Consider the following 47,950-nt stretch of genomic DNA (forward strand, 5'->3'; position numbering starts at 1 on the left):
CGCTGGACGGCAAGGGCGAGACCCAGCTGGCCCGCCCGACCGCCGACGGCGTGCGCGAGCCGCTCAACCGCCGCGCCACCATCAACATCAACTTCCGCTAAGCCGGAAGGCGATGCGGTCCCGGCTCCGGCCGGGACCGACAGGCCGGACCTACAGAGCCGCCGGTCCCGCAAGGGGCCGGCGGTTTTGCTTTGCGCCGGGCCTCGGGCGAAGCGGGAGGGGGGTGCCCCCGGCGGCGGCGACAGGCCGCGCCAGGGCCGCCGGCGGCAGTGTGTCTCCGACGCCACCCGGTCGGCCTGTCATATCACTGTCACACGACTGTCGTCCCCCTTTCCGACGGGAGCCGTAGAGGGAGCGGGATTTCAGCCGGCGAAGGCCGGTCGCTGGGCGCGCGCGCCCTTCTTCATCGGGGATAGATGACAATGACGAACCGCAAACGCGCGTTCTGGACGACGACGGCCCTGGCCACCTCCATGCTGGCGGCGAGCGCCGTCTACGCCCAGGAAACCACCGGCGCCATCCGCGGCCAGGTCACGAACGCCGACGGCTCCGCCGCCGTCGCCGCGAGCGTCACCATCGTCCACGAGCCCACCGGCACCAGCGTCACCACCGTCACCGACGCGAACGGCTTCTACAGCGCCCGCGGTCTGCGGGTCGGCGGCCCCTACACCGTCACCGTGGCCGGACCGGCCGGCGGCGGCGTGCGCCAGCTCGCCGGGATCGGCGTCGGCGACCCGGCCAACGGCGACGTGGTCGTCTACGGCGACGAGGCGGTCAGCATCGACGACGTGGTCGTCGTCGCCAGCCGCCGCTTCTCGAACGACTTCGGCGCGGGCTCGGCCTCCAACTACGGCGCCGACACCATCCAGTCGCTGCCCTCGATCAGCCGCGACCTGAAGGACGTCGCCCGTCTCGATCCGTTCGCCACCATCGACCCGTCGAACGAGGACGCCCTGTCCTTCGCGGGCACCAACACCCGCCTGAACCAGCTGACCGTCGACGGCATCCGCCAGAACGACGAGTTCGGCCTGAACGGCAACGGCTACCCGACGCAGCGCTCGCCGATCTCGCTGGACGCGGTGGAGGCGGTGAACGTCTCCGCGGCGCCGTTCAGCGTCATCAACAACGGCTTCATCGGCGGCTCGATCAACGCGGTCACCAAGTCGGGCGGCAACACCTTCTTCGGTTCGGCCTTCTACGAGAAGAGCGACGACAGCCTGCTCGGCGACCGGTACTACGGCTACGACCAGACGACCGGACCGGCCGGCAACCGCAACCTCGGCTACGGCCACCGCCGCGTGCTGCCGTACAACCGCGTGTTCGATGAGAAGACCTGGGGCGCGACCCTCGGCGGCCCGATCATTGAAGACACCCTGTTCTTCTTCCTGTCGTACGAGAAGTACGAGTCGGAGTTCTCGCTGAACGAAGGTCCGGCGGACGCCGGCTTCAGCAACCCGATCCCGCGCATCACCACCACCGCGGTGGAGAACTTCCGGGCCGCCGCCCAGGCGCGCTACGGCTATGACACCGGCTCCTACGTCGACGTCGCGCCGCCGGTCGAAGACGAGAAGATGCTCGCCAAGGTCGACTGGAACATCAACGACAACCACCGCCTGGCCGTCACCTACCAGGAGACGATCGGCAACTCCTTCAACGGCTCGACCTCCTCGGCCTTCATCAACGGCGGCTCGACCAGCCAGCCGCGCCTGGCCCTGGAGTCCAGCCAGTACCTGAAGGACGAGCGCCTCACGACCTGGAACGCCCAGCTCAACTCGCAGTGGACGGACGCCTTCTCGACCGAACTGCGCGTCGGCTACAAGGAAACCGAGACCACCCAGCTGCCGGTCGGCGGCCTGTCGGTCGGTCAGGTGACGGTGAACGTGGCTGACCTGCCGGGCGTCGAAGCCGGCTCCGGCACGCCGCAGATCCAGTTCGGCGCGGACAACTTCCGCCACGACAACTACCTCTACAGCGAGAACACCAACGCCGAGCTGATCGGCCGCTACAACTGGGGCGCCCACGACTTCCTGTTCGGCCTGCGGACGGAGAAGCGCGACTTCACCAACGTCTTCGTCGCCCAGTCGCTCGGCACCTGGACCTTCTCCAGCTTCGCCAACTTCCAGGCGGGCATCGCTTCGGGCCTGATCATCCGCGGCGCCGTTGACCCGACCGGCGGCACGGTGCCGGCGCAGTTCGGCACCGCCCGCGAGGGCGCCGTGCTCTTCGGCTACGATCTGAACTCGCTCTATGCGGAAGACACCTGGCAGCTGTCGGACGATCTGCGGGTCTCCTACGGCCTGCGCTACGACTGGTTCGCGATGGACGACCGTCCGACCCGGAACGCGTCCTTCGCCGCCCGCAACGGCTTCGACAACACGTCGAACCTCGACGGCCGCGACCTGTTCATGCCGCGCTTCGGCTTCAACTGGACCCCGGGCGAGTGGACCGTCTCGGGCGGCATCGGCCGCTTCTCGGCGATCGGCACCAACGTCCAGATCGGCAACCCCTTCGGCAACGACGGCGCCCGCATCACCAACGCGGTCTGCACCGGCCCGCTGACGGGGATCACCGACCTGTCGGTCGTCCCGGCCGGCGCCAACTGCACCTTCACGCCGGGCAACGGCAGCGTCGTGGCCCTGGATCCCGACTTCGAGATCCCGAGCGCGTGGAAGTACAACCTGACCGTCGCGCGTGACTTCACCCTGCCGTTCATCGAAGACTTCCGCCTGCAGGCCGACGTCCTCTACAACGACTTCGAGAACGCCCTCTACTACACCGACCTGCTGGCCAACCAGATCGGCACGGCTCCGGACGGCCGCCCGGTGTACTCGCACCCCGCGGGCCCGGTCGTGTTCGACCTGCTGCTGACCAACCTGGAAGAGGGCGGCTCCTCGTTCTCGACGGCCTTCACGGCCCAGAAGAACTGGGACGACGGCGTGTTCCGCGGTCTGGATGTGCGGGCGACCTACACCTACACGGAAGCTGAAGACGGCAACCCGCTGACCAGCTCGCAGCCGGACTCGTCCTACGTCCGCTTCGCCTCCACCGACCACAACAACCCGGTGCTGGCGACCTCGGACTACGAGATCCGTCACCGGTTCTCGGTCAACGCCCACTGGGCCCGCGAACTGTTCGGCGACAACGAGACCTCGGTGAACCTGTTCATCCAGCGGCGCTCGGGCCTGCCCTACTCCTTCGTGTATCACAACAGCCGTTCGGGCAGCTTCGACAACGACTTCGGCAACGCCGTGCCGCAGTCCTACTCGGGCGCGCTCGGCACCTCGAACCAGCTGTTCTACGTGCCGCAGGTCGACCCGACCACGGGCCTAGTCACCGCGACCAGCGACCCGCGGATCACCTACACCGGCATCAACATGGCGGACTTCAACGCCTTCCTGCAGAACACCGGCCTCATCAAGTACGCCGGCTCGGTCGCTCCGCGGAACGCGTTCCGCTCCGCGGCCGTGACCACTGCGGACATCCGTCTGTCCCAGGAAATCTCGGTTCCGTACGTCCCGACCGGCAAGATCAAGCTGTACATGGACATCGAGAACTTCGGGAACCTGATCAACGATCGCTGGGGCGCGGTTGAGCAGTATCCGTTCTACCGCGGCGTCGGCACGGTCGTCCTGGCCTGCCAGACCCCCGGTGGCGCGGCGGCCTCCTGCGCGGCTCCGAACGCGGTCTTCAACTACTCGCAGTTGCAGACCCCGAACCTCGCCCTAGGCGGCCAGCCGGACGCCTCGCTCGCCGGCGAGGCCCGCCGGCCGAGCAGCCAGCTTCCTGCCTCGACCTGGCAGATCAAGCTGGGCGCGCGGTTCGACTTCTAGAACCGGCCACAACGCCAGTAACGGAGGGGGGCGGTCCGGCGACGGGCCGCCCCTTCTTCTTGCCCGGGCCGGACTGACGCGTTGAACTCCTGGCGCGAGATGCCTATCTGGCGCGGCTCCGCCGCCGTCCGAGGATTCCCGCCGATGACCCGTCCCGTCCCCGCCGAATGGGCGCCCCACCGCGCCATGTGGGTCGGCTGGCCGAGCCACGCCGAGCTGTGGGAGGACAATCTCGCCCCCGCCCGGGCCGAGGTGGAGGCCCTGGTCCGCGCCCTGGCCGGTCCCGGCCGCGAGCGCGTCCGGCTGCTGGTCGGCAAGGCCGAGGCCCTCGAGGACGCCCGCGCCCGCTTCGCCGGCGTGGCGGGCGTCGAGATCGTCGACGGCCGCTTCGGCGACATCTGGCTGCGCGACACCGGCCCGATCTTCGGGGCCGGCTCGGCGCGCGCGGCCGCCTTCCGCTTCAACGGCTGGGGCGGCAAGTACGAGCTGGAGCACGACGACACGGTGGCGGCGCAGATCGGCGCGGCCGCCGCGACGCCGCTGGACCGCCACGACTTCATCCTCGAGGGCGGCGCCCTGGATCACGACGGGGCGGGCACGATCCTGACCACCCGCCAGTGCCTGCTGAACCCCAACCGGAACGCCGGCTGGACCGAGGCCGCGGCCGAGGCGGCGCTGGCGGAGGCGCTGGGCGCCCGCAAGGTGCTGTGGCTCGGCGACGGCCTGCTGAACGACCACACCGACGGCCACGTCGACAACCTCGCCCGCTTCGTCGCCCCCGGCGTCGTCGCCTGTCCCGTCGCCTGGGGCCGCGGCGATCCGAACGACGACGTCTACGCCGAGGTCGCCCGCGCCCTCTCGGAGATGACCGACGCCGAAGGCCGGCCGATCCGCCGCCTGCCGCTTCCGTCGCCCGGCTTCGTCGGGGACGCGGACGAGCGGCCGATCCCGGCCAGCCACATGAACTTCCTGATCGCCAACGGCGCCGTCATCGTCCCCACCTACGGCGACGAAGCCGCCGCCCGCCTCGTTTGCGAAGGCCTCGCCACCGTCTTCCCCGACCGCGAGATCATCCCCCTGCCGTCGCTCGCCATCCTCTCCGGCGGCGGCTCTTTCCACTGCATCTCCCAGCAGGAGCCGGAGTGAGCGGGGGAGTGAAAAGTGCTAGTGAGCAAGAGGTGAGCACTGACGCGCCTCGGAGCCATCGCGATCTCAAGGTCTGGCAGATCTCCCTGGACCTGACGGAGACGCTGTACCGGGTCACGGCGGATTGGCCGAAACACGAGCAGTTCGGCCTGATCAGCCAGGTTCGCCGCGCAGCAGTTTCGGTCCCGGCCAACATCGCAGAGGGCGCCGGCCGGCGAACGGCGGGCGAATTCATGCATTTTGTCGGCGTCGCGCGGGGTTCGCTTGCGGAGCTCGAAACCCTCCTCGCAGTGGCCCGCCGCCTCGACTACATCGAGGAGCCTGTCTTCCGGAGCCTCTCCGAGGATCTGTTCGAGCTTGGCCGCATGACCACTGGCCTGCTGCGAACACTTGAAGAACGTCGCTGATGCTCACCCCTTGCTCACTAGCACTTTTCACCCGGACCCAGTCGCGATGCCCCGAACAATCTCCGTCGCCGCGCTCCAGACCTCGTACGGCGAGGACATGGGCGCGAACATCGACAAGACCATCTCGCTCATCCGCGAGGCCGCCGGCCGTGGCGCGCAGGTGATCCTGCCGTCCGAGCTGTTCCAGGGGCCGTACTTCTGCGTCTCCCAGGAAGAGAAGTGGTTCGGCCACGCCTGGCCGTGGCGCGAGCATCCGTGCGTCACCGCCCTGCAGCCGATCGCGGCCGAGCTCGGCGTCGCCATCCCGGTGTCGATCTTCGAGCGCGAGGGGCCGCATTACTTCAACTCGATGGTCATGCTGGACGCCGACGGCTCGGCCATGGGCGTCTACCGCAAGAGCCACATCCCGGATGGCCCCGGCTATCAGGAGAAGTACTACTTCCGGCCCGGCGACACCGGCTTCAAGGTGTGGAACACCCGCCACGGCCGCGTCGGCGTCGGCATCTGCTGGGACCAGTGGTACCCCGAGACCGCCCGCGCCATGATGCTGCAGGGCGCCGAGGTGCTGTTCTACCCGACCGCCATCGGCTCCGAGCCGCACGACAAGGAGCTGGACACCGCCGATCCCTGGCGGCGCGCCATGCAGGGGCATGCGGTGTCCAACGTCGTGCCGGTCGTCGGCGCCAACCGCATCGGCCACGAGCACGCGACCGAGGTCGGGCAGGTCTTCTACGGCTCGTCCTTCATCGCCGACCACCGCGGCGACCTGGTCGAGAGTCTCGGCCGCGAGGAGGAGGGCGTGCTCGTGCACAGCTTCGACCTCGACTACATCGACCGCCACCGGGCCGCTTGGGGCTTCTTCCGCGACCGCCGCACCGACCTCTACGGCTCGCTGGTCGCCCCCCGCCCGGCCTGACCGCCCGGCGCCGGCGGAGCGCGCCACTGGCGCAGGGCGCGGCGCTCCGCGGCGCAGGCGGGGCTGGACAGCCCCTCCGCCCGCGCCGCCGCCAGCTCGCCGCGCGCCGCCTCCAGGTCCGGGGTGAAGGCCGGCCGGGCCGCCGCGGCCGCGTAGACGGCCGCCCCCGCCGCGAGGCCGTCCTCGACGTCCGCCGGCCAGTTCATCCGGCAGACGGCGCGGCTCCAGCCGATCTCCCGCGCCGTCCGCCGCGCTGCGGCGCCGGCGTCGGGGGCGAGGGCGGCGAACAACTCCCCGTAGGCCCCGGCGACGATCGCGCCGACGGCCGGGCGCGAAGGCCCGTTCCGCACGCCGGCCGGAACCCGCTCGCACGGCTCCAGTCCCGCGACGCGGGCGAACGGCCGCGGCGGTCCCGGATCGCCGCCGCCGCCGGCCCGCGCGGCCGCCGCCGCATCGGCCGCCAGCCGGGCCATCAGCCGGGTCAGCGCCGGCCGCGGCCGCTCCGCCAGCCGCGTCCCGAGGGCGCAATCGAAATGCTGGGCGGCCCACGGCGGGCGCAGCTCGGCGTGGGCGGTGGCCAGCCACCAGCGATCCGTTCCGGGAGGGACGGCGCCGAACAGGGACAGGGCCTCCGCCTCCGCCTCGCCGGCGGCCGGAGCCCGCGCGAGCATCCGCCCGAGGCGGTCGATGTCCCCGGGAGAGAGGTAGCCCGCCGGCGCGGCCGCGTCGGGGCGCGGCCCGGGCGTCGCACAGCCGGCGAGGAGGAGGGCGGCCGCGACGGCCGCCCGCGGGATCACCGTCCGCTGGACCACGACAGGACGACGTCGGTCGGCCCGTCCTCGACCGGCGTGGCGACCACATTGAGCATCTGGCCGCGACCGTCCGCCCCGTCGCCGGCGGCGTAGCCGCGCGCGCCGTCGCGGTTGAGGCTGGTGATCGACTTCAGCCCGGCCGCCTCCGCCCGCTGACGGTAGAAGGCGACCACCTCGTCCGGCGTGGCCTCGGTGGTGAACTCCAGCATGCCGCCGGGCCCCGCCGGGCTCTGTCCGGACACCGCGCCCGACTTGGCCACGCCGCCCGGATAGACGACGGCGAAGGCCGGCGCGCCGGGGGCGGCGGGCAGGGCGGGCCCGGCGGCGACCTCGGCCCCGGCGGCCGGCGCGGCCCGGCCGGGGTCAGCCGGCGGGGGCGTGGCGGCGGTCTCCGTGGCGGCGTCGGCGGCGGCCGGAGCGGCCGGCTCCTCCGCGGGCCGGTCGCATCCCGTCATGACCATGGCCGCCGACACAGCGGCGGCCGCGAACAAGCGCTTCATCCCGTACTCGTCCTCGAAGAGACTGTCTTTGTTGGCCTCACCGTGACGCAAGCCCGCGCCGGCGGCAAGGCGGTGCGGCGATCAGCCGGTCGCGGCGTCCACGTCGTCGCCCGCTTGGCGCTCGGCGGTGTCGTTGACCGTGGTCTTGCCCTCGACGGGATCCCCGGCCGCTCCCTGGAACTCCGTCCCGGCCATGCCTTCCGTGGCGAGGCTCTCGTTGATCGCGTCCTGGTCCGGATCGTCCTCGGAGCCGGAGGCCGAGCCGCCGCGCAGCGACCCGGCGACGGTGTCGGAGCCCTGGTCGCTGCCGGACAGGGCGTCGGTCAGGGCGTCGGGGGTGCGGCCGAGGTCGGGCTTCTCGCCGACCTCCCCGGCCTCGCGGGCGTCCTCGGTCTGGGGCGGTTGCTGGCTCATGACGGCGGTTCTCCTTCACGGAGGGAAGCGGCCGTCGCGGCGCGCGGTTCCCCGGCGTCGCCGCAAGAAGAAGGGGCCGGGAGACGATCTCCCGGCCCCCCCGATCAGGCCTGCTTTTCGAACAGCTTCTGCCAGCGCCGCGGCTCGCGGTTCTTCCACGCCCCGCGGTGGTAGGCGTCCGAGCCGATCAGCGGCACCACCGTGGTGGCCTCGGCGAAGACCATCTGCTCGTAGGTGGTCGAGACCTTGCCCCAGGAGGCGGCCTCCTTGAGCGTCGACGACGAGCAGGCGCCGTCGCGCACGTCGGCCACGGTGATCTGCACCGCGTACTTGTGCATGTCGGCCTCGACGCCGAGGATCTCGGCGCAGACGACGGTGTCCTGGGCGAAGTTCTTCGGCACGCCGCCGCCGACCATGAACAGGCCGGTGGTGCCCGCCGCGATCTTGATGTCGGTCAGTTCGCGGAAGTCGGCGATGGCGTCCAGCATCATGTAGGGCTGGCCGGCCGCGGCCCGCTCCTTCTGGTGCTTGACCAGGCCGAAGCCGGCCGAGCTGTCGACGAAGGCCGGGCAGAAGATCGGCACGTCCATCTCATAGGCGGTCTGGATCAGGCTGCCTTCCTTCTTCGCGTTCCCTTCCGACAGCCACTTGCCCATCTCCCGGATGAACTCGCGCGAGGAATAGCCGCGCGGCTCCAGACGGTTGGCGATCTCCAGGATGGTGTGGTCGCAGGCCTGGAGCTCTTCCTCGTCGATGTAGGTGTCGTAGATCCGGTCGATGTAGTTGTCGCGCAGGACGTTGTCGTCGACCGGGCCCGCGGCCTGGTAGTGCTTGAAGCCGAGGGCCTCGAAGAAGTCCATGTCGACGATCGAGGCGCCGGTGGCGACGATGGCGTCGATCATGCCGAACTTCACCATGTCGCGGTACACGTGCATGCAGCCGCCGGCCGAGGTGGATCCGGCGAGGATCAGCCACGGCGAGCAGTCCTTGTCCTCGATCGCCATGTTGAAGATGTCGGCCGCGCGGGCGGTGTCCCGCGACGAGAACGACATCTTGCGCATCGAATCGATGATCGGGCGGGCGTCGTAGGAGGTGATGTCGACGTGCTCGACGACGTTCGAGAGCAGTTCGGCCTTCATGTTGGACTGAACGGGAGCGTTCATCGGTTTGGTTTCCCTTACAGGTGAGCGCCCGTCGTCAGGAGAAGCAGCGGCCCGGACGGAGCGACGGGCCGCTGTTGTGGGATATCAGCCGAAAGCGGCGACCTAGCGGCGACGGCGCTTCTGGCCGGCCTTGCCCTTGGGGCGCGACAGCCGGACGACCTTGCGGGCCTGCTCCTCGGCCGAGGTGCGGACCGTGGGGATCGAGCGCGGGGCCAGGCCGTAGAGCGAGGCCATCGGGGCGTCCTCGACCGCGGCGATGTCGTGCTCGCCGTAGCCGTTGAAGCCCGTCGTCATGGCGACGCCATAGGCGCCCAGCATGCCGATCTCGATGAAGTCGCCTTCCTGCACGTCGGCCGGCAGCCAGAACGGACCCGGCATGTGGTCGATCGAGTCGCAGGTCGGACCGTAGAAGCGGAACGGCTTCAGGTCGCCCGAACGCTCGCCGTCCCGGACCAGCTTGGTCGGGAAAGGCCAGCGCGAGTGCGTGGCGTCGAACAGCGAGCCGTACGAGCCGTCGTTCAGGTACAGGGCGTCGCCCTTGCGCAGGTCGACCCGGCACAGCACCGACGAGGACTCGGCGACCAGCGCGCGGCCGGGCTCGCACCACAGCTCGGTGGTGTGGGTGACCGGCATCTCGGCGAAGCCGCGGTGGATGGCGTCGGCGTACTCCTGCAGGTCCGGCGGGACCATGCCCGGATAGACCGAGGGGAAGCCGCCGCCGACGTCGACGATGTCGACGATCACCCCGGCGCGCGCGATGGCGCGGCCGACCTGGGCCATGGCCGCCTCGTAGGCCGACGGCCGCATGCACTGCGAGCCGACGTGGAAGGACACGCCCATCAGCCCGTCCTTGACCGCCTGGCGGGTGGCCAGCAGCAGGGCGGGGGCCTGGTCCGGCGAGACCCCGAACTTGCCCGACAGCGAATAGGCCGCGCCGTCCGCCGACACGCCCATGCGCACGACCAGGTTCAGGTCGGGCGCGCCGCCGGTGGCGTCGAGGATCTTGGCCAGCTCGTCGTGGCTGTCGAGCGAGAAGGTGCGGACGCCGTGGTCGAAATAGGCCTTCGTGATCGCGCCGCGGCTCTTCACCGGGTGCATGAAGGCCAGGCGCGCGTCGGCGCTGACCGAACGCACCAGCTCGATCTCGGAGAGCGAGGCCACGTCGAAGGCGGTGACGCCCGCCTCGACCAGGGTCTCGATGACCCAGCGCGAGGGGTTCGCCTTCACCGCATAGAAGACGTCGGCTTTCAGATTATCCTGGAACCAGCGCGCCGCTACGGAAACCGAACGCGGCCGCACAAGGGCGACGGGACGCTCGGGGGACCGCTCACGGACCAGGTCCAGGGGAAGCTGGTACGTGCGCAATTCACGTAACCCCCTGATTGTTGTTAACCCAGACCGGCGTTAGCGGCGCAGCGATACAGACCTACGGGGTCCGCCGGAGCGCGCGATATGGGGAAACCGCGCCGTCATGTAAAGCGGTTTTTTCGTGACGCAGCCGTAACTTGAACGGGGTTCGTCGAGGCGTATCGTTCCCGCCGCAGTCGCCCGGGGGAGTCATCATGCGCCGCAACGCCTTCGCCGCCGCCTTCGCCGCCCTCGCCCTCGCCGCCGGAGCCGCCCCTGTCGCGGCCCAGGTCCCGGCGTCGGAACTGGCCCGCAGCGTCGACATCCCCTTCGAGGAGTTCACCCTCGACAACGGCCTGCGCGTGGTGGTGCACACCGACCGCAAGGCGCCGGTGGTCGCCGTGCAGGCCTGGTACAACGTCGGCTCCAAGGACGAGCCGGAAGGCCGGACCGGCTTCGCCCACCTGTTCGAGCACATCGGCCTGTTCAATCCGACCGAGAACCTCCCCGGCGGTCTGATGGAGCCCCTGCGCGCCATGGGCGCGACCGACTGGAACGGCACCACCTGGTTCGACCGCACCAACTTCTTCCAGACCGTGCCGACGGCGGCGCTGGAGCGGGCGCTCTATATGGAGAGCGACCGCATGGGGCACCTGCTGGGCGCCCTGAACCAGGAGCGGCTCGATAACCAGCGGGGCGTGGTCCAGAACGAGAAGCGCCAGGGCGACAACCAGCCCTACGGCCTGGTCCAGTACGCGCGGCTGGAGGGGCTCTTCCCCGAGGGGCATCCGTACCGCCACTCGACCATCGGCTCGATGGCCGACCTCGACGCCGCCAGCCTCGAAGACCTGCGCCGGTGGCACCGCGACAACTACGGCCCCAACAACGCCGTGCTCGTGCTGGCCGGCGACGTCGACGCCGCCACGGCGCGGACCCTGGTCGAGCGCTACTTCGGACACATCCCCCGGGGGGCGGAGAACCGCCCCGCCGAGGCCGACATCCCGACCCTCCCGGCCCGCGTCGACCGCGTGATGCACGACCGGGTGCCGAACGTCCGCCTTTACCGGAACTGGGCCGTGCCGGGCCTCCTCGACGCCTCGGCGGCCGATCTGGACGTCGCCGCCACGGTGTTCGGCGGCCTCGCCAGCTCCCGGCTCGACAATGCGCTGGTCCGCGGCGACCAGACCGCCACCGCCGTCACCGCCGGCTACCAGCCCTTCCACCGGCTCGGCCTGTTCACCGTCTCGGTCGATGTGAAGCCGGGAGAGGACGCCGACGCCGTCTCGGCCCGGCTGGACGAGCTGATGGCCGGTTTCGTGGCCGAAGGCCCCTCCGCCGACGAGGTCGCCCGGGTCGTCGCCACCCGCATGTCGCAACGGATCCAGGCGCTGGAGCCGACCGGCGGCTTCGGCGGCAAGGCGGTGGTGCTGGCCGAGGGCGAACTCTACGCCGACGACCCCGGCTTCTACCGCCGCCAGCTGGCCGCCTACGCCGCCGTCACCCCGGACAGCGTCCGGTCGGCCATGGACCGCTGGCTGAGCCGCCCCGTGCTGGCCATCCGGGTCGAGCCCGGCGAGCGGGAGCCGTATGCGGAGGCCGCGGCGGTGCGGCCGGAACCGACTCCGCCCGAGCCGCTCGAGATCACGCCGCGGGAGCCGATGCCCGAGGTGGGGCCGATGAAGGCCCTCGACTTCCCGGCCGTCGAGCGGGCCCGCCTGTCGAACGGCGTGGAGGTGATCTACGCCCGCTCGACCACCGTCCCCACGACGCGCATCGCGGTGGAGTTCGACGCCGGCGTCGCCGCTGACCCGGCGGACGCGCCGGGCACGCAACGCCTGATGCTCAACCTGCTCACCGAGGGCACGGAGAGCCGGACCGCCGTCGAGATCGCCGAACAGCAGGAGCGCCTCGGCGCCTCCATCAGCGCCTTCGCCTCCACCGACCGGACCACGGTCGGCCTGACCACCGTCAGCGCCAACCTGGAGCCGTCGCTCGACCTTCTGGTCGACGTGCTGCGCAATCCCGCCTTCCGCGAGGCCGACCTCGAGCGCCGCCGGGCCCAGCAGCTCGCCGCGATCGCCCAGGAGCTCGCCGCCCCGGCCGGCATGGCCACCCGGGCCCTGCCGACGCTGCTGTACGGCGAGGCGCATCCCTACGGCCGCAGCGGTCTCGGCGCGGGCGTCGCGGCGGCGGTGGCCGGCCTCGACCGCGAGGACCTGCTGGCCTTCCACCGCACCTGGATCCGGCCCGACAACGCCCGGCTCTTCGTGGTCTCCGACCGCCCGCTCGCGGATCTGACGCCGCTGCTGGAGGCCCGGCTGGGGAGCTGGGCGGCGCCCGCCGCGCCCCGGGGGGTGAAGTCCTTCGACGCCCCGGTTCCGGCCGCCCGCTCGCGCGTGGTCCTGATCGACCGTCCGCAGTCGCCCCAGTCGATCATTCTCGGCGGCATGTTGCTGCCGGTCACCGGCCGCGACGACCTGGTCACCCTCAACGCCGCCAACGAGGCGATCGGCAGCGGCTTCCTGTCCCGGATCAACCAGGACATCCGCGAGACCCGCGGCTGGTCGTACGGCCTGTTCGGCCAGGTCAACGCGCTGGAGCACCGGAGCGGCTACAACATCTACGCCCCGGTCCAGTCCAACCGCACCGGCGAGTCGATCCAGGCGCTGATGGAGCAGTATCGCGCCTTCCTGTCCGACCGCGGCGTCACCGCGGCCGAGCGGGAGCGGATCGTGAACGGCAACGTCGGGCAGCTGCCGGGCAGCTTCGAGAGCTCGGCGGCGGTCCTCAACGCCCTGCGCAGCAACGCCCTGTTCAACCGGCCTGACGACTACTGGGAGACGCTGGGGCCGCGCTACCAGGCTCTGGACGCCGCGGCCATGGACGCCGAGGCCCGCCGGGTCTTCGGCGAGCCGCAGTTCGTCTGGGTGGTGGTGGGCGACGCCGCCGTGGTCCGGCCGCAACTCGAGGCGCTGGGCCTGCCGGTCGAGGAGCAGCCCGCCCGCTAGACGGTGTGTCGCACAGCCGCCGTGCTGGACGAAAACGCTGCGAACGTGCCATTAAGACTTGCCTCGTGGGTCCGTTCGGGCCATGCGGCGCCCCCGTGCAACCGCCCGCCGCGTGTCCATGACCTCCACCGCCGCCGCCGTCGCGTCCGTCCGGGACGTGTCCAAGACATTCGGCGCCCGCAAGGCCCTGAACGGCGTGTCCGTCGAGGTCGCCGCCGGCGAGATGGTGGCCCTGATCGGGCCCTCCGGCTCCGGCAAGTCGACCCTGCTGCGCTCGATCACCGGCCTGCAGTCGATCGATCCGGGCAAGGGCACCATCGCCGTGTTCGGCGAGGTGGTGCAGAAGGACGGCCGCGTCACCGGCCGGGTCCGCGCCGCGCGCCAGAAGCTCGGCATGATCTTCCAGCAGTTCAACCTGGTCGGCCGGCTGTCGCTGTTCTCCAACGTCATGCTCGGGGCCCTCGGCCGCATTCCGGGCTGGCAGGGCGTGCTTGGCCTGTGGCCGGCCGCCGACAAGCGCCGGGCCATGGAGGCGCTGCACCGCGTCGGCGTGGCCGACTACGCGGCCCAGCGCGCCAACACCCTGTCGGGCGGCCAGCAGCAGCGCGGCGCCATCGCCCGCGCCCTGGTGCAGGGCGCCCGGGCCATCCTCGCCGACGAGCCGGTCGCCTCGCTGGACCCCGTCTCCGCCCGCAAGGTGATGGAGCTGCTGGTCGAGCTGAACCAGCGCGACGGCCTCGGCGTCATCGTCACCCTGCACCAGGTCGACTACGCCATCCGCTATTGCGAGCGGGTGATCGCCCTGCAGGCCGGGAAGGTCGTCTACGACGGCCCCTCGACCGGCCTCGACACCCGCCGCCTGATCGAAATCTACGGTCCCGAATTCGAGGACGCCTTCTGGGAAACCAAGGCATGAGCTTCTCCCGCATGACCCGCCGCGCGGCGCTCGCCGCCGCCCTCGTCCTCGGCGTCGCCGCCTGCGGCGCCGGCGGCGACGACAAGAAGGCCGCCGGCGCGCCGGAAGAGATCACCTTCTCCATCCTCTCGGCCGAGGGCCAGGCCTCGTCCGGCCCGCTGTGGGCCCCGCTGCTCGAGGACATGTCGAAGGCCATCGGCGTGCCGGTGAAGCCCTTCTTCGCCGGCAACTACAACGTGCTGGTCGAGGCCATGCGCTTCGACCAGACCCAGGTGGCCTGGTTCTCGGCCAAGCCGGCCCTCGAGGCGGTCGAGCGCGCCGAGGGCGAGGTCATCGCCCGCATCGTCGACCCCGAGGGCCGCGACAGCTACCGCTCGACCCTCATCGTCCGGACCGGTTCGGGCATCACGCTCGACGACGTGCTGGCCTGCGGCAAGCGCTACGACTTCGGCATCGGCGACGCCCAGTCGACCTCGGGCACGCTCGCGCCGATGACCTTCCTGTTCAATCCGCGCGGCATCGTCCCGGCCCAGTGCTTCAAGACCGTGCGCTCGGCCAACCACCAGGCCAACGCCTTCGCGGTGGCCACCGGCGTGGTCGACGTCGCCACCTCGAACACCGTCAACACCGTCTTCCTGAACCGCCAGAACCCGCAGGTCGCCGCCCAGATCCAGGAGATCTGGCAGTCGCCGCCGATCCCGGAGTCGGGCATCGTCATCCGCGAGGATCTGGACCCGGCGCTGAAGGAGAAGATCCGCAGCTTCTTCCTGACCTACGGCAAGGGCGACGGCGCGGAGGCCGAGCGCCAGCGCCAGGTGCTGGCCGGTCTGAACTACTCCGAGTTCCGCGCCGCCGACGACGGCTACCTCGACCCCGTGCGCGAGATGGTCGCCGACCAGCAGCTCGCCGACGCCCGCCAGCGCGGCGACCAGGCCGCCATCGCCGCGGCCGAGCGCGAGCTGCAGCGCCTGCGGGCCAAGCGCGAGGTCCAGCCTTGACCGACGCCCCCGCCGCGGCCGCCGCGCCGCCCGCGACGCCGGTCCCCGCCCCGCCGGCGAAGTCCCTGTCGGCCTGGCTGATGGACGTCCTGCTGTGGGGCGGCCTGGCCTTCGTGCTGATCATCAGCTTCGGCAAGGTCGACATGGCCAACCTGCCGCGGCTGTTCACCGAGTCGCAGAACATCCAGCTCTACGGCCGCGACCTGCTGCGGCCCGAATGGGGCGCGATCTTCCCCGACGCCGGCAACTGGCTGGAGTCGGCGGCCCTGGTGTTCACCGACCCGAACCGCAGCCTCGCGGGCCAGATGTGGCTGACCGTCCAGATCGCCCTGTGGGGCACCTTCCTGGCGGTCTTCCTGGCGGTGCCGCTGGGCCTGATGGCGGCCCGCAACATCGCCCCGGCCTGGCTGGTCTGGCCGATCCGCCGGGTCATGGACCTGCTGCGCTCGATTCCCGACCTGGTCATGGCCACCATCTTCATCGTCGCCGTCGGCCTCGGCCCGCTGGCCGGCGTGCTGGCGCTGGCGATGAACACCGGCGGCGTGCTGGCCAAGCTGTTCTCCGAGGCGGTCGAGTCGATCGACAAGGGCCCCGTCGAGGGCGTGCGCGCCACCGGCGCCTCCAAGCTGCACGAGATCGTCTGGGGCGTGATCCCGCAGGTGGCCCCGCTGTGGACCTCCTTCGCCCTCTACCGCTTCGAGTCGAACAGCCGGGCGGCCACCGTGCTGGGCCTGATCGGCGCCGGCGGCATCGGCCAGCGCCTGTTCGAGAGCATCCAGGCCTTCAACTACCGCGAGGTGGCCGCCATCGCGATCGTCATCGTGGTCGCCGTGACCCTGATCGACACCCTGTCCCAGGTGATGCGCAAGCGCCTGCTGTAAGGCGGCGTCCGCCGTCGACGGGCAAGAGAAAGCCCGCCCCGCGGACGCGGGGCGGGCTCTTTCGTTTCCGCCGGATCAGCGCCGCAGGTCGGGCGGCGTCGCCTCTTCGGTGAGGACCCGGATGGCCTCCTCGACCGAGACGACCTCCTGGGCCTGGGAGCCGAGCCGGCGCAGGGCGACCTTGCCCTCCTCGGCCTCCTTCTTGCCGACCACGGCGATGACCGGGACCTTGGCCACCGAGTGCTCGCGCACCTTGTAGCCGACCTTCTCGTTGCGCAGGTCGGTCTCGACCCGCAGCCCGGCCTTGCGGAACCTCGCCGCCACCTCCTCCGCATAGCCGTCGGCGTCCGAGACGATGGTCGCCACCACCGCCTGGACAGGCGCCAGCCACAGCGGGAAGGCCCCGGCGTAGTTCTCGATCATGATGCCGATGAAGCGTTCGAACGAGCCGAGGATGGCCCGGTGCAGCATCACGGGCCGGTGCTTCTGCCCGTCCTCGCCGACGTACTCCGCGCCCAGCCGCTCGGGCAGGACATAGTCCAGCTGGATGGTGCCGCAGGTCCATTCGCGGCCGATGGCGTCCTTGACGATGAAGTCCAGCTTCGGGGCGTAGAAGGCCCCGTCGCCCGGCGTCACCACCGGCTCCGAGCCGGCGGCGCGCGCCGCCTCGGCCATCTGCGCCTCGGCCTTGTCCCAGAACGCGTCGGTGCCGGCGCGCACCTCGGGCCGCGTGCCCAGGCTGATGTAGGCGGTCTCCATGCCGAGGTCCGAGTGGACCGACCGGGCCAGTTCGATGAAGGCCGCCGTCTCCTCGACGATCTGGTCCTCGCGGCAGAAGATGTGGGCGTCGTCCTGGGTGAAGCCGCGCACCCGCATCAGGCCGTGCAGGGCGCCGGACGGCTCATAGCGGTGGCAGGCTCCGAACTCGGCCATGCGCAGCGGCAGCTCGCGATACGACCGCTGGCCCTGGTCGAAGATCTGCACATGCCCCGGGCAGTTCATCGGCTTGAGCGACAGGGTCTCGCCCTCGACGGTCTCGCAGACGAACATGTTCGGCCGGTACTTGTCCCAGTGGCCCGAGGCCTCCCAGAACTTGCGGTCCAGCACCTGGGGCGTCTTCACCTCGACATAGCCCGCCGCCGTCAGCCGGCGGCGCATGTAGGCCTCGATCACCTGCCACAGCACCCAGCCCTTGGGGTGCCAGAACACCATGCCGCGGCCCTCTTCCTGCATGTGGAAGAGCTCCATCTGCCGGCCCAGCTTGCGGTGGTCGCGCTTCTCCGCCTCCTCGACCCGCTTCAGATAGGCGTCGAGGTCGGCCTGGCTGGCCCAGGCCGTGGCGTAGATGCGCTGCAGCTGCGGATTGCGGTGATCGCCGCGCCAGTAGGCGCCCGCCAGCTTGGTCAGCTTGAAGGCCTTGCCGACGAACTTGGTCGACGGGAAGTGCGGTCCCCGGCACAGGTCGACCCAGTCGCCCGTCGCATAGGTGGTGATGGTCTCGTCCGCCGGCAGGTCGCGGATCAGCTCGGCCTTGAAGGTCTCGCCCTTGGACTCGAACAGGGCGATGGCCTCGTCGCGGTCCCAGACCTGGCGGACCAGCTTCTCGTCGCGGTCCACGATCTCCGCCATCTTCTTCTCGATGGCCGCGAAGTCGTCGGTCGAGAACGGCTCCTCCCGGGCGAAGTCGTAGTAGAATCCGTCCTCGATGGCCGGCCCGATGGTCACCTGGGTGCCCGGGAACAGCTCCTGCACCGCCTGGGCCAGCACGTGGGCCGCGTCGTGGCGGATGGTCTCCAGCGCCTCCGGGTCGTCGCGCATGATCAGGCGGAAGGCGCCGCCTTCCTCCAGCGGCCGGTCGAGGTCGCGCTGGCGGCCGTTCAGCTCGACCAGCGCCGCGCGCTTGGCCAGCGACGGCGAGATGGAGGCGGCGACGTCCCGGCCGGTGGCCTCGGGCGGAAACTGTCGGACGGCGCCGTCGGGGAATTTCAGTTCGATCATCGGTCTGTCTTTTCGCGCGGCGGCACCGGATCGTAGGTCCAGTCCAGGCCGCTGAAGGGGTGGCATTTACAGAGGCGCCGGACTGTCAGCCATCCCCCCCGCAGCGGTCCGTGCTCGATCAGCGCGTCCCGCCCGTAGTCGGAGCAGGTCGGACGGAACCGGCACTGCTGCCCGATCAGAGGCGACAGCGTCAGCTTGTAGCCGCGATGGGCCAGCCGGACGCCGCGTTCGTAGAGAGTTCCGCCGGATGCCATGTCGCCGCGCTTATCCCCCGGCAGACGCGCAGGGGCAACGGGCGCTCAGGCCGCACCGGCGAGGCTAGTTCGCGTATCCGGCCCCTTGCGCCCCAGCGCCTGCCGCATCGCGTCCAGCGTCGCCTCGATGGCCACCATGGTCGAGGCGTGGCGGGCGGGGTAGTCCGCCACCTGCTTCAGGGCGCGCAGGCCCTCGAAGCGGCCTTCCGGACCGTCGCCGCCGGACTTCAGCATGGCCAGCATGGCGTCCCGGGCCTGGCCGATCTCGTCGAGGCTGGCCCCGATCACCGCCTCGCCCAGCACCCCGGCCGCCGCCTGGCCGAGGGCGCAGGCCTTCACGTCCTGGGCGAAGTCCGCGATCCGGCCCTCCGCGTCCAGCGCCACGTCGACGATGGCCCGGGAGCCGCACAGCTTCGCCGTCCGCTCGCCGACGCCTTCGGGCGCGGCCAGCCGGCCGGCGCGCGGCATGTTCGCCGCGAGGCCGAGAATGCGCGCGCTGTAGAGCTCGTCGATCATGCCGGGAAGATAGGCGCTCCCGCCCGCTCCGTGAAGGCGGGGTTCAGCTCCCCTGCAGGGAGTCCCAGGTGCGCGCGCTGGCCTGTTCCGCGCCGCCGATGCGCGCGCGCAGCCAGGCGAGGTTGGCGTCGGCCTGTTCCGGCGGCAGGGCCCGGCGCAGGATCTGCTCGGCCTCGGGGAGATTGCCGTTCAGGCCGAGGGCCATGGCGAGATTCAGCCGCACCTTCAGCGAGGCGTCCGGCCGCGCGGCGGCGCGCCGCAGCAGCGGCTCCGCGGCCGCGTTGTCGCCGCGCACCATGGCCGCGACCGCCATGTTGGCCAGCACGTCGGGATTCTCCGGCGACAGCTCCAGGGCGCGGCCCCAGGCGGCGCGGGCGTCGTCGGCGCGGCGCACCTGCTCGTAGGCGGTTCCCAGCAGCGACCAGACGCGCCAGTCGTCGGGCCGGGCGTCCCGCGCCGTCTCGAGCGCCTGGATGCCGTAGAAGGCCTGTCCGCGGGCGATGTGGCCGCGGCCCGCCTCCAGCATGGCCTCGACGTTGCCCGGCTGCACCAGCAGCACCCGCTGCGCCATCTCGGCGGCCTGGTCGTAGCGGCCGAGCTCGCGCAGCGCCTGCGCCGCCTTGACCCCGGCGACCGGATCGCGCGGGTCGATGTCCGCCTGCTCGGTCCAGAACACCGAGCGGCTCAGGGCGTCGGCGCGGTCGTAGGCGGCGCGGGTCTCGGCGTTGGCGGGCGCACGCGTCCGGGCCGGAGCGGCGGCCGGATCCGCGGCGGGCGCCTGCTGCGCCAGCGCCGGGGAGGCGAGGGCGGCGAGAACGGCGATGGTTGCGATGCGGGCGGTCGTGCGCGACATGGAAGGCGCTCCGGAAGGGTCGGCCCGCAGGGTCGCCGTTCCGCGTCAACTGCTGGTTAACGAAGCCCGCGCGCCGGGCCGGAAAGTCCGTCCCATGTCCGTCCTGCACCCCGACCTCCTCACGTCCGACGCCGCCGGCGCCCTGCCGGTGCGCGTCCTCGCCCCCGGAGCCGCCCTCGAAGGGGCCGCGGCGGCCTGGGCCCGCGCCCACGACTTCTCCGGCAAGGCGGGCCAGCTGGTGGTGCTGCCCGGGGCGGACGGGGCTCCGGCCGGGGCCCTGTTCGGGGCGGGCGAGCGGTTCGACCCGATGTCGGTCCGGGCCCTGGCGGCGAAGCTGCCGGACGGCCTGTGGCGTCTCGAGGGCGTCGACGGCGAGGCGGCGTCGCTGGCGGCCCTGGCCTTCGCACTCGGCGCCTGGCGGTTCGACCGCTACAAGGCCCGCTCCGGTCCGCGCCCGCGCCTCGCCGCGCCCGGAGTCGACGTGGCTCCCCTGCTGGACATCGCCGCCGCCTGCGCCCTGGCGCGCGAGATGGTCGACACCCCGGCCGCCGACATGGGCCCCCTGCAGATCGAGACCATCGCCCGCGAGATCGCCGAGGCCTCGGGCGCGGCCCTGACCGTCGTCGCCGGCGACGACCTGCTGGAGCGGAACTACCCCGCCGTCCACGCGGTCGGCCGCGCCGCCGCCCCGCACCGGGCCCCGCGGGTGATCGAGCTCGGCTGGAACCTCGACCGCGCCGACCTGCCGCTGGTCGCCCTCGTCGGCAAGGGGGTGGTGTTCGACACCGGCGGTCTCGACATCAAGCCGGCCGCCGGCATGCGCCACATGAAGAAGGACATGGGCGGCGCCGCCCATGCCCTCGCGCTCGGCCGGCTGGTCATGCAGGCCGGCCTGCCGGTACGGCTGGTGGTGCTGGTCGCCGCGGTGGAGAACGCCATCTCCGGCGACGCCTTCCGCCCGGGCGACGTCCTCGCCAGCCGCAAGGGGCTGACCATCGAGGTCGGCAACACCGACGCCGAGGGCCGGCTGATCCTCGCCGACATCCTGACCCGGGCCGGCGAGCATGCGCCCGAGGTGACGCTCGACTTCGCCACCCTGACCGGCGCCGCCCGCATCGCCCTCGGGCCGGAGCTGCCGCCGCTCTACACGGACGACGAGGCCCTGGCCGCGGACCTGCTGGAGGCGTCCCGCGCCGTGGCCGATCCGCTGTGGCGCATGCCGCTGTGGCCCGGCTACCGCCCGGCGCTGGAGGCGGAGATCGCCGACCTCCGCAACGATCCCGCCGCCTGGGCCCAGGCCGGCTCGGTCACCGCCGCCCTGTTCCTGCAGAAGTTCGCCCCGACCACCGGCGCCTGGGCCCACATGGACATCTTCGCCTGGAACCCGCGCGCCCGACCCGGCTGGCCCGAGGGCGGCGAGGCCCAGGGCCTGCGCGCCGCCTTCGCCATGCTGTCGCGCCGCTTCCCGGCGAAGGGATGAGGGATGAGGGATGAGGGAAGAGGGGACAGGGGACAGGGATGAGGGATCGCCGCGCATCCCTCATCCCTCATCCCTCATCCTTCTTCTCCGTGTTTCCGCCGATGCGAATTGACCGCGTCCGTTAACGGCCCTTTCGGCATCCCGCGGCATGATGCCGTTTCAACCGGACGAGCCCTGTTTGACCGCAGCCGCCGCACAGTTTGACCCCCGCACCACCCTGGCGCGGCCCGACCTCGCCGAGCAGGCGCTGGAGGGCCTCGTGCGCGCTGCGACCTACCGCCGCGCCACCGCCATGCGCTGCACCGCGCCCGTGGCCGCCATCCATGCCGACGTCGGGGCGTCGGGCGCGCCGGTCGACGAACTGATCTTCGGCGAGGCCTTCGAGGTGCTCGAGATCCGCGGCGACCGGGCCTGGGGCCAGGCGCGTCGGGACGGCGTGGTCGGCTGGATCGATCGCGCCGCCCTCGCCGAGGGCGCCCCGATCCCCGCCGCCCGGGTCGCGGCCGTCGGCGCCGCCCTGCCGCTGAACGCCCTCGTCGTCGAGGGCGGCGGCGACGATCTCCGGCCGGTCGGCGAGTTCGAGCGCGATCCGGTGGCCGTGGCCGAGCGCCTGCTCGGCGTGCCGCACCGTCCCGGCGGCCGCTCCTCCCGCGCCACCGACTGCTGCGGCCTTGTGCAGCAGGCCCTCTACGCCTGCGGCCGTCCCGCCCCGCGCTACGCCGACCAGCAGGCGGAGCTCGGCGAGCCGGTGAGTCGCGCCGATGCGCGTCGCGGCGATCTGGTCGTCTGGCTGCACGCGGGGGAGGGGCCCTGGAACGGCCACTCGGCCTTCCTGCTGGAGGGCGGGCGCGTCCTGCACGCCACCGGCCGGCACGGCGCGGTGGTCGTCGAGCCGCTCGCCGAGGCCGAGGCCCGCTACGCCGCCGACGGTTTCAGCCCGCCCCTGTTCCGCCGCCTCTGAACCTCGCCGCCAACGAAAAAGGCCCCGCCGTCGCCGGCGGGGCCTTCGCGTGTTCAGCGCCGGCTCAGCGGGGCAGGGAGTTCTGCGCCGCGGCCTCGTCGGGCGAGCCGGGAGTGGCCTGCTGGAGCGTGGACTGCGCCGCCGGTCCGGTGATCGGCGCGCCGCCGGCCTGACCGCCCAGCTCTTCGGCCGCCTCATTGGCGCCCGGAGCCACCGGAGCCCCCTCGGCGCCCTCGGCCGGCGCCGCGGCGCCCGGCTGGCGGGCCGGATCCGGCGCCGGGATGGCGTAGCCGCCCGAGCCCTGGCTGCGCAGGTAGGCGATCAGGTTGATGCGGGTCTGCTGGTCGCGGATGCCGGCGAAGGACATCTTGGTGCCCGGCACGTGACGGCCCGGGTTGGTGATGAACTGGTCCAGCTCGTCGTAGGTCCAGTTCGGAGCCTCGGCCTTGTGGGCGCTCATGGCGTCCGAATAGGCGAAGCCGGCGGCGTGCATCACGGGGCCGCCGACGACGCCGAACAGGTTCGGGCCGATGCCGTTGGCGCCGCCCTGCGCCACATTGTGGCAGGCCTGGCAGCGGGCGAAGGCGGCCTCGCCGGCGGCGAGGTCGGCGGCCGGGAGCACCGTGCCCCAGTCCGGCGGCAGCTCGACTTCGGCGGCGCCGCCCGCGGCCTCTTCCGGCGCGTCGACGAAGTAGCCCATCTTTTCAGGGGCTTCGGTGTGGTAGATCGCGCCCGTCAGCTGCTGGACGCCGATGATGACGAAGGCGGTCGCCAGACCGGCGCCGAGAATCTTGTTCCACTTCAGATCGCCGCTCATGCGCGTCGTCGCATCCCGTCCGTTAGGGCCCGGCCGCAGGGACGGCGGGCGAATTCTTGCGTGGGCGTCTCTTACACGCTAGCGCGGCCTTCGCAACCGGCCCGGACCTGCCCGGGCGTCGCAGGCGGCGTTCGACCGATGAATCCCCTGATCCTCATCCCCGCCCGCATGGCCGCGACCCGCCTCCCGGGCAAGCCGCTGGCCGACATCGGCGGCCGTCCGATGATCGTCCGGGCGTACCAGCAGGCGGCCGCCTCGGGACTGCCCGTCGCCGTCGCCGCCGGGGATGCGGAGATCGTCGCGGCGGTCGAGGCGGCCGGCGGACGGGCCGTGCTCACCGATCCCGACCTGCCCTCCGGCTCCGATCGCATCCGCGCGGCGCTCGCGGCCATCGATCCGGACGGCCGCCACGACGCGGTGATCAACCTGCAGGGCGACATGCCGTTCGCCGACCCCGGCCTGGCGCAGGCCTGCGCCGGCCTGCTGGCGGCCGAGCCCGCCTGCGACATCGCGACCCTGGTTGCGCCCGAGGCGGACGCCTCCGACCGCGCCAACCCGGACGTGGTCAAGGCCGTGCTGGCCCTGCCCGAGGGCGCCCGCCACGGCCGCGCCCTCTACTTCACCCGCTCGACCCTCTACGGCGACGGCCCGGTCTGGCGCCACATCGGCCTCTACGGCTACCGCCGCGCCGCCCTCGAACGATTCTGCGCCGCTCCCCCGTCGCCGCTGGAGCGCCGCGAAAAGCTGGAGCAGCTGCGGGCGCTGGAGATGGGGCTCCAGATCTGGGCCGCCGTCATCGACGCGGCGCCGCTGTCCGTGGACAGTCCGGCGGATCTGGCTGAAGCGAGGCAGCAGGCGGCAGGCGGCAGGCAGCCCTAGGTCCGGGCCCGGGGCGGCGCCGCACGGGCTCCATGCTGCCTGCTGCCTGCTGCCTGCTGCCTAAAGCTCCCCCTCCTCCACCCACGCCTCCAGCAGCCGCCGCGCGATCGCGATCCGCGCCGGCGCCCTGATCTCCGGATGGGTCCCCGCCAGCACCGCCCGCGCCTCGTCCCGCGTCAGCCAGGCCACCGCCTCCAGCTCCGTCTGGTCCGGGGCGGCCTGGTCCGAATCGACCTCGCACAGCAGGCCGATCATCAGCTGCGACGGGAACGGCCACGGCTGGCTGGAATGGTAGCGCACCGCCGTCACCGTCAGTCCGGCCTCCTCCGCCACCTCCCGGGCGCAGGCCTCCTCGATCGTCTCGCCCGGCTCGAGGAAGCCGGCCAGGGCCGACATCCGCCCCGCCGGCCAGCTGGCCTGCCGCCCCAGCAGACAGACCGGCTCCGGCCCGCCGCGGTACACTGGCAGCATGATGGTCACCGGGTCGACGCGCGGAAAATGCTCGGTCCGGCAGGCCGGGCAGATCCGCTTCCAGCCCCCCGCCGCCGTCTCGCTCTCCACCCCGCAGGCGGCGCAGAAGCCGTGCCGCGCCCGCCAGTCGAACAGGCTCTTGGCCGTCCCCGCCATGGCCGCGTCGGCCCCGGACAGCAGGGCGGCGGCCTCGCGCATCTCCATGAAGGCGCCCAGCCCGGCCAGCGGCCCGGCCGCCGGATCCAGCGAGCTCTCCACCTCGACGGCGAAGACCGGCGCTTCCTTCCAGAGCCCGAGGAACAGCTCGCGGTCGGGCACGACCGCCCGCGCATGCTCCAGCCCCAGCCACGCCAGCCGCGGTCCGTCGGCATGGTCCTCGACCAGCGGCCGGCCCTGCCAGAGCGCCATGGCCACGGCTTCGGGATTGGCCGCCTGTTCGGCCAGCCAGGCGGGATCGTTGCGCCGGTCGCCCGCCCGGTCGAGCGGATTGCCGGCGAAGGTGTTGAGGGCGGGAAGGGGCATGGACCTTTCACTAGCCCAAGCCCTGCGCCATTGTCGCCGGCGGGGAGGGTGGAATGCGATTGTCGATCTGGCTGACGACGTTCGGGCTCAACACTATCCTGCTGGGCCTGATGGTCAGCAGTCTTTGGGAGCCCTTTGGCGTCCCGGCCGCGGTTCAGTTCCCCGTGGTGCTTGTCGCCTATGCGGTTTTTGGTCTCTTTTACCTGAGGTGCCCGGTGTGCCGGAGTTCCACGTCTGGCTGGTGGATTTGCGGTGAGGGCCTGTTTTCAATCTACTTTTTTGCGCCCTTCGCGAACCCCGGTCGATGCAACCGTTGCGGCTTGGGCTTCCACCGACACGGATTTGGCGACGACGTGAAGGATCTTCGCCGTCGCTGGCGTCTGGATAATCCCTGATCTTGATCTCGGCGCGCCTAACCGCGATATAGGCCTCGGAGATCGCGGGCGAAGGCTTCGCCAACCTGGTCAGGGCCGGAAGGCAGCAGCCACAACGAATCCCCCTTCGGGTCGCGGTCTCCACCCTTCATCCCCGACATCTTGAAGTCCCGCTCTTAGCGTCGGCGTGCGCTCACGCTATGACGGGGCATGAGCCACAGCGACCCGAGTCTCGACGGTCCCCCCTGGGACGAGGACGCCCCCGAAGGCGAGGCCCCGGAGCGCGACCCCAACACCGGGGACATGTTCGGCGCCCCCGAGCCCGCCGGCATGCGCGAGGCCGAGGCGGCCGCCGCCCCGGTCGAGGCTGCGCCCGCGGCCCCGCAGCCGGTCGCGACCGCCGCTCCGGCTCCCGGGGCGGAGGCGCCCGCCGGCGACGGCGAGGCCTACACCGTCCTGGCCCGCAAATACCGGCCGCGCACCTTCGAGGACCTGATCGGCCAGGAGGCCATGGTGAGGACGCTCACCAACGCCTTCGCCACCGGCCGCATCGCCCACGCCTTCATGCTCACCGGCGTCCGCGGGGTGGGCAAGACCACCACCGCCCGCCTGCTGGCCCGCGCCCTGAACAACGAGACGGACGCCATCGACCGTCCCTCGCTGGCCCTGACCGCCCACGGCCGACACGACGCCGCCATCATGGCCGGCCAGCACATGGACGTGATGGAGATGGACGCCGCCTCGCACACCGGCGTCAACGACATCCGCGACATCCTCGAGAGCGTCCGCTACGCCCCCGTCGAGGCGCGCTACAAGGTCTACGTCCTCGACGAGGTCCACATGCTGTCGACGCAGGCGTTCAACGCCCTGCTGAAGACGCTGGAGGAGCCGCCGCCGCACGCCAAATTCATCTTCGCCACCACCGAGATCCGCAAGGTCCCGGTGACCATCCTCAGCCGCTGCCAGCGTTTCGACCTGCGGCGGGTGGAGCCGGAGATCCTCGTCGACCACCTGGGCCGCATCGCCGAGCGGGAGGGCATGCGCATCGAGCCGGACGCCCTGGCCCTGATCGCCCGCGCCGCCGAGGGTTCGGTGCGCGACGGCCTGTCGCTGCTCGACCAGGCCCTCGTCCAGGCCGAAAAGGGCGAGCTGGTCCAGACCGCCACCGTCCGCGACATGCTGGGCCTCGCCGACCGCAGCCAGACCATCGCCCTGTTCGAGGCGATCATGGCCGGCCGCACCCCCGAGGCGCTGGAGCTGTTCCGCACCCTCTACGGCTACGGCGCCGACCCGGTGCAGGTCACCAACGACCTGCTCGAACACTGCCACGCCGCCTCGGTCGCCAGGATGCTGGGACCGCAGGCCACCCGCCTGCCCAACGACCAGGCGCAGAAGCTGGCCGGCCTGGGGGCGGTGATCTCGGCCGGGACCCTGTCGCGCACCTGGCAGATGCTCCTCAAGGCGCTGGACGAGGTGCGCCGCGCCCCCAGCCCCGCCGACGCGGTGGAGATGGCCATCGTCCGGCTCGCCTACGCGGCCGACCTGCCCGGGCCGGAGGAGGCCCTGAAGGCCCTGCGCGACGGCGAGCCGGTCGGCGGCGGCCCGTCGGGCCAGCTCCCGCGCGGTTCCGGCGGCGGCGGGGCCTCCGCCCAGCTGGCCGCCCGCCCGGCTCCCGCCCCGGCCGCCCTGCCGGATCCCCAGACCTTCGAGGCGGTCGTCGCCCTGATCGGCGAGAAGCGCGAGGTCGGCCTGCAGATGGACGTGCAGCGCTACGTCCGCCCGGTCGCCTTCAAGCCCGGGGCCATCACCTACGAGAGCGTCGAGGGGGCCCCGGTCGACCTCGCCCGCAAGCTGGCCTCCCGCCTCAAGGACTGGACGGGCCGCACCTGGCTGATCGCCGCCAACGGCCAGGGCGGCGGCGAGACCATGATCGAGATCGACCGCCGCAAGCGCGCCGAGGAGCGCGCCGCGGTCGAGGCCGACCCCTTCGTCGCCGCCGTCATGGAAGCCTTCCCCGGCGCGAAGATCGGCGAGATCCGCACCCTGGCCGCGCCGGTGGAGCTGCCGGCGATTCCGGACGAGGCGGGGGAGGAGGAGTAGGGGGTTGGCGCTGCGGCCTTCCGAGATCCGAACCGCCCTCGTCACCGGGCTGGGCGTGCATCTCTTGGGCTCAGCCTTCTATCTTCAGGCTCTGACCTTCTCCCGGTTCTGGCAAACGGCGGTTGTGTTTGCGGTGTCGGGACTGCTGCTCGCCGTCGCGCATCGAGAACAGCCTCGACGCCGCCGCCTGCATGCGGCGCTGCGGGAGCGGGGCATCCCCTCGGCTCCCATTTCCACCGCTGCCTATCTCGCGCTCCTGTGCCTGGCAGCGCTCATGATCGCCCTCCCGACCGCCCTTTGGTTGACGATGCGGGGCGTTCCCGAGCGACTGGATTTCTGGCTGGGTGTGGGCTGGCTGTGCTGGACCGCGCTGGCCGGCCTATTGTCATGGCTGCGCTGGAAGGAGGCGCAGATGCTGGAGCGGGGCGCCCGCGCCTTGTGAAGGCGCGTGGCGCTTGCGGCGTTCGCCGACAAGACTGCACGACCAGACGCCGCCGCCTTGTCATCCCGGACGCCGCAAAGCGGCGATCCGGGACGCCTGACCCCACAATCCCATCCTCCCGGACGCTGCGTCAGCAGCGAGCCGGGAGACAGGTCAGGGCCGGAGCCGGGAGCAAGCCGTCTCCCGGACAGCCGCTGCGCGGCTTCCGGGAGGGTCAGCGACTTTGGGTGGGTCCCCGTCCCGGCTCTCCGCTTCGCTTCGGCCGGGATGACAAGGGCGTGCCCCCTACACGATCTCCGCCGCCTCCTCGAACGCCAGCCGCGGCGAGCGGGGGAACAGGTTCTCGTCCGAGCCGTAGCCGAGGTTGACGATGAAGTTCGGCTCCACGTTCGTTCCAGCGAAGAACTCCGCCTTCACCCCCGCCGGGTCGAAGCCCGACATCGGGCCGACGTCGAGGCCCAGCGCCCGGGCGGCGATGAGGAAGTAGCCGCCCTGCAGCGAGCTGTTGCGGAAGGCCGCCTCGCGCCGGGCGGCCTCGTCGGCGAACCAGTCCTTCGCGCCCGGGGCGTGCGGGAACAGCCGGGGCAGGGTCTCGGGGAAGTCGAGGTCCATGCCGATGATCACGTTCACCGGCGCCTGCAGGGTCTTGGCCCGGTTGCCCTCGCTCATCAGCGGGGCCAGCCGCGCCTTCGCCTCGGGCGAGGTCACGAACACGAAGCGGGCCGGGGTGTTGTTCACCGCCGTCGGCCCGAACCGGGTCAGGTCATAGAGCCGGCGCAGCAGCTCTTCGGGCACCGGCCGGTCGGTCCAGCCGTTGCGCGTGCGCGCCTCGGTGAACAGCTGGGCCAGGACCGGATCGGCCACCGGCCGGTCGCGGGAGACGGAAGCGTCGAACGCCATGGGGGAACCCTCCTGATTGGAACAGCAACAACTGCAGTACCAATTAGGGCGAACGCGGCGGCGCGCCAGAGGGTCTGGAACAAATTGTGTTGCAGATGCCCTCGAAAGGGCGGGGGCCGCCCCCCTGTCGCGCCCGCTCCGAACCGCCTATCTAGGGGGGATGAAAGACCTTACCGCCCTGATGCAGCAGGCCCAGGCGATGCAGCAGCGACTGCAGGACGCCCAGGCGAAGATGGCCGAAAGCACCGCGACCGGCTCCTCCGGCGGCGGCCTCGTCACCATGGTCCTGAAGGGCCCGGGCGAGATCGCCTCGGTGACCATCGACGACAGCCTGATGGTTCCCGGCGAGGGCGAGATCCTCGCCGACCTGATCGTCGCCGCCCACGCCGACGCCAAGCGCAAGCTGGACGAGGTCAACGCCGCCCTGATGCGCGAGGCCGCCGGCCCGATGGCGGGGATGAACATCCCCGGCATGCCGAAGCTGTTCTGACGAAGCGCGCGTGGCCGCCTCCGCCGGACCCGAGATCGAGCGGCTGATATCGCTGCTGGCGAAGCTGCCCGGCATGGGCCCGCGTTCGGCCCGGCGCGCCGCCCTGGCCCTGCTCAAGAAGCGCGAACAGCTGCTCGCGCCGCTCGCCGCCGCCCTGCAGGAGACCGCCGACAGGGTGACCTCGTGCAGCGTCTGCGGCGCGCCGGACACCCGCGACCCCTGCTCGATCTGCTCCGACGGCAGCCGCGACAACGGCCTGATCTGCGTGGTCGAGGAGGCCGGCGCCCTGTGGGCCATGGAGCGCTCGGGCGCCTTCCGCGGCAAGTACCACGTGCTGGGCGGCCTGCTGTCGGCGCTCGACGGCGTCGGCCCCGACGCCCTGCGCGTCGCGGAACTGGTCGGCCGGGTGAAGGGCGGCGAGGCGAAGGAGGTGGTCCTGGCCCTGCCCGCCACCGTCGACGGCCAGACCACCGCCCACTACCTCGCCGAACGGCTCGCCGGCTCGGGCGTGGAGATCACCTCGCTGGCGCGCGGCGTCCCGGTCGGCGGCGAGCTCGACTGGCTCGACGACGGCACTATCGTCCAGGCCCTGCGGGCGCGCCGACCGGCCTGACCCGCCTGCGTCCGAATCTGGCGCAGCCGGGCGGCACACTGCCCGCATCGGGACCCGGTTCGGGACTCCCGGGACTCCCGGGACACCCTTTTTCGCGCCGAACCAGCCATGGCCCGCCCCGCCGACTCCCGTTAAGGAACGGAGCATGAACGTTGATCTGGTCGCCTTCCTCGCCGCCGCCGTCGTCGCCCTGGTCGCCCTCGCCTGGGCCCTGATGGAGCGCCGCCGCGCCGCCGCCGCCGAGACCCGGAACTGGGAGCTGCGCGAGCGCCACGCCGAGGCCGAGGCCCGCCTGCGCCTCGTCGAGGACCAGGCCGCCACCCAGGCCGAGCTGCTCCGCGCCCAGGCCCGCGAGTCGGCCAGCACGGTCGCAGAGGAGCTGCTCAAGCGCACCGACGAGACCTTCCGCAACCGCGAGCTGATGGCCCGCGAGCGGATGGAGGCGCAGCTGAAGCCGGTGGCCGAGACGCTCAGGCGGTTCCAGGAGCATGTCGCGGCGCTTGAGAAGGCCCGCACCGAGGAGACCGGCGGGCTGAAGGAGCAGCTGGCCCAGCTGATGGCGGCTTCCAGCGCCACCCGCGACGAGGCGCGCAAGCTGACCGAGGCCCTGCGCGGCAACACCGGCCGCCGCGGCCGGTGGGGCGAACAGACCTGCCGCAACGTGCTGGAGGCCGCCGGCATGGCCGGGCGGTTCGACTTCGAGGAACAGACCTCGACCGCCGACGAGGCCGGCCGCCAGCAGCGGCCCGACTTCGTCGTCCGCCTGCCCGGCGGCGGCATGTTCGTGATCGACGCCAAGGTGCCGCTGGCCTTCGCCGACGAGGGGGAGGGCGACGAGGAGGCCCGCGCCCGCGCCGCCTCCATGCGCACCGCCGCCAGCATGAAGACCCACGTGCGGCAGCTGTCGTCCAAGGCCTACCAGGACCAGTTCAAGCCGAGCCCCGACTTCGTCGCCATGTTCGTGCCCGGCGACGCCTTCCTCGCCGCGGCGCTGGACCACGAGCCGGACCTGATGACCACGGCCATGGCCTCGCGGGTGGTGATCGTCACCCCCACCACCCTGTTCGCCCTGTGCAAGGCCGTGGCCTACGGCTGGCGCGCCGAGGAGCAGTCGCGCAACGCCGAGCAGGTCGCGAAGCTGGGCAAGGAGCTCTACAAGCGCCTGTCGGTGATGGGCGGTCACGCCGCCGCTGTCGGCCGCGCCCTCGACACCGCCGTGGGCAAGTACAACCAGTTCGTCGGCTCGCTCGAGAGCCAGGTCATGGTCTCGGCCCGCCGCTTCGAGGACCTGCACGTCGACCACGAGGGCAAGCAGCTGCCGGAGCTGCCGCCGGTCGAACAGTCGCCGCGCGGCCTCACCCGGCCCGAACTGCTCGCCGCCGACAAGGCCGAGGGGCCCCGTCTCGTCGCCGGGCCCGCCGAGTAGACAAGGACGCTTGACAGCGCGCGCGGGCACCGGGTAAAGCTAGCTTGTCATTTGGACAAGGATGTTTGCCTGCCATGGCTCGAGGCCTGAAACGCGTCGCCCTCTACACCCTCCTCGGCTTCCTCGCCTTCTTCGCGCTGATGGTCGCCACCGGCTTCTTTATCGGGAGCCAGGCCGCCCGCGGCGTGGACGTGGACGCGGACCGACTGACCTTCTGGCTCGCCGCCGGCGTGGCGGTGGTCTGCATGACCGGCGCCATGGCCATCACCGTCGGCTGGATGCGGGCCATCGACGAGGCCGCGCGCGAAGCCCACAAGTCGGCCTGGTTCTGGGGCGGCTGCGGCGGCATGGCCGTGGCCGGCGTCCTCTTCATTCTCGCCTCGACGCCCCTGGCGGCCGCCCTCCAGCCGCCCTCCTGGTTCCTCGGACGCACCGATCCGGCCGCCTATATGGCGACCGGCGCGGCGATCCTCGCCCTGCTCATGACCGCCGGCTACACCCTCGCCTGGGCGTGGTGGTGGTGGCGGCGCCGGTGAGGGTCGTCCCGTGAACAACCGCCTCAAGGTGCTCCGCGCCGAACGCAACTGGAGTCAGGCCCATCTCGCCGAGGCCCTCGGCGTCTCGCGCCAGACCGTCAATGCGCTCGAGACCGGCCGCTACGACCCCTCCCTGCCGCTGGCCTTCCGCATCGCCCGGGTCTTCGGCCAGCCCATCGAATCCATCTTCCACGACGAGGATCCCGCCCCATGACCTTCCGTCCGCTCCGCCTCGCCGCCGGCGTGGCCCGCGCCGCCCTCGGAACGGCCCTCGGCCTCGGCCTCGCCGCCGCCATCGCCCTGCAGCCGGCCCGGGCCCTCGCCCAGACGCTCGCGCCCGCCCCCGCCGCCGAACGCCCCGCCGTGGCCCGGGCCGAAGGCGCCGGTCCGGCCCTGTGGGTGATCCGCGACGCCGACTCGACCATCTATCTGTTCGGCACGGTTCACATGCTGCGCCCGACCACGGCCTGGAGTTCGGAGCGGGTGGAGCGGGCCTTCGCCGAGGCCGACGAGCTGTGGCTGGAGATCTCCAACCCGGACGACCAGGCGGCCCTCGTGCCGCTGATCCAGCAGCACGGCGTCGACCCGACCCAGCGCCTGACGCTGAAGCTGTCGTCCGGCGAGCTGACCCTGTTCGACAACGCCGCGCGCACCATGGGCGCCAACGCCATGGCCATGGACAACCTGCGGCCGTGGCTGGCCGCCCTGACCCTGTCGATCGCGCCGCTGCAGCGCGCCGGCTACGATCCGCAGTCGGGGGTGGAGCTGATCCTCAAGGCCCGCGCCGAGGCGGCGGGCAAGCCCGTGAAGGGCTTCGAGACCATCGACCGGCAGGTGCGGATCCTCGCCGGCTTCCCCGAGGCCGACCAGATGGCCTTCCTGACCAGCACCCTGGACGCCTTCGAGGACGCCCCCGTCGAGCTGGATCGCCTCGTCGAGGCCTGGGCGCGCGGCGATGTCGCCGTGATCGAGGCGCTGGGCGTCGCCGACATGCGCGAGGAGAGCGAGGCCATCTACCAGGCCCTGCTGGTCCAGCGGAACGCAGACTGGGCCGGCCAGATCCAGCAGCTGCTGGCCGGCGAGGGCACAGCCTTCGTCGCCGTCGGCGCCGCCCACCTCGCCGGCGACGACAGCGTCCAGCGCCTGCTGGAGCAGCGCGGCGTGAACGTCGAGACGGTGCAGTAGGGGGGGAGGCTGGAGCGGGCAGCGGGAATCGAACCCGCACGAAAAGCTTGGGAAGCTTTCAGGCTACCACTACATCATGCCCGCGGAGCCGGACGCAGATTTAGGGCCAACGGCGGAAAGCATCAAGCGGGGCGGCTCCGAAAGGGCCGCCCCGTTTCGCGTCACTCGGCGCGGTGGACGACGACCCCGTCGACCACGGTCAGGGTCGCCCTGCCGCCGAGGATGTCGGCGGGCGCGGCGGTCATCAGGTCGACGTCGAAGGCGGTCAGGTCGGCGCGCTTGCCGACCTCGATGGTGCCCAGCTCGGCTTCGCGGAAGCTGGCGTACGCCGGCCAGAGGGTGAACATTTTCAACGCCGTGGCGCGGTCCACCGCCTCCAGCGGCCGCCAGTCGGGGCCCTGGAAGCCCTGCAGGTCGGCGCGGGCGATGGCGGCGTAGAACTCGATCAGGGGGGAGCCGCGCTCGACCGGGGCGTCGGAGCCCCCGACCACGATCACTCCCCGGTCGACCAGGCTGCGCCAGGCATAGGCGCCGTCCAGCCGCGCGTCGCCGAGGCGGGCCGGGGCGAAATGCAGGTCGCCGATGGCGTGGCTGGGCTGCATCGAGGCGATGATCGGCAGGTCCTGGAACCAGTGGTAGTCGGCCGGACGCAGGATCTGGGCGTGCTCGATGCGCCAGCGCACGTCGGCGCCGTTGGGCCGCTCCGACGGGGCCACGCCCGCCAGCGCCTGCTGGTACCACTCGGCCACCGAGGCGTTGCCCCGGTCGCCGATGGCGTGGGTCGCGATCTGGATGCCCGCCCGCAGCGCCTGCTCGTACAGCGGCACGATCTCCTGCTCGCCGATCTGCATCAGGCCGGTCGTGTCGGGGCGGTCGGCGTAGGGCGCGAACAGGGCGGCGCCGCGCGAGCCCAGGGCGCCGTCCGCGTAGTACTTCACCGCGCGGGTGATCACCCGCCCGTCGGCCACGCTGCGCGGACCCGAGGCGAACAGGGCCTGCGCCCCGTCCGGGGTGACGCTGTTGTAGACCCGCAGCGGGGCCTCGCCGGCCTCGGCCATCTGCTCCAGCAGGGGGATGTCCCGCCACGGGGCGCTCATGAAGTGGACGCCGGTCCAGCCGTACGCCGCCTCGACCCGGAAGCCGGCGCGGTAGGCCTCGCGCAGGGCCTCGGGGTCGGCCTGGGGCATCAGCTCCGCGACCAGCTGTTCGGCCGCATCGACCAGCAGGCCGGTGGGTCGGCCCTGGTCATCCTTGAGGATCTCCCCGCCGGACGGGGCCGCAGTCGAGGCGTCGATCCCGGCGGCCGCCAGGGCGGCGCTGGAGGCGACCACGGCGTGGCCGTCGGCCCGGCCCAGCAGGACGACGCGGCCCGGCGCGGCGGCGTCCAGATCGGCGGCGGTGAGGAAGCGCGCCTCGGGCCAGTGCGTCTCGATCCAGCCGCGGCCGACGATCGGCCCCTCGGGGTGAGCCTCGGCCCAGGCGGTCAGGCGGGCCATGGCCTCGGCGACCGAGGCCGAGCCTTCGAGGTTGAGGGTCAGTTCGCGCCAGCCGATCCCGTCGAGGTGGGCGTGACCGTCGGTGAAGCCGGGGAACAGGGCGGAGCCCTTCAGGTCGACGGCCTCCAGCCCGTCCGCCGCCGGCGCATCCGCGGCCGACCCCACCCAGGCGATGCGTCCGTCGCGCACCTGCACCACCTCGGCCGTCGGGGCGGCCTCCACGCCGGTGTAGATCGGCCCGCCGCGGATCACGAGGTTCTGGGCCTGCGCGGACGTGGCCGCCCCGGTGAGCAGGAGGGCGAGGAGCAGGGTGCGGCGCATCTGACGGTTCCTGAGGCTGGCGGGCTCCGGACTCGCAATATCCCGGGGGCTGCGTCAAGCTCGCGCACGAACAGGAGCCTTCCATGATCCTTCCGATGCTTGCGTTGCTGGCCGCCGATGCGCCGAGCCTCGAGCAGGCCCGCACCTGTCAGGCGCACATGGAGATCATGATCCAGGAGGCGGCCCGCGACGGCGGCCACGTGGCCGGGCCGACCTGGTTCATCCGCGACTGGTGGAGGCTGAAGGCGATCGAGGCGGGCGCGCCCGAGGATGACGGGACCGAGCTGGCGGCCGCCACGGCCGTCCTCGGCGTCATGAGCGTGACCGAGCCGAAGCAGTTCAGCGCCGGGCGGCAGGCCTGCGTCGACATCGCCGTCGAGGCCGGGGCCGTGCCGGGGATGGGCCCGGCATGAAGCTGTTCACCATCGGCTACGAGGGCGAGCCGCAGGCGGCGGTGATCGACCGGCTGAAGGCGGCGGGCGTGAAGGTGCTGGCCGACGTGCGGGCGGTGGCCGCGTCGCGACGGGCCGGCTTCTCCAAGACGGTGCTGGGCTCCAGCCTCGCCGAGGCGGGGATCGAATACGTCCACCTGCGCGATCTCGGCACGCCCAAGGCGGGGCGGGACGCGGCGCGGGCGGGGCGGATCGGCGAGATGCGCTCGATCTTCGCCGACCACATGCAGGAGCCGCCGTCCCGGCTGGCCTTCGAACGGCTGCGCGAGATCGCGAAGGACCGGCCCACCGCCCTGCTGTGCTTCGAGGCCGAACACGCCGGCTGCCACCGCGCCGTGCTGGCCGAACGGCTGCAGGCCGAGGACGGGTTCGAGGTGGTGAACCTCTAGGTCCCCTCTCGCCTTGCGGGAGAGGGAGACCGCACGCGGCGGCGAAGCCGTTGCCCTTGTGCGGTCGGGTGAGGGGTCGCACGGTCGCCGTGTGCGCGACCCCTCATCCGACCCGCTTCGCGGGCCACCTTCTCCCGCAAGGGGAGAAGGGCAGGATTACGCCGCCGCCTTCTGCCCGGCGAACTTGCCGTAGAAGGTCTCGCCCTTCGCCGCCATGTCGCGCAGCAGCTGCGGGGGCGAGAAGCGGTCGCCGTACTTCGCCGCATAGACGTCGGCCTGCTCGACGAAGGCCTTCAGCCCGATCTGGTCGATCATGGTGATCGGACCGCCGGTCCAGGGCGCGAAGCCCCAGGCCAGGATGGCCCCGACGTCGGCCTCGCGCGGGTCGTCGATGACGCCCTCTTCCCAGCAGCGGGCTACCTCGACCGCCTGGCGGTAGAGCAGGCGGCGCTTCTGGTCCTCGACCATCTCCGGCGTGGAGTCGTTGATCGTCACCGGAGCGAGGTCCGACAGGCCGGACCACAGCTTCTTCGGCTTGCTGTCGTAGTCGTAGAAGCCCTTGCCGTTCTTGCGGCCGTAGCGGCCGAGGTCCTCGACCATGGTCTGGACGATCTTCCAGCCCGGCAGCGGCTGGTAGGCGTCCCCGAGGTCTTCCTTCGTCTGCTTCGCGATCTTGACCGACAGGTCCAGCGCCACGTCGTCGTGCATCTCCAGCGGGCCGCGCGGCATGCCGGTCATGCGGCCGATGTTGTCGATCAGGGCGGGGGCGTAGCCCTCCTCCAGCATGGCCAGACCCTCGGCGACATAGGTGCCGAAGCAGCGCGAGGTGTAGAAGCCGCGCCCGTCGTTGACGACGATCGGGGTCTTCCTGATCTTCATGACGTAGTCGAGGGACTTCGCCAGCGCTTCCTGGCCGGTCTTCTCGCCCATGATGATCTCGACCAGCATCATCTTGTCGACCGGCGAGAAGAAGTGGATGCCGATGAAGTCCTCCGGCCGCACCGAGGCTTCGGCCAGGCCGGTGATCGGCAGGGTCGAGGTGTTGGAGCCGAACACGGCGCCCGGCTCCAGCTGGGCCTCGGCCCGCTTCGTCACGTCGGCCTTGATCTCGCGGTTCTCGAACACCGCCTCGATGACGAGGTCCGAGCCCTTGATCAGGTCATAGTCGGTGGTCGCCGTCACGGAGGCGAGCAGGGCGTCGTATTTCGCCTGGTCGATCTGGCCGCGCGACAGCCGCTTCTTCAGCAGTTCGGCGACATGGGCCTTGCCCTTGTCGGCGCTCTCCTGGTCGCGGTCGATCAGGATGGTCTCGATGCCGGCCATGGCCTGCACATAGGCGATGCCCGCGCCCATCATGCCGGCGCCCAGCACGGTGACCTTCTTCGGGTCGGACTTGGGCACGCCGGCCGGGCGCACGGCGCCCTTGTCGAGCTCCTGCTTGGACAGGAACAGCGAGCGGATCATGCCCTGGGCCTGGGGCGTCATCAGGGTCTTGATGAAGTAGCGGGTCTCGATGCGCAGGGCCGCGTCCATCGGCACCTGCACGCCCTCGTAGACGGCCTTCATCAGGTTCAGCACGGCCGGGTAGTTGCCGTAGGACTGCTTGCGCAGCATGGCGTTGCCGACGAGGAAGTTCTGGATGCCGGCGGGGTGGTAGGGGCCGCCGCCCGGAAGCTTGAAGGACTTCTCGTCCCACGGCTGGACGGCCTTGCCGCCGCCCTTGATCCACGCCTTCGCCGCCTCGACCTCGCCGCCCTTCGCGACGACCTCGTGGATGATGCCCGCGCCCTTGGCGTCATTGGGGCGGAAGGACTTGCCCTCGCTCATGGCCATCATCGCCGCCTGGACGCCGATCAGGCGGGTCAGGCGCTGGGTGCCGCCGCCGCCGGGGAACAGGCCGACCTTGATCTCCGGCAGGCCCAACTGGATCTTCGGATCGTCGCCGGCGACCCGGTAGTGGCAGGCCAGGGTCAGCTCCAGGCCGCCGCCGAGGGCCAGGCCGTTGATCGCCGCGGCGACCGGCTTGCCGCAGGTCTCGAGGGCGCGCAGGGCCCCGTTCAGCCGCCAGCCGGCGTCATAGGCCGCCTGCAGGTCCGCCCCGCCGAGCATGCCCGCCGCCATGTCGCCGAGGTCCGCCCCGGCGCAGAAGCCGCTGGTCTTGCCCGAGGTCAGCACCGCGCCCTTGATGGCGTCGTCGGTCTTCACCCGTTCGACCCACTGCGGGATCTCGGCCATGACGCCCGAGGTCAGGGTGTTCATCGACCGTCCGGGGACGTCGAAGGTGATCAGGGCGATGCCGTCGGCGTCGACGTCGATCTTGAAGTTTTCCATCGGAATCCTCGGCTCTAGCTGAGGCGGAGCGACATTTCGGACGTCGCCTGCCAGTTCATGGTTTCGTAGATCGGCCGCGCCTGGGCCGTCGGGTGAAGGATCAGGTAGTGCACGCCGCGCGCCCGGGCCTCGGCCTCGACCCGGTCCATCAGCCGGGCGGCGTGGCCCCGTCTGCGGTGGTCCGGCTCGACGAACAGGTTCAGCACGTAGCCGCGCCGGTCGCAGTCGGGGTGCTCCGGATGCGGCGGCCAGTCGATGAACATCAGGCCCACGCTGGCGACCGCCTGCCCGTCGTGCTCGGCCACCCAGCCGCCGTACTCCCCGCTGCGAAGGCGGGACGCCAGCCACGGCCGGAAGGCCTCGGTCATCCGCTCGAGCGTCGCCCCGTCGCGGCCCGCCGCCTCGAACATCCGCCGACGATGGTCGCAGACGAGTTCGAGGTCGCCGAAGCTGACGGGGCGAAGCGTCATCAGACGCGCTCGATGACCGTCGCGGTGCCCATGCCGCCGCCGATGCACAGGGTGACCAGGGCGGTCTCCTTGTCCGAGCGCTCCAGCTCGTCCAGCACCACGCTGGTGATCATCGCCCCGGTGGCGCCCAGCGGGTGGCCCATGGCGATGGCGCCGCCGCAGACGTTGATCTTGTCGTGCGGGATGTCGAGCGCCTGCATGTAGCGCAGCACCACGGCGGCGAAGGCCTCGTTCAGCTCCCACAGGTCGATGTCGGCGGTGGTCATGCCCAGCTTGCCGAGCAGCTTCTGCGTCACGAACTCGGGCCCGGTCAGCATGATCGACGGCTCCGAGCCGATCGAGGCGGCGCCGCGGATCTTCGCGCGGGGCTTGAGGCCGAGCGCCTGGCCGGCCTCAAGCGATCCGATCAGCACCCCGGCCGAACCGTCAACGATGCCGGAGGAGTTGCCCGGCGTGTGGACGTGGTTGACCCGCTCCACCTCGGGGTAGCGCTGGTTGATCACGCTGTCGAAGGCCATCTCGCCCATCATGGCGAAGGACGGGTTCAGCGCGCCCAGCGTCTGCATGTCGGTGTTGGGGCGGATGGTCTCGTCGCGGTCCAGCTGGACGAGGCCGAGCTGGTTCTTCACCGGCACCACCGACTTCGCGAAGCGGCCCTCTTCCCAGCTGCGCGCCGCGCGCTTGTGGCTCTCAACGGAATAGGCGTCGACGTCGTCGCGGCTGAAGCCCCACTTCGAGGCGATCATGTCGGCCGAGACGCCCTGCGGCACGAAATAGGTCGAAAAGGCCGAGGACGGATCCACCGGCCAGGCGCCGCCGTCGGAGCCCATCGGCACCCGGCTCATGGCCTCGACCCCGCCGCCCACGGCGAAGTCGGCCTCGCCGGCCTTCACCTTGGCCGCGGCCATGTTCACCGCCTCGAGGCCCGAGGCGCAGAAGCGGTTGATCTGGACGCCGGCGGTGGTCTGGGCCCAGCCGGCGTTGAGCACGGCGGTACGGGCGATGTCGGCGCCCTGCTCGCCCACCGGCGAGACGCAGCCGAGGATGACGTCGTCCACCTTCGAGGTGTCCAGCCCGTTGCGGTCGCGCAGGGCCTCCAGCACCTGGGTGGCGAGGCTCAGCGCGGTGATCTCGTGCAGCGAGCCGTCCTTCTTGCCCTTGCCGCGCGGGGTGCGGACCGCATCGTAGATGTAGGCGTCGGCCATGGAGTGCTCCTTGGGCTTCGAAGGGAGGGTGCGGTTTCGAAACGCGCCTGTCAGAAACCCTACGTTTACGTCAACGTCAAGTAACAAGGGGCGGCGCAGCTTCACCGCGAACGACTCTCAGCTTCGCCGTCGGGCGGAACGGCCGGCCGTCTTGCGCCTTCTGTCGCCGAACCAACCCATGGAGGCGCCGGATGGCCCAGAACTACGAAGATATGGACGCCATCGCCATGCTGAAGGCGGACCACCGGGAGGTGGAGCAACTGTTCGAAAAGTTCGAGAACACCAACGGCAAGGCCACCAAGCAGAAGCTGGCCGAGCAGATCTGCCTCGAGCTGAAGGTGCACACCGTGATCGAGGAGGAGATCTTCTACCCCGCCTGCCGCGGCAAGATCGAGGACGACCTCGTCGACGAGGCCTATGTCGAGCACGACGCCGCCAAGCTGCTGATCAACGACATCGAGGCGGGCGGTCCCGACGAGGCCTTCTACGACGCCAAGGTCAAGGTGCTGTCGGAGATGATCGAGCACCACGTCGAGGAGGAGGAGAAGCGCTCCGAAGGCATGTTCAGCCAGGCGCGCGCCGCCGGCCTCGACATGGATGCCCTGGCCGACCAGATGCGGGCCCGCAAGCGCACCGCGACCGAGGAGTTCCAGGCCGGCAAGCCGGCGGAGACGCGCACGCTCGAGGGCGACGACGTCGAAAGCGCCCGGGCCGACGCGCCGTTCGGCGACGGGGCCCAGGTCCGCTGAGGCGCGCAATGCGTCCCGCCCGCGCGGCGGCCGCTGCCCTGCTGCTCGGGGGCGCCGCCGCCTGCGCCGATCCCGGGCTGCTGGTGGTTCCGCCGCCGCAGCGGCCGCGGGTGGTGCAGCCGATCGCCCCGCCGCGCACGACCGCCCCGTCCAGCGAGGTCGAGCGTCGGCTGCTCGAGGCGCACAACGCCGAAAGGGCGCGGGTCGGCGTCCCGCCGCTGCGCTGGGCCGACTCCCTTGAGGCGGAGGCCCGGGTGTGGGCGCGCGAGCTGATCGGCGGCGACACCTTCGCCCACGATCCGGCGCCGCACGGCCACGGCGAAAACCTGTGGACCGGCTGGGGCGGCCGGGTCTGGACGCCCGAGGAGATGGTGGGGGAGTGGGCGGCCGAGCGCGCCGACTACCGGCACGGCCCGTTCCCGAACGTCAGCCGGACGGGAAACTGGGCCGAGGTGGCGCACTACACCCAGCTGGTTTGGCGCGACACCACCCACGTCGGCTGCGCCGTCGAGACCCGCGGCGACCGCTCGGTGCTGGCCTGCCGCTACGCGCCGCCGGGCAATATCGACGGGCGGACGGCGTACTGAAGAGGGGGTGTCGGGCGTGGGGTGTGGGGTCTACGCGGGACGTGCCCGGCGCCCCTGGAGCTCTCCACACCCAAGACCCTAAACCCTAAACCCTAAACCCTACACCCTACGCCCCACCCCCTCAGCTCACGTACCCCGCCTGCATCAGCTCGGCGATGTGGATGATCGCGACCGGCCGCTCGTCCTCGAGGACCAGCAGGGTGGCGATCTTGTTCTGGGTCATCAGGTCGATGGCGTCGCTCATGCGGGCATCGGGGGCGACGACCTTGGGGCGCGGGCTCATGATGTCGGCGGCGGTCAGGCCGGCGGCGTTCTCGCGGCCGAAGGCGCGGCGCACGTCGCCGTCGGTGACGATGCCGGCCAGCCGGCCGTCCGGGCCGACCACGGCCGTGGCCCCCTTGCGGCCCTCGGTGATGGCGGACACGACCTCGGCGAAGGTCGCGGTGGTCGGCACGAGCGCCGGGGCCGGCGGCCGGTCGCCCATCCAGTCGCGCACGCTCTGCAGACTCATGCCCAGCTTGCCGCCGGGGTGATGCAGGCCGAAGTCCTCGGCGGTGAACCCGCGGCGGTCCATCAGCACCATGGCCAGGGCGTCGCCCATCGCCAGCGTCATCAGGGTCGAGGTGGTGGGGGCGAGGCCGTTGGGGCAGGCCTCCGCCACCTGCGGCAGGGTCAGGCAGACCGCGGACGAGCGTCCGAGGAAGCTGTTCGGCCGCTGGGTGATCCCGATCACCGGGATGCCCTCCCGCTGGCAGTAGATCAGCGGATCGCGCAGCTCGCGACTCTCGCCGGAGTTGGAGATCGCCAGCAGGGTCACGTCCTTGCGCAGCATGCCCAGGTCGCCGTGGCTCATCTCCGCCGGATGCACGAAGAAGGCGTTGGTGCCGGTGGAGGCGAGGGTGGCGGCGATCTTGCCGCCGATGTGGCCCGACTTGCCCATGCCCGTGACGACGACGTAGCCGGGCCGCGACAGAATGGTCTCGACGGCCCGCACCAGGTCGTCTCCGAGCCCCGCCTCGAGCGCCTGCAGGGCGGCGACGTTCAGGCGCACGACCTCGCGCGCGCGGTCGATCATGGCGGACGGTTCGGCGGGGAGGGGGCCAGCATCGGTCATCCCCGGGAATTGGCCTATCCACCGCGCTTGCACAATCCGGCCGCGTCTCGCCGGTCCCGGGTCGTCATGAAAAAAGCGAAGCTTGGGTCAACCCTCCGCCGGGTTGCGCGTTAGGGACAGCCATGGGGACGTCACAACCAGACACCGGCGCCGCGATCGCGGCTGTCGAAACTTCACCGCACCTGCCGCCGCCGCCTGTCCGACTCCGTCAGCCGGCGCTGTTCCTCGACCTCGACGGCGTGCTGGCGCCGCTCGCCGAGACCCCGGACGCCGTGGTTCCGCTGCCGCGCCGCACCCGGGTCCTGCGCGAGGCCGCCCGCCGCTTCGAGGGCCGGGTGGCGATCGTCAGCGGCCGCACCCTCGCCGAGATCGACCGGATTTCTGACGCCGCGCTGGACGCCGCCTCGGGCGTGCACGGCCTCGAGCGTCGCCGGGCCGACGGGTCGCTCCACCGGATCGAACCGGCCGCCGGCGTGCGCCGGGCGGTGGAGGCGTTCGAGGCCTTCGCCCGCGCCACGCCCGGCGTCATCGTCGAGGACAAGATGGTCTCCGCCGGCCTGCACTTCCGTCAGGCGAAGGCCGCCGGCGACGAGGCGATGGACCTGGCCCGAAGGCTCGCCGAGGAAACGGGGCTGGTCATGCAGCCCGGCAACCTGGTCGTCGAGCTGAAGACGCCCGGAACGGACAAGGGGACGGCCGTCGCCGCCTTCATGGAGGAGCCGCCCTTCGCCGGAGCCCGGCCGGTGATGCTGGGCGACGACCTGACGGACGAACACGGCTTCCGCGCCGCCGAGATCCTGGGCGGCTTCGGCGTGCTCGTCGGCCCGCCGCGCGAGACGGCGGCGCGCTACGCCCTGCCGGACGTCGACGCGGTGCTGGACTGGCTCGAGCGCCTGCAGGAGGCGGCATGACCCCGGATCTCGACCTCGCGCCCGTCGGCAACTGCTCGATCAGCGCCCTGATCGACCGGCGCGGCCGCTACGTCTGGGCCTGCGCCCCGCGGGTGGACGGCGATCCCGTCTTCTCCGCCCTGATGGACGGAAGCGACCCCGGGCACGGCTTCTGGGACGTCGAACTGGAGGGGGTCAAGCACGTCAGCCAGGCCTACATCCGCAACACGCCCGTGCTGCGCACCGTGCTGACCGCCGAGGACGGCGCGGCGGTCGAGATCATCGACTTCGCCCCGCGCCATCCGAAGCACAGCCGGACCTACCGGCCGCTGGCCTTCGGACGCGTGGTCCGGCCGCTCGAGGGGGCGCCGCGCATCCGCGTGCGGCTGCGGCCCTCGGCGGACTGGGGGGCGCGTCCGGCGGAGCGGACCAGCGGCTCCAACCACATCCGCTATCTGTGCACCGACGTCACCATGCGGCTGACTACCGACTGCCCGGTCTCGCATGTGATGAACGAGCGCACCTTCCGGCTCGAGCGGCCGTACGCCTTCTTCCTCGGTCCGGACGAAGGCTACGACCAGGACGTCGGCCCCGGAGTGCAGGCGGCGCTCGACCGCACCATCGCCTACTGGCAGGACTGGGTGCGCAAGCTCTACCTGCCGCTCGACTGGCAGGAGGCGGTGATCCGCGCCGCCATCACCCTGAAGCTGTGCGCCTACGAGGAGACGGGGGCGATCGTCGCCGCCCTGACCACCTCCGTGCCGGAATTCCCGGAGAGCGGCCGCAACTGGGACTACCGCTACTGCTGGATTCGCGACGCCTACTATGTGGTGCGGGCGCTGAACCGCCTGGGCGCGGTCGACATCCTCGAGAACTATCTCGGCTACCTGCGCAATCTCGTCGACGACTCCGGCGGCGGCCACGTCCAGCCGGTGTACGGCGTCGGGCTGGAGCCGGGCATCGGCGAACGGATCATCGACACCGTCGAGGGCTACCGCGGCATGAAGCCGGTGCGCATCGGCAACCAGGCCCACGAGCACCTGCAGCACGACGTCTACGGCCAGATCGTCCTGCCGCTGGTGCAGGCCTTCTACGACCACCGGCTGATCCGCCCCGCCACCATCGACGACTTCTATGCGCTGGAGAAGGTCGGGGAACGGGCCTTCGCCATGCATGACCAGCCCGACGCCGGCCTGTGGGAGTTCCGCACCATCGCCCGGGTTCACACCTATTCCTCGGTGATGTGCTGGGCCGCCTGCGACCGCCTCGCCAAGGCGGCGACCCACCTCGGCCTCGCCAGCCGGGCGGAGGTCTGGGCCGACCGGGCGCGCGCCATCCGCGAACGCATCGAGGCCGAGGCCTACCTCCCCGACGAGGGCCGCTTCGCCGCCAGCTACGGCAATCGCGAGCTGGACGCCTCGCTGCTGCAGCTGACGGATCTGGGCTTCCTCGATCCGCTGGACCCCCGCCAGGTCGGCACCTTCGAGGCCATCGAGCGCGAGCTGAAGAAGGGCCCCTACCTGTTCCGCTACGTCGAGCCGGACGACTTCGGGGAGCCGGAGACGGCCTTCAACTTCTGCACCTTCTGGTTCATCGAGGCGCTGCACCTGAACGGCCGCACCGAGGAGGCGCGGGCGATCTTCGAGGAGATGCTGAGCCGCCGGACCCACGCCGGCCTGCTCAGCGAGGACATTTCGCTGGGGGACAACGAGCTGTGGGGCAACTACCCGCAGACCTACTCGCTGGTCGGCATCATCAACTGCGCCGTGCTGCTCAGCCGGTCATGGACGAACGTGCGATGATCGCGCTCACGAAATCGCGCTGGGCCCGAACGCCGTCCGCAACGGTTTACACGCCATGAGCCGCCTGATCGTCGTCTCCAACCGCGTGTCCGCGCCGAAGGATCCGGCCGCCGGCTCGGCCGGCGGACTGGCCATGGCGCTGTCGGCGGCGCTGCGGAAATACGACGGCCTGTGGTTCGGCTGGTCGGGCGAGACGGTCGAGACCTTCGTCCCCGAGGCCAAGATCGAGGACCGGGCGGGGGTCACCGTCGCCCTGGTCGACCTCGAGGCCCAGGACGTCGAGGAGTACTACAACGGCTACGCCAACAAGACCCTGTGGCCGCTGTTCCACCACCGCATCGACCTGACCGAGTACGAGCGGTCCTATGGCGAGGGGTACGAGCGCACCAACGCCCGCTTCGCCGAGGTGCTGGCCCCGCTGATCCAGCCCGACGACATCGTCTGGATCCATGACTACCACATGATCCCGCTGGCCCGGGACCTGAGGCGGCTGGGCGTCCGCAACCGGATCGGCTTCTTCCTGCACACGCCGTGGCCGGCCCGGCAGCTGCTGGTGACGCTGCCGTATCACCGGCGCCTGGTCGAATCGATGTTCGACTACGATCTGCTCGGCTTCCACACGCGCGAGTGGCTGGACCTGTTCCGCGACTATGTGGCCTCGGAGCCGAGCGTGAACGGCCGTCTGCTGCCCAACGACGGGCTGGAGGCGTTCGGGCGCACCGTGCAGACCGGCGTCTTCCCGATCGGCATCGACGTCGACGGCTTCCTCGCCGCGCGCAACTCCACCCTCGGCGCGCGCACCTACGACCGGATGGCGGCCTCGGCCGCCTTCCGGTCGATGATCGTCGGCGTCGACCGTCTCGACTACTCCAAGGGCCTGGAGCAGCGCATGCTCGGCTACGAGCAGTTCCTCGCCGACAATCCGGACATGCGCGGCGAGGTCTTCCTGCTGCAGGTGACGCCGATCAGCCGCGACGACGTCGACGCCTACCAGGACATCCGGGCGCGGCTGGACGCCCTCGCGGGTCGGATCAACGGCGCCTTCGCCGACATGGACTGGCAGCCGATCCGCTACCTGAACCGCACCTACCGCCGCGACCAGCTGGCCGGCATCTACCGGGCGGCCCGGGTCGGACTGGTGACGCCGCTGCGCGACGGCATGAACCTGGTGGCGAAGGAGTATGTCGCCGCCCAGAACCCCGACGATCCGGGCGTGCTCATCCTGTCCCGCTTCGCGGGCGCCGCCGAGCAGATGGGCGAGGCCCTGCTGGTGAACCCGTTCAGCCGCGAGGAGCTGTCGGACGCCATCAAGCGGGCCCTCACCATGCCGCTGGAGGAGCGCAAGCGGAAATGGGCGTCCCTGATGCAGGTGGTGCGCGACAGCGATGTCGGGCTGTGGCGGGACGAGTTCGTCGCCTGCCTGCGCGCCGCGGAGCGCCCCGGCGATGGCGACGGCGCCGCCGCCGCCCACGCCGCCTGAACCTCACGCCACTTCCGCCAGCGGCGGCGCGGCCCCGTCCTTCGCCGCCGCCCGCAGGCTCGCCGGCCGGGCGGAGATGCGGGCCAGCCAGTCGTCCATGGCCCGGCTCTCGGGTCCGTACTCGCGGGCCCACAGCATCGCCGAACCGACCATCACGTCCACCGCGGTGAACCGGTGGCCCATCAGGTAGGGCCCGTGCTCCAGCGCGCCCAGCAGGCGGGCGTTGACCGCCTCGTACCGGGCCCGGGCGACCGGATCGGCCTCGGTCTCGCCGCGGATCCGGCTCCAGTAGGCCGGCTCCATCTCCCCCGCCGTCCACGCCAGCCAGGTGAGGTAGGCGGCCCGCTCCGGGGAGCCGACGGGAGCCCCCAGCCCCGCCGCCGGAAACAGGTCGGTCAGGTACAGGGCGATCGCCGCCGACTCCGTGACCAGCGCGGCGTCGTGCAGCAGGGCGGGGACCTTGCCGTCCGGATGAGGATTGGCCGGATCGCGACGGCCGGTGCGCGAAACGGCGCGGAAGATCTCCACATAGTCGATCTCGTACGGCGCGCCGGTCTCCTCGAGCAGCCAGACGATCCGTCCGGACCGCGACTGCGGGGCGTGAAACAGGGTCAGCATCATCTTTCCTCCGGCTCCCGGCGGCCCCTCGCCGCCGGCCGGGGTTGACTACTGACAGCCTGCTGACAGCATGCTGTCAGCAACCGTGCGCAAGGGTGGCGGCATGAGACGCGCGGACCGGCTTTTCCAGATCATCCAGGTGCTGCGACGCGCCTCCCGTCCGGTGACGGCGGAGGCGATCGCCCTCGAACTGGAAACCTCGAAGCGCTCCATCTACCGGGACATCGCCACCCTGATCGGGCAGCGGGTGCCGATCCGCGGCGAGGCCGGCGTCGGCTATGTGCTGGAGGGCGGCTTCGACATGCCGCCGCTGATGCTGACCTCGGACGAGGTCGAGGCGGCGGTGCTCGGGGCGCAGTGGGTGGCGGGGCGGGGCGATCCCGCCCTCGCGCGGGCCGCCCGCGACCTGATCGCCAAGATCGCGGCGACCGTGCCCGAGCGGCTGCGTCCGGTCCTGCTCGAACCCGCCGTGGCGAGTCCGCCCGTCTGGGACGACCACAGGCCCGAAATCCTGGACATGGCGCGGGTGCGCGGGTGGATCCACGCGGGCCGCAAGCTGGAGCTTCTCTACCGCGACGAACAGGAGCGGGAGTCGCGGCGGGTCGTCTGGCCCTTCCTCGTGGGCTATCGCGAGACCACCCGCCTGCTGGTCGGGTGGTGCGAGATGCGCGAGGACTTCCGGACCTTCCGCACCGATCGGGTGGTGGAAGCCGGGTTTCTCGACGCGCGCTATCCGGTCCGTCCGGCGGCGCTGCGCGCCCGGTGGGCCGCGAAGATGGAGGCGGAGCGCGCCGCCTGGGTCGCCGCCGGGCGTCCGCCGCCGCCGGAGCGGGAGCGCGCCCGCGAAGGCTGCCCCCCCGTCCGCCCCCGCTAGTAGATCTCGAACAGCCC

At 71.7% G+C, this 47,950-nt stretch carries 47 protein-coding genes, 1 tRNA gene and 1 other RNA gene; 30 read left to right on the top strand and 19 right to left on the bottom strand.

Annotated elements, in window-relative coordinates; translation table 11 throughout:
• The 5 genes from H2038_RS11605 to aguB form a co-directional block, all read left to right on the top strand.
• The coding region (locus H2038_RS11605; RefSeq protein ID WP_366926500.1) for a hypothetical protein at nucleotides 1-101 on the top strand (101 nt) is incomplete at its 5' end.
• 321 nt (nucleotides 102-422) lie between these two features.
• Nucleotides 423-3,830 carry a TonB-dependent receptor gene (locus H2038_RS11610; RefSeq protein WP_292113239.1) on the top strand — a complete coding sequence of 1,136 codons (3,408 nt, stop codon included), beginning with the start codon at nucleotides 423-425 and terminating at the stop codon, nucleotides 3,828-3,830.
• A 144-nt stretch (nucleotides 3,831-3,974) separates the two neighbouring features.
• A complete protein-coding gene (locus H2038_RS11615) occupies nucleotides 3,975-4,976 on the top strand; it encodes an agmatine deiminase family protein (RefSeq protein WP_292113242.1) in 1,002 nt (333 codons plus the stop codon).
• Nucleotides 4,977-5,008: 32 nt separating this feature from the next.
• Complete coding sequence (locus tag H2038_RS11620; protein WP_292113244.1) at nucleotides 5,009-5,383, top strand: four helix bundle protein; 375 nt, start codon at nucleotides 5,009-5,011, stop codon at nucleotides 5,381-5,383.
• Nucleotides 5,384-5,429: 46 nt separating this feature from the next.
• Entirely contained in the window at nucleotides 5,430-6,299 is an 870-nt protein-coding gene (aguB, locus tag H2038_RS11625) for an N-carbamoylputrescine amidase (RefSeq protein ID WP_292113248.1), read from the top strand.
• Here aguB and H2038_RS11630 read toward each other — a convergent pair.
• From H2038_RS11630 to H2038_RS11650, 5 genes are all read right to left on the bottom strand, one after another.
• Nucleotides 6,266-7,111 carry a PA-phosphatase gene (locus tag H2038_RS11630; protein WP_292113251.1) on the bottom strand — a complete coding sequence of 282 codons (846 nt, stop codon included), beginning with the start codon at nucleotides 7,109-7,111 and terminating at the stop codon, nucleotides 6,266-6,268. The genes aguB and H2038_RS11630 overlap by 34 nt on opposite strands.
• Nucleotides 7,093-7,611 (bottom strand): hypothetical protein, encoded by a 519-nt coding sequence (locus H2038_RS11635; RefSeq protein WP_292113254.1) that lies wholly within the window; start codon nucleotides 7,609-7,611, stop codon nucleotides 7,093-7,095. Before H2038_RS11635 ends, H2038_RS11630 begins: the two co-directional genes overlap by 19 nt.
• 81 nt (nucleotides 7,612-7,692) lie before the next feature.
• Nucleotides 7,693-8,025, bottom strand: a complete 333-nt coding sequence (locus tag H2038_RS11640; RefSeq protein ID WP_292113257.1) for a ribonuclease — start codon at nucleotides 8,023-8,025, stop codon at nucleotides 7,693-7,695.
• 104 nt (nucleotides 8,026-8,129) lie between these two features.
• On the bottom strand, nucleotides 8,130-9,188 hold the full coding sequence (locus tag H2038_RS11645; protein ID WP_292113259.1) for a deoxyhypusine synthase: 1,059 nt from the start codon (nucleotides 9,186-9,188) through the stop codon (nucleotides 8,130-8,132).
• 102 nt (nucleotides 9,189-9,290) lie between these two features.
• Nucleotides 9,291-10,553 (bottom strand): type III PLP-dependent enzyme, encoded by a 1,263-nt coding sequence (locus H2038_RS11650; RefSeq protein ID WP_292113263.1) that lies wholly within the window; start codon nucleotides 10,551-10,553, stop codon nucleotides 9,291-9,293.
• 197 nt (nucleotides 10,554-10,750) lie between these two features.
• On the opposite strand from H2038_RS11650, the gene H2038_RS11655 reads away from it, so the two are divergent.
• From H2038_RS11655 to phnE, 4 genes are all read left to right on the top strand, one after another.
• Nucleotides 10,751-13,543 (top strand): pitrilysin family protein, encoded by a 2,793-nt coding sequence (locus tag H2038_RS11655; RefSeq protein WP_292113267.1) that lies wholly within the window; start codon nucleotides 10,751-10,753, stop codon nucleotides 13,541-13,543.
• Nucleotides 13,544-13,661: 118 nt separating this feature from the next.
• Nucleotides 13,662-14,459 (top strand): phosphonate ABC transporter ATP-binding protein, encoded by a 798-nt coding sequence (gene phnC, locus H2038_RS11660; protein ID WP_292113270.1) that lies wholly within the window; start codon nucleotides 13,662-13,664, stop codon nucleotides 14,457-14,459.
• Nucleotides 14,456-15,457, top strand: a complete 1,002-nt coding sequence (phnD, locus tag H2038_RS11665; RefSeq protein WP_292113273.1) for a phosphate/phosphite/phosphonate ABC transporter substrate-binding protein — start codon at nucleotides 14,456-14,458, stop codon at nucleotides 15,455-15,457. Before phnC ends, phnD begins: the two co-directional genes overlap by 4 nt.
• A gap of 80 nt (nucleotides 15,458-15,537) precedes the next feature.
• The gene (phnE, locus tag H2038_RS11670) at nucleotides 15,538-16,338 is read left to right on the top strand and encodes a phosphonate ABC transporter, permease protein PhnE (protein ID WP_292113368.1); all 801 of its coding nucleotides are present in this window, start codon (nucleotides 15,538-15,540) and stop codon (nucleotides 16,336-16,338) included.
• Nucleotides 16,339-16,413: 75 nt separating this feature from the next.
• Here phnE and thrS read toward each other — a convergent pair whose 3' ends face one another.
• Genes thrS through H2038_RS11690 form a run of 4 tightly spaced genes read right to left on the bottom strand, consistent with a single transcriptional unit; the run spans nucleotide 16,414 to nucleotide 19,959 of the window.
• Entirely contained in the window at nucleotides 16,414-18,336 is a 1,923-nt protein-coding gene (thrS, locus tag H2038_RS11675; protein WP_292113276.1) for a threonine--tRNA ligase, read from the bottom strand.
• Nucleotides 18,333-18,590 (bottom strand): membrane protein insertion efficiency factor YidD, encoded by a 258-nt coding sequence (gene yidD / locus H2038_RS11680; RefSeq protein ID WP_292113279.1) that lies wholly within the window; start codon nucleotides 18,588-18,590, stop codon nucleotides 18,333-18,335. Before yidD ends, thrS begins: the two co-directional genes overlap by 4 nt.
• Nucleotides 18,591-18,635: 45 nt before the next feature.
• Nucleotides 18,636-19,106, bottom strand: coding sequence for an iron-sulfur cluster assembly scaffold protein (locus H2038_RS11685; RefSeq protein ID WP_292113281.1), 471 nt, complete (start codon nucleotides 19,104-19,106; stop codon nucleotides 18,636-18,638).
• 43 nt (nucleotides 19,107-19,149) lie between these two features.
• Complete coding sequence (locus H2038_RS11690; protein ID WP_292113284.1) at nucleotides 19,150-19,959, bottom strand: tetratricopeptide repeat protein; 810 nt, start codon at nucleotides 19,957-19,959, stop codon at nucleotides 19,150-19,152.
• Nucleotides 19,960-20,053: 94 nt separating this feature from the next.
• Between H2038_RS11690 and H2038_RS11695 the strand changes: the two genes are divergently transcribed.
• Nucleotides 20,054-21,439, top strand: a complete 1,386-nt coding sequence (locus H2038_RS11695; protein WP_292113287.1) for a M17 family metallopeptidase — start codon at nucleotides 20,054-20,056, stop codon at nucleotides 21,437-21,439.
• A gap of 178 nt (nucleotides 21,440-21,617) precedes the next feature.
• Nucleotides 21,618-22,400 carry an NlpC/P60 family protein gene (locus H2038_RS11700; RefSeq protein ID WP_292113290.1) on the top strand — a complete coding sequence of 261 codons (783 nt, stop codon included), beginning with the start codon at nucleotides 21,618-21,620 and terminating at the stop codon, nucleotides 22,398-22,400.
• Between the two features lie 64 nt (nucleotides 22,401-22,464).
• Here H2038_RS11700 and H2038_RS11705 read toward each other — a convergent pair whose 3' ends face one another.
• Nucleotides 22,465-23,217 (bottom strand): cytochrome c family protein, encoded by a 753-nt coding sequence (locus tag H2038_RS11705; RefSeq protein WP_292113294.1) that lies wholly within the window; start codon nucleotides 23,215-23,217, stop codon nucleotides 22,465-22,467.
• A gap of 138 nt (nucleotides 23,218-23,355) precedes the next feature.
• Here H2038_RS11705 and H2038_RS11710 point away from each other — a divergent pair, with 138 nt between their 5' ends.
• Nucleotides 23,356-24,096, top strand: a complete 741-nt coding sequence (locus H2038_RS11710) for a 3-deoxy-manno-octulosonate cytidylyltransferase (RefSeq protein WP_292113297.1) — start codon at nucleotides 23,356-23,358, stop codon at nucleotides 24,094-24,096.
• 60 nt (nucleotides 24,097-24,156) lie between these two features.
• Here the strand turns inward: H2038_RS11710 and nudC are convergent, their stop codons facing one another.
• Nucleotides 24,157-25,089, bottom strand: coding sequence for an NAD(+) diphosphatase (nudC, locus tag H2038_RS11715; RefSeq protein ID WP_292113300.1), 933 nt, complete (start codon nucleotides 25,087-25,089; stop codon nucleotides 24,157-24,159).
• A gap of 53 nt (nucleotides 25,090-25,142) precedes the next feature.
• Between nudC and H2038_RS11720 the strand changes: the two genes are divergently transcribed.
• The 4 genes from H2038_RS11720 to H2038_RS11735 all read left to right on the top strand — a co-directional run bounded on the left by H2038_RS11720 (nucleotide 25,143) and on the right by H2038_RS11735 (nucleotide 28,005).
• Nucleotides 25,143-25,484 (top strand): hypothetical protein, encoded by a 342-nt coding sequence (locus tag H2038_RS11720; RefSeq protein WP_292113303.1) that lies wholly within the window; start codon nucleotides 25,143-25,145, stop codon nucleotides 25,482-25,484.
• Between the two features lie 34 nt (nucleotides 25,485-25,518).
• Nucleotides 25,519-25,612, top strand: an RNA gene (gene ffs, locus H2038_RS11725) — signal recognition particle sRNA small type.
• A 61-nt stretch (nucleotides 25,613-25,673) separates the two neighbouring features.
• Complete coding sequence (locus H2038_RS11730; RefSeq protein ID WP_292113306.1) at nucleotides 25,674-27,563, top strand: DNA polymerase III subunit gamma/tau; 1,890 nt, start codon at nucleotides 25,674-25,676, stop codon at nucleotides 27,561-27,563.
• Nucleotides 27,564-27,567: 4 nt separating this feature from the next.
• The gene (locus H2038_RS11735) at nucleotides 27,568-28,005 is read left to right on the top strand and encodes a hypothetical protein (protein ID WP_292113309.1); all 438 of its coding nucleotides are present in this window, start codon (nucleotides 27,568-27,570) and stop codon (nucleotides 28,003-28,005) included.
• 285 nt (nucleotides 28,006-28,290) lie between these two features.
• Here H2038_RS11735 and H2038_RS11740 read toward each other — a convergent pair whose 3' ends face one another.
• Entirely contained in the window at nucleotides 28,291-28,905 is a 615-nt protein-coding gene (locus H2038_RS11740) for a malonic semialdehyde reductase (protein ID WP_292113311.1), read from the bottom strand.
• A gap of 160 nt (nucleotides 28,906-29,065) precedes the next feature.
• Between H2038_RS11740 and H2038_RS11745 the strand changes: the two genes are divergently transcribed.
• The 6 genes from H2038_RS11745 (at nucleotide 29,066) to H2038_RS11770 (ending at nucleotide 33,155) form a co-directional block, all read left to right on the top strand.
• Nucleotides 29,066-29,395: a YbaB/EbfC family nucleoid-associated protein gene (locus H2038_RS11745; protein ID WP_292113314.1), complete on the top strand. Its 330-nt coding sequence runs from the start codon at nucleotides 29,066-29,068 to the stop codon at nucleotides 29,393-29,395.
• Between the two features lie 10 nt (nucleotides 29,396-29,405).
• Entirely contained in the window at nucleotides 29,406-30,008 is a 603-nt protein-coding gene (gene recR, locus H2038_RS11750) for a recombination mediator RecR (RefSeq protein ID WP_292113316.1), read from the top strand.
• Nucleotides 30,009-30,153: 145 nt separating this feature from the next.
• Nucleotides 30,154-31,434, top strand: a complete 1,281-nt coding sequence (locus tag H2038_RS11755; RefSeq protein WP_292113319.1) for a DNA recombination protein RmuC — start codon at nucleotides 30,154-30,156, stop codon at nucleotides 31,432-31,434.
• A 74-nt stretch (nucleotides 31,435-31,508) separates the two neighbouring features.
• Nucleotides 31,509-31,970: a hypothetical protein gene (locus H2038_RS11760; RefSeq protein WP_292113321.1), complete on the top strand. Its 462-nt coding sequence runs from the start codon at nucleotides 31,509-31,511 to the stop codon at nucleotides 31,968-31,970.
• Nucleotides 31,971-31,980: 10 nt separating this feature from the next.
• Entirely contained in the window at nucleotides 31,981-32,184 is a 204-nt protein-coding gene (locus tag H2038_RS11765) for a helix-turn-helix transcriptional regulator (RefSeq protein WP_292113324.1), read from the top strand.
• Nucleotides 32,181-33,155, top strand: coding sequence for a TraB/GumN family protein (locus H2038_RS11770; protein ID WP_292113326.1), 975 nt, complete (start codon nucleotides 32,181-32,183; stop codon nucleotides 33,153-33,155). The genes H2038_RS11765 and H2038_RS11770 overlap by 4 nt, the downstream gene beginning before the upstream one ends.
• A gap of 10 nt (nucleotides 33,156-33,165) precedes the next feature.
• On the opposite strand, the gene H2038_RS11775 is transcribed toward H2038_RS11770, so the two are convergent.
• Both H2038_RS11775 and H2038_RS11780 read right to left on the bottom strand, forming a co-directional pair.
• Nucleotides 33,166-33,239: transfer RNA gene (locus tag H2038_RS11775), tRNA-Gly, on the bottom strand.
• Between the two features lie 77 nt (nucleotides 33,240-33,316).
• Complete coding sequence (locus tag H2038_RS11780) at nucleotides 33,317-34,972, bottom strand: amidohydrolase (protein ID WP_292113328.1); 1,656 nt, start codon at nucleotides 34,970-34,972, stop codon at nucleotides 33,317-33,319.
• An 83-nt stretch (nucleotides 34,973-35,055) separates the two neighbouring features.
• Between H2038_RS11780 and H2038_RS11785 the strand changes: the two genes are divergently transcribed.
• Nucleotides 35,056-35,385, top strand: coding sequence for a hypothetical protein (locus tag H2038_RS11785; RefSeq protein ID WP_292113330.1), 330 nt, complete (start codon nucleotides 35,056-35,058; stop codon nucleotides 35,383-35,385).
• Entirely contained in the window at nucleotides 35,382-35,813 is a 432-nt protein-coding gene (locus H2038_RS11790; protein WP_292113333.1) for a DUF488 family protein, read from the top strand. The genes H2038_RS11785 and H2038_RS11790 overlap by 4 nt, the downstream gene beginning before the upstream one ends.
• A gap of 156 nt (nucleotides 35,814-35,969) precedes the next feature.
• Here H2038_RS11790 and H2038_RS11795 read toward each other — a convergent pair whose 3' ends face one another.
• From H2038_RS11795 to H2038_RS11805, 3 genes are read right to left on the bottom strand one after another with little or no spacing between them, the layout of a single operon-like run.
• Complete coding sequence (locus H2038_RS11795; protein ID WP_292113335.1) at nucleotides 35,970-38,144, bottom strand: 3-hydroxyacyl-CoA dehydrogenase NAD-binding domain-containing protein; 2,175 nt, start codon at nucleotides 38,142-38,144, stop codon at nucleotides 35,970-35,972.
• A 14-nt stretch (nucleotides 38,145-38,158) separates the two neighbouring features.
• The gene (locus H2038_RS11800; protein ID WP_292113337.1) at nucleotides 38,159-38,614 is read right to left on the bottom strand and encodes a GNAT family N-acetyltransferase; all 456 of its coding nucleotides are present in this window, start codon (nucleotides 38,612-38,614) and stop codon (nucleotides 38,159-38,161) included.
• Nucleotides 38,614-39,819, bottom strand: coding sequence for an acetyl-CoA C-acetyltransferase (locus H2038_RS11805; protein WP_292113341.1), 1,206 nt, complete (start codon nucleotides 39,817-39,819; stop codon nucleotides 38,614-38,616). Before H2038_RS11805 ends, H2038_RS11800 begins: the two co-directional genes overlap by 1 nt.
• Before the next feature lie 191 nt (nucleotides 39,820-40,010).
• Between H2038_RS11805 and H2038_RS11810 the strand changes: the two genes are divergently transcribed.
• Together H2038_RS11810 and H2038_RS11815 are read left to right on the top strand one after the other, a co-directional pair.
• Complete coding sequence (locus tag H2038_RS11810; RefSeq protein ID WP_292113344.1) at nucleotides 40,011-40,568, top strand: hemerythrin domain-containing protein; 558 nt, start codon at nucleotides 40,011-40,013, stop codon at nucleotides 40,566-40,568.
• A gap of 8 nt (nucleotides 40,569-40,576) precedes the next feature.
• Nucleotides 40,577-41,155: a CAP domain-containing protein gene (locus tag H2038_RS11815; RefSeq protein ID WP_292113347.1), complete on the top strand. Its 579-nt coding sequence runs from the start codon at nucleotides 40,577-40,579 to the stop codon at nucleotides 41,153-41,155.
• Nucleotides 41,156-41,276: 121 nt separating this feature from the next.
• Here H2038_RS11815 and H2038_RS11820 read toward each other — a convergent pair whose 3' ends face one another.
• Nucleotides 41,277-42,230 (bottom strand): KpsF/GutQ family sugar-phosphate isomerase, encoded by a 954-nt coding sequence (locus tag H2038_RS11820; RefSeq protein ID WP_292113350.1) that lies wholly within the window; start codon nucleotides 42,228-42,230, stop codon nucleotides 41,277-41,279.
• 161 nt (nucleotides 42,231-42,391) lie between these two features.
• Here H2038_RS11820 and otsB point away from each other — a divergent pair, with 161 nt between their 5' ends.
• Genes otsB through H2038_RS11835 form a run of 3 tightly spaced genes read left to right on the top strand, consistent with a single transcriptional unit; the run spans nucleotide 42,392 to nucleotide 46,441 of the window.
• Nucleotides 42,392-43,180, top strand: a complete 789-nt coding sequence (otsB, locus tag H2038_RS11825) for a trehalose-phosphatase (RefSeq protein WP_292113353.1) — start codon at nucleotides 42,392-42,394, stop codon at nucleotides 43,178-43,180.
• Nucleotides 43,177-44,961, top strand: a complete 1,785-nt coding sequence (locus H2038_RS11830) for a glycoside hydrolase family 15 protein (RefSeq protein WP_292113356.1) — start codon at nucleotides 43,177-43,179, stop codon at nucleotides 44,959-44,961. Before otsB ends, H2038_RS11830 begins: the two co-directional genes overlap by 4 nt.
• Nucleotides 44,962-45,016: 55 nt before the next feature.
• Nucleotides 45,017-46,441, top strand: coding sequence for a trehalose-6-phosphate synthase (locus H2038_RS11835; protein ID WP_292113359.1), 1,425 nt, complete (start codon nucleotides 45,017-45,019; stop codon nucleotides 46,439-46,441).
• A 3-nt stretch (nucleotides 46,442-46,444) separates the two neighbouring features.
• Here the strand turns inward: H2038_RS11835 and H2038_RS11840 are convergent, their stop codons facing one another.
• On the bottom strand, nucleotides 46,445-47,059 hold the full coding sequence (locus H2038_RS11840; protein WP_292113362.1) for a glutathione S-transferase family protein: 615 nt from the start codon (nucleotides 47,057-47,059) through the stop codon (nucleotides 46,445-46,447).
• 103 nt (nucleotides 47,060-47,162) lie between these two features.
• On the opposite strand from H2038_RS11840, the gene H2038_RS11845 reads away from it, so the two are divergent.
• On the top strand, nucleotides 47,163-47,933 hold the full coding sequence (locus H2038_RS11845; RefSeq protein ID WP_292113365.1) for a YafY family protein: 771 nt from the start codon (nucleotides 47,163-47,165) through the stop codon (nucleotides 47,931-47,933).
• The last annotated feature ends 17 nt before the right edge of the window (nucleotides 47,934-47,950 follow it).

Origin of the sequence: Brevundimonas sp., assembly GCF_013912005.1 — a bacterium.
GTDB lineage: Bacteria > Pseudomonadota > Alphaproteobacteria > Caulobacterales > Caulobacteraceae > Brevundimonas.

Coding starts and splice junctions, on each gene's coding strand:
- H2038_RS11615 (WP_292113242.1), top strand. CDS start 3,975: ATGACCCGTCCCGTCCCCGCCGAATGGGCGCCCCACCGCGCCATGTGG.
- yidD (WP_292113279.1), bottom strand. CDS start 18,590: ATGGCATCCGGCGGAACTCTCTACGAACGCGGCGTCCGGCTGGCCCAT.
- H2038_RS11830 (WP_292113356.1), top strand. CDS start 43,177: ATGACCCCGGATCTCGACCTCGCGCCCGTCGGCAACTGCTCGATCAGC.
- thrS (WP_292113276.1), bottom strand. CDS start 18,336: ATGATCGAACTGAAATTCCCCGACGGCGCCGTCCGACAGTTTCCGCCC.
- H2038_RS11695 (WP_292113287.1), top strand. CDS start 20,054: ATGTCCGTCCTGCACCCCGACCTCCTCACGTCCGACGCCGCCGGCGCC.
- nudC (WP_292113300.1), bottom strand. CDS start 25,089: ATGCCCCTTCCCGCCCTCAACACCTTCGCCGGCAATCCGCTCGACCGG.
- phnC (WP_292113270.1), top strand. CDS start 13,662: ATGACCTCCACCGCCGCCGCCGTCGCGTCCGTCCGGGACGTGTCCAAG.
- H2038_RS11610 (WP_292113239.1), top strand. CDS start 423: ATGACGAACCGCAAACGCGCGTTCTGGACGACGACGGCCCTGGCCACC.
- H2038_RS11845 (WP_292113365.1), top strand. CDS start 47,163: ATGAGACGCGCGGACCGGCTTTTCCAGATCATCCAGGTGCTGCGACGC.
- H2038_RS11790 (WP_292113333.1), top strand. CDS start 35,382: ATGAAGCTGTTCACCATCGGCTACGAGGGCGAGCCGCAGGCGGCGGTG.
- H2038_RS11760 (WP_292113321.1), top strand. CDS start 31,509: ATGGCTCGAGGCCTGAAACGCGTCGCCCTCTACACCCTCCTCGGCTTC.
- H2038_RS11730 (WP_292113306.1), top strand. CDS start 25,674: ATGAGCCACAGCGACCCGAGTCTCGACGGTCCCCCCTGGGACGAGGAC.
- H2038_RS11835 (WP_292113359.1), top strand. CDS start 45,017: ATGAGCCGCCTGATCGTCGTCTCCAACCGCGTGTCCGCGCCGAAGGAT.
- H2038_RS11655 (WP_292113267.1), top strand. CDS start 10,751: ATGCGCCGCAACGCCTTCGCCGCCGCCTTCGCCGCCCTCGCCCTCGCC.
- H2038_RS11640 (WP_292113257.1), bottom strand. CDS start 8,025: ATGAGCCAGCAACCGCCCCAGACCGAGGACGCCCGCGAGGCCGGGGAG.
- aguB (WP_292113248.1), top strand. CDS start 5,430: ATGCCCCGAACAATCTCCGTCGCCGCGCTCCAGACCTCGTACGGCGAG.
- H2038_RS11635 (WP_292113254.1), bottom strand. CDS start 7,611: ATGAAGCGCTTGTTCGCGGCCGCCGCTGTGTCGGCGGCCATGGTCATG.
- phnE (WP_292113368.1), top strand. CDS start 15,538: ATGGACGTCCTGCTGTGGGGCGGCCTGGCCTTCGTGCTGATCATCAGC.
- phnD (WP_292113273.1), top strand. CDS start 14,456: ATGAGCTTCTCCCGCATGACCCGCCGCGCGGCGCTCGCCGCCGCCCTC.
- H2038_RS11745 (WP_292113314.1), top strand. CDS start 29,066: ATGAAAGACCTTACCGCCCTGATGCAGCAGGCCCAGGCGATGCAGCAG.
- H2038_RS11820 (WP_292113350.1), bottom strand. CDS start 42,230: ATGATCGACCGCGCGCGCGAGGTCGTGCGCCTGAACGTCGCCGCCCTG.
- H2038_RS11815 (WP_292113347.1), top strand. CDS start 40,577: ATGCGTCCCGCCCGCGCGGCGGCCGCTGCCCTGCTGCTCGGGGGCGCC.
- H2038_RS11785 (WP_292113330.1), top strand. CDS start 35,056: ATGATCCTTCCGATGCTTGCGTTGCTGGCCGCCGATGCGCCGAGCCTC.
- H2038_RS11800 (WP_292113337.1), bottom strand. CDS start 38,614: ATGACGCTTCGCCCCGTCAGCTTCGGCGACCTCGAACTCGTCTGCGAC.
- H2038_RS11770 (WP_292113326.1), top strand. CDS start 32,181: ATGACCTTCCGTCCGCTCCGCCTCGCCGCCGGCGTGGCCCGCGCCGCC.
- H2038_RS11685 (WP_292113281.1), bottom strand. CDS start 19,106: ATGATCGACGAGCTCTACAGCGCGCGCATTCTCGGCCTCGCGGCGAAC.
- H2038_RS11705 (WP_292113294.1), bottom strand. CDS start 23,217: ATGAGCGGCGATCTGAAGTGGAACAAGATTCTCGGCGCCGGTCTGGCG.
- H2038_RS11780 (WP_292113328.1), bottom strand. CDS start 34,972: ATGCGCCGCACCCTGCTCCTCGCCCTCCTGCTCACCGGGGCGGCCACG.
- H2038_RS11710 (WP_292113297.1), top strand. CDS start 23,356: ATGAATCCCCTGATCCTCATCCCCGCCCGCATGGCCGCGACCCGCCTC.
- H2038_RS11720 (WP_292113303.1), top strand. CDS start 25,143: ATGCGATTGTCGATCTGGCTGACGACGTTCGGGCTCAACACTATCCTG.
- otsB (WP_292113353.1), top strand. CDS start 42,392: ATGGGGACGTCACAACCAGACACCGGCGCCGCGATCGCGGCTGTCGAA.
- H2038_RS11755 (WP_292113319.1), top strand. CDS start 30,154: ATGAACGTTGATCTGGTCGCCTTCCTCGCCGCCGCCGTCGTCGCCCTG.
- H2038_RS11805 (WP_292113341.1), bottom strand. CDS start 39,819: ATGGCCGACGCCTACATCTACGATGCGGTCCGCACCCCGCGCGGCAAG.
- H2038_RS11645 (WP_292113259.1), bottom strand. CDS start 9,188: ATGAACGCTCCCGTTCAGTCCAACATGAAGGCCGAACTGCTCTCGAAC.
- H2038_RS11795 (WP_292113335.1), bottom strand. CDS start 38,144: ATGGAAAACTTCAAGATCGACGTCGACGCCGACGGCATCGCCCTGATC.
- H2038_RS11740 (WP_292113311.1), bottom strand. CDS start 28,905: ATGGCGTTCGACGCTTCCGTCTCCCGCGACCGGCCGGTGGCCGATCCG.
- H2038_RS11690 (WP_292113284.1), bottom strand. CDS start 19,959: ATGTCGCGCACGACCGCCCGCATCGCAACCATCGCCGTTCTCGCCGCC.
- H2038_RS11840 (WP_292113362.1), bottom strand. CDS start 47,059: ATGCTGACCCTGTTTCACGCCCCGCAGTCGCGGTCCGGACGGATCGTC.
- H2038_RS11810 (WP_292113344.1), top strand. CDS start 40,011: ATGGCCCAGAACTACGAAGATATGGACGCCATCGCCATGCTGAAGGCG.